A 55222-nucleotide genomic window follows, 5' to 3' on the forward strand; every position below is an offset into this window, starting at 1 on the left:
GTGGGGGTGGGTGTGGGTGGGGTAGATTAACGATCGTTCAGGCTGGGCGTGGTGGGGAGCCGTGGTGACTGTTGACGGTGGGGCGCTGGAGCAGCTCGGTAAGCGGGTTCGGGCCGGTGGTGCGGAGAAGTACCACGCGGCGAACGCGGCAAAGGGGAAGCTGTTCGCCCGGGAGCGGGTGGCCCTGCTCGTCGACGAGGGATCGTTCGTCGAGGACGGGCTCTACGCCAACGCGCTCGCCGACGGGCTGCCCGCCGACGGGGTGGTGACCGGCACCGCCACCATCGACGGCCGCCAGGTCTGCCTGATGGCGAACGACTCCACGGTCAAGGCCGGCAGTTGGGGTGCGCGTACCGTCGAAAAGATCATCCGGATCATCGAGCGGGCGTACGACACCGGCGTGCCGATGGTCTACCTGGTCGACTCGGCCGGGGCGCGGATCACCGACCAGGTGGAGCTGTTCCCGGGTCGACGCGGTGCCGGCAAGATCTTCTGGAACCAGGTACGCGCCTCCGGCTCGATCCCCCAGGTCTGTGCGCTGTTCGGGCCGAGCGCGGCCGGCGGCGCGTACATCCCGGCGTTCTGCGACGTGGTGGCCATGGTGGACGGCAACGCCAGCATGTACCTCGGCTCCGACCGCATGGTCGAGATGGTCACCGGCGAGAAGACCACCCTGGAGGCGATGGGCGGCGCCAAGGTCCACTGTGCCGAGTCCGGCGTCGGGCACTTCCTCTGCAAGACCGAGGCCGAGGCCCTCGACGTGGTCAAGCGCTACCTGTCGTACCTGCCGGCGAACTGGACCCAGCAGCCGCCGACCGCCGAGGCGGTCGAGGCGCCCGCCAAGGCGGACCTGGCCGCGCTGGTGCCGGCCAGCGAGCGGCAGGCGTTCGACATGCGACGGTACGTCAAGGGCCTGCTTGACGAGGGTTCCTTCTTCGAGATCCAGGCGCTCTGGGCCAAGGAACTGACAATCGGGTTCGGCCGGCTGAACGGCGAGGTCGTCGGCGTGGTCGGCAACAACTCGATGTTCAAGGGCGGGGTGCTCTTCGTCGACTCGGCCGACAAGGCGACCCGGTTCGTGCAGCTCTGCGACGCGTTCAACGTGCCGCTGCTGTTCCTCTCCGACGTGCCCGGCTTCATGGTCGGCAGCGCGGTGGAGAAGCAGGGCATCATCCGGCACGGCGCCAAGATGATCACCGCGATCTCCGAGGCGACCGTACCGAAGATCTGCGTGGTGGTGCGCAAGGCGTACGGCGCGGGCCTCTACGCCATGGCCGGTCCCGGCTTCGAGCCGGACGCGACAATCGCCCTGCCCACCGCGAAGATCGCGGTGATGGGCGCGGAGGCCGCGGTCAACGCGGTGTACGCGAACAAGATCGCCGCGATCGAGGACGAGGCCGAGCGGGCCGCCTTCGTCGCCGCCAAGCGGGCCGAGTACGAGCAGGACATCGACGTCGTCCGGCTGGCCAGCGAACTCGTCATCGACACGATCGTCGAGCCGCACGAACTGCGCGCCGAACTGATTCGCCGGTACACCGCCGCCCGGAGCAAGGACCGGCACTTCTCCCGTCGTCGGCACGGCGTCACCCCCGTCTGAACCGGCGTCACCACGGCACGCAGCAGCCAGCACCGGCACCGTCGAGGCGTCACGAGCGCTCGTCGGCCCGTCCACACAGGAGGAACCCCGATGGACTTCCGGCTCTCCGAGGAGCACCAGGCGCTGCGCGACAGCGTGCGGGACTTCGCCCGCGAGGTGGTCGCGCCGGTCATCGCCGAGCACTACGAGCAGCACACCTTCCCGTACGAGGTCATCCGGCAGATGGGCAAGATGGGCCTGTTCGGCCTGCCCTTCGCCGAGGAGTACGGCGGGATGGGTGGCGACTACTTCGCCCTCTGCCTGGCGCTGGAGGAGTTGGCCCGGGTCGACTCCAGCGTGGCCATCACCCTGGAGGCGGCGGTCTCGCTCGGCGCGATGCCGATCTACCGCTTCGGCACCGACGAGCAGAAGGCCCGCTGGCTGCCGAAGCTGCTCAGCGGCGAGGCGCTGGCCGGTTTCGGGCTCACCGAGCCGGGCACCGGCTCGGACGCCGGGGGCACCGAGACCCGGGCCGTGCTGGACGGCGACGAGTGGGTGATCAACGGTTCGAAGGCCTTCATCACCAACTCGGGCACCGACATCACCGCCCTGGTCACCGTCACCGCCGTCACCGGCACCCGGCCGGACGGTGCGAAGGAACTGTCCACCATCATCGTGCCGAGCGGTACGCCGGGCTTCACCGTGGCGCCCGGATATTCCAAGGTCGGCTGGACCGCCTCGGACACCCACGAGTTGACCTTCGACGACTGCCGGGTCCCGGCGGAGAACCTGCTCGGCGAGCGCGGTCGGGGCTTCGCCCAGTTCCTGCGCATCCTCGACGAGGGTCGGATCGCCATCGCCGCACTGGCCGTGGGCCTCGCTCAGGGCTGCGTCGACGAGTCGATCAAGTACGCCCGCGAGCGGCACGCCTTCGGCCAGCCGATCGGCAACTACCAGGCGATCCAGTTCAAGGTCGCGGACATGGAGATGAAGGCGCACACCGCTCGGCTGGCGTACTACGACGCGGCGGCCCGGATGCTGGCCGGGGAGCCGTTCAAGCGGCAGGCGGCGATCGCCAAGCTGCACGCCAGCACGATCGCGGTGGACAACGCCCGGGAGGCGACGCAGATCCACGGCGGGTACGGCTTCATGAACGAGTACCCGGTGGCCCGGTTCTGGCGGGACTCCAAGATCCTGGAGATCGGCGAGGGCACGTCCGAGGTGCAGCGCATGATCATTGCGCGTGACCTGGGGATGTGATCGGGACCCGGTGACGGGGCGCGCCGGTCTCCTGTCGGGTTTAGGCATCGACCGGTCGGGTGGTTGACGCTCGCCTGCCGGCTGTCGGTCCTGGCCCGTAATGTCCCGGAGCATGACTTCGAGTCATGATCGTTCATCCGGGTGGATCGGGTCGTCCGGCCTTGCGGATCTGCTGCGGGGGCATCGCCGGGCCGCCGGCCTCACCCAGGCCGAACTCGCGACTCGTGCCGGCGTCGGCGTACGGACGGTTCGTGACCTGGAACGGGGACGCTCCTCGCGCCCGCAGCGCACCACCGTCAATCTGCTCGCCGATGCGCTCGACCTGTCCGGTGCCGCCCGTACGGCCTTCGTGGCCGCCGCTCGCAAGGCCGATGGCGGCACCTCCCGGGCCATTGTCGGTTCGCCGGCACCCGTTCCGCCACCGCCCGAGCTGATCGGGCGGGAACGGGACCTGGCCGAGTTGGTCACCCTGCTGACCGAGCCGCGCGGACCTCGGGTGATCAGCCTGGTGGGGGTGGCGGGCGTCGGCAAGACCGCCCTCGCGCTGGCCGCCTGCCACGCCGTCGCCGCCGCTCGACGAGCGAGCCCGGTCGGGCCGTCACCGGAGTCCGGTCGTCCGGGTGGTGTCAGCGGGCTGCACGTCGGCGCCGGGTCGGACGTCGCCGATGTGCTCGCCGCCGCGCTGGGCGCATTCGGGGTGTCCCGGACGACCGAGTTGACCGCCCGGATCGGTGATCCGACGCTGCTGGTGGACGCGGCCGAACGGGCCCCCGATTCGGTGGCCGGTGCGGTGCAGCGGCTCGTCGATGCCGTGCCCACGCTGCGGGTACTGGTCACCGGTCGGCATCCGGTGGGGCTGCCGGACGAGTGGGTTCGACCGGTGTCGCCACTGGACGTGCCGCCACCGGGAGACATCGAGCCGTCGGCGCTCGCCGCCTCCCCGGCGGTGGCGCTGTTCACCGCGCGGCTGGCGCAGGTCCGCCGGGAGCCACCGACCGAGGCCGAACGTCCGGCGCTGGCCGCGCTGGTGCGGCGACTGGGCGGGCTTCCGCTGGCCATCGAACTGATGGCGGCGCGTGGTCGACTGCTCAGCCTGAGCGAACTGCTCGACCGCTACGGCGACCGGGTGCTGGACCTGGACATCGCGGCCCGCAGCGGTTGGCCGACCGGTCAACTGCGGCCGGACGACACCCGGGCGGCGGTGGCGGGGACGCTGCGCGACGCGGTGGCGACGAGCTACCGGCTGCTCGACGACGAGGAGCGTGCGGCGCTGCGGCGGTTCTCCGCCTTCGACAACCGGTGGTCGATCGAACTGGCCGAGGAGATGCTCGCCGGCACAGCCATCACCGCGGACCCCGTACGGCTGCTCAACCGGTTCATCGAACTGGGACTGCTGCACGTACGCGAGGATGGGCCGTTTCGCTTCCGACTGCTCGACGCGGTCCGCGACTACGCCGTCGAACGGGTCTCCAGCGCCGGTGAGTCGGCGGTGATCCAGCGTCGGCACGCGCGGGTGATCACATGGTTCGTGGAGCGCACCGCACCGAGCCTGGCCGGGGCCGACGCCACCGGTGCGGCGCGTCGACTCGACGAGGTGTCCGGGGACATCAGTGCCGCGCTGGCGTACGCCGCGGTGGACGACCCAATGACCGCGTTGCGCCTGGCGGCCGGCCTGCCGCTCTGGTGGCGGCTTCGCGGACGCGCCGGTGCCGGGCGGCAGTGGTTGCTGCGGCTGCTGGCCGACCCACGTACCGCCGAGGCCGACGGGGAACTGCGCCTGCGCGCATCGCACGGCGCGGCGTCGCTCGCCGGGGAGCAGGCCGTCGTCGTGGAGGAGTTGCCGAGGGCCCGCGATCGGACGCGGCAACGGGGGGTGGTGGCGCGGGCGAGGAAGCCCCCTGTTGCCACCCCTCGCTCATCGCCCGCGCCGGCACCCCCCGTTGCGCCCCCGGTGATCCGAGACTAGCGAGACGGCGAAAGGCAACCTGTCGCATTTGATGCTCTATCGCCGTTTGTGCGATCGGTTCTGCCGCTCTTTCTGCCGCTGACGTCACCCTCGGCTGTTCGGCCGACCACCGGTAGTTCGGATGCGGGGGTTGATAACGCGGCAACCGCCAACGATGATCAACAGTCGGTGGAGTTGGGGTTCTCCGGTGCGGTGGCCGAGTCGCCGCTGCCGGCCGTGGCGCAGGGATGCACCGCGTCCCGCACCTGGCGCAGGCCGTCCAGCAGGGCGTTCAGGGTGGGCGGATCCAGCTGACCGGTGAACCAGTCCTCGATGAGTTGGAGGTGGCCCGGCAGGCATTCATCGAACCGGCGCAGGCCAGCCGGCGTCACCACGGCGAACGAGCTACGCCGGTCAGATGCGCAGGCGCGCCTGACGATCAGGCCGTCACGTTCCATCCGGTCGACCACGCGGGTCACGCCGCTGGTGGACAGCGAGGTCTGGGCCGCGAGGTCGGTCATTCTCAGTTGGTTGTCGGGCGAGCGGGTGAGTCGGGTCAGCACCTCGAACTCGACCGGGGACAGCCCGTGTTCTTCCATCTGCGCGGCGAACCGGGCGGACAGCCCGGCATATACCTCGAAGAGGAGGCCGACAGCCGTGATGCGAGAGTCATCGAACACGTTCGGATTCACCAGGCCATCCTAGCAGTCCTTGACACGCGGAATATTGTCGAGGGTATAGTTGCTTAGTCAGTCGTTGACCAACCCAACAATCTCTACCGGAGGGCAGTCTCTCATGACCAGCAGCACCGAGTCGGTTACCCGCGAGTGGAACGGCCTGACCATCCCGGCGGCGGGCACCTACCTGCTGGACGGCGCCCACAAGCGGGTCGGCTTCGTCGCCCGACACATGATGGTGGCGAAGGTTCGTGGTGAGTTCACCGAGGCCAGCGCGACGATCACGATCGCCGAGGAGCCCTTGGAGTCCACGGTCAGCGCGACCATCCAGGCCGCCAGCATCACCACCGCCCAGGCCGACCGCGACGCCCACCTGCGTGGCGGCGACTTCCTCGACGTGGAGAAGTTCGCCACGCTGGAGTACCGCAGCACCGGCGTGAAGTCCCACAGCGGTAACGAGTTCGTCCTCGCCGGCGAACTCACCATCAAGGACGTGACCCGCCCGGTCGACCTCACTGTCGAGTTCGAGGGCGTCGGCCGCAGCCCCTTCGGCACCGACATCTTCGGCTTCTCGGCGAGCGCCGAGATCGACCGTGAGGAGTTCGGCCTGACCTGGAACGTCGCCCTGGAGTCGGGTGGCGTCCTGGTCGGCAAGAAGATCAAGATCGAGATCGAGGGCGAGGCCGTTCGCCAGGCCTGACCTCTCGTACGCCCGAAAGGCCCGCGCTTCACCGCGCGGGCCTTTCGGCTGTGCCCGGTGTGTCGATGCGCGATCACGTGGACCCGTGGTTCACCACCCGGTGGCCCGGCGCCACCACCCATGGCGCTGTCGTCGGTGCCAAATTTCACAGATCGTTCGTCACGCTGTTCGTAGGTCACGGCACCGGCGCTGGGTAGGACTTCTTCTGGCGTGTCCGAACTGGCCCGTCGCTGGTCAGAGCGGCGCTGCTCTGCGGAGTACTGCGGCAATGGACCGATCTTCGGGACGGCCAGGTTCGGCGCGTCGGCGAGTAAGGTTCACACTGCGCTGCGGAACGGCACCGTTCCGTCGCGTCGCGCGCCGGGAGGAACACATGGGCAGGGACGTCGATCGGGCCGCATTCTCCCGCGAGGACCGAGTCCTCTACCGGCAGAAGGTCCGCCGTTGCCTGGACGTCTTCGCCCTGATGCTTGACGACTTCGGCTTCGACGCCGACCGGCCGATGACCGGGCTGGAGATCGAGCTCAACCTGGTCGACCCCGCAGCCGAACCCGCGATGCGCAACGAGGAGATCCTCGCCGCCATCGCCGATCCGCTGTTCCAGACCGAGCTGGGACAGTTCAACCTCGAGTTGAACGCCGACCCTCGACTGATCTCCGGTGCAGGCTTCACCGACTACGAACGCGGCCTGCTCGGCAGCCTCAACCGGGCCGGTGAGCGGGCGGCCCGGTCGGACACCCGGATCGTCCTGGTCGGCATCCTGCCCACGTTGACCGAGCGCCATCTGGTCGCCGACAACCTGTCGACGAACGAGCGGTACCGGGTGCTCAACGACCAGATCGTCGGTGCGCGGGGCGAGGACATCGAACTCGACATCCGCGGTGTCGAACGGCTGCGTACGCACACCGACTCGATCGCGCCCGAGGCGGCCTGCACCAGCCTCCAGTTCCACCTCCAGGTCGCGCCGGACAGCTTCGCCGACTACTGGAACGCCTCCCAGGCGATCGCCGGAGCGCAGGTCGCGGTGGGTGCCAATTCACCCTTCCTGTACGGCCGGCAGCTCTGGGCGGAAACCAGGATCGCCCTGTTCGAACAGGCCACCGACACCCGCCCGGACGAGCTGAAGGCGCAGGGCGTACGACCTCGGGTCTGGTTCGGGGAACGGTGGATCACCTCGATCTTCGACCTCTTCGAGGAGAACGTCCGCTACTTCCCGCCCCTGCTGCCCATCTGCGAGAGCGAGGACCCGGTCGAGGTTCTGCACGCCGGCGGTGTGCCCGAGCTGGCCGAGCTGCGACTGCACAACGGCACCGTCTACCGCTGGAACCGCCCGGTCTACGACATCATGAACGGGCGTCCGCACCTGCGGGTCGAGAACCGGGTGCTGCCGGCCGGTCCGACCGTGGTCGACATGCTGGCCAACGCCGCCTTCTACTTCGGGCTGGTCCGCGGCCTGGCCGAAGCCGACCGTCCGATCTGGAGTCAGCTCACCTTCAGCTCCGCCGAGGAGAACTTCCACGCCGCCGCCCGACGGGGCATGGACGCCGTCCTGCACTGGCCCCGGCTCGGCGAGGTGCCGGTCACCGGGTTGGTGCTTGACGTGCTGTTGCCCATCGCGTCCGCCGGGCTCGACGCCTTCGGGGTGGCCCCGGCCGAACGAGACCGGCTCCTCGGCATCATCGAGCAGCGCTGTCGTACCGGCCGTAACGGGGCGGTCTGGCAGACGGCGACGGTGTGGGCCGCACAGCGGCAGCGGGGACTGGACCGACCGGCCGCGCTGCATCACATGCTCCAGCGCTACGCCGAGTTGCAGGCCACCAACGAGCCGGTGCACACCTGGCCCGTCGACTGACCCGTCAGCGGGCGCGACGCGGTGGTCGGGCTCGCCGGCTCGAAGCCTCCGACCCGGCAACGGTGTCGGCTGCCGGCTCGGTACCCGAGCCGCCCTCGGCCTCGGCGCGGCTCGTACCCGAAGGGTCCCGCGCCTCGGCGCGGCTCGCACCCGCGCCGCTCCGGGCCTTGGCGGAGATGACCTCTGACGGCTGCCCCGCCGACGGCTCGGTGGTGCCGCGTCGGGTCGGTTCACCCGTGCCGCTGCCGTGATCGCCGCTGGCCGGTGTGTCCGCGCTGTCGCGGTTGCCGCTGGCCGGTGGGTGGGCGCCGCCGTGGTCACCGCTGGCCGGGACGCCCGTGGCACCGGGGTCACCGCTGGCCGGGACGCCCGTGCTGTCGTGGGTGCCGGGACGCTGCCGAGGCACCAGCGGAGTGGGTGCCGCGTCGGTCGCCGACTGCTTCGACCTGTGTCGGGCGGACCGCTGGGCGAGCGCCGCGACGAGGACGGAACCGCCGACGCCGACTATTGCCGCGTACGGGGCGATGAGGTGGGCGGACACCTGCTCCGGGTTGATCGCGGTCAACCTCGGTACGGCCAGGAAGTAGGCGATCGCCACCAGCAGCGGACCGGCCGCACCGGAGGCGGTGGCACCCACCCGGCGATCGGCGTCGCGGACGCCTCGGCGGGCGGCCAGCGCGCCGATCACCAACGCCGACCCGAGGGAGAGAATCGCCCCGGGCCAGTAGAAGTAGTCCCGGATCCAGAACTGGTCGCTGTCGGAACTGAGCTGCCAGATGCCCAACTGGGCGGTGGTCAGGCCCCGACCGGCGAGCACCGAGTCGAGTACGGCGACCACCGCGAGCAGCCACAACCAGCCGGCGGTGGCGATCACGTTGGTGGCCGCCGCCCGGCAGCGCAGTGACCAGAGCGCCACCAGAGCGCCGACCAGCACACCGATCGCGGCGTACCCGGCGGCCATGTCCCGCGGCGAGGGAGTGTCCGGTACCACCGCGACCCGGGCGGGTACGGCGACAAGCAACACGGTGATCAGCGCGCCCAGTGCGGCGGCACCGGCCAACGCGACGGACCACAGGCCGTCACCATCGCGCCTGTCGGTTGCCGGCAGTCCACCCGGGTCAGCTGCTGCCGGCAGTCCACCCGGGTCAGCTGTTGCCGGCAGTCGACCCGGGTCAGCTGCCGATTCGACGTCGGGTGTGGGCAGGGCCGGACGCCGGTCCCGCAGCCGCTGGGCGCAGACCGCACCGAAGACGGTCGAGGTGGCGGCGATCCAGGTGGCCCAGATCAGGCTGGCCACCCAGGCGGCCGTGCCGGCGGTCGGCTCGGCCGGCGCCCAGTTCAGGATGCCCAGGCCGTAGCCGAATCCCAGTTGGGCGGCACCGGCGCCAGCTGCCACGCCGACCGCTGTGGCGATCGATCCTCCCCAGCCCTGTCTGGCCATGCCGGGCAGCGTAACCTCCTGTGCCCGGTGCGGCGAGTCGTACGCCGTGCCGGGCGATTAAGGTGACGGACGGTGTTTGTCGTCGATGGGTACGGTCGCCGGTGATGAGGCGGTGGGCGCAATGACGGGTGAGGTGACGGACGGCCGGACGACGCGGGCCGACACCGGTCCCGATCGGACGACGATGGTGGTCGGTGGTGGCGTCGCGGCGGTGCTGCTCGCGATCATCGGAGCCGCCGGCGGCTGGGTGCTCGCGGGCGACGACCAGCGGCAGCCGGAGACGCCCGTCCTCGCGGAGGGAAGCCGCAGCCCGCGCGCACCGGCCCCTTCGTCACCGCGTGAGCGGCCCGCGTCCACCTCCGCCCCGACCAGTGCCGCCGCACCGAGTCCGACCGGGCTGACCGTGCCGGATCTCGTCGGCATGGACCTCGAGGAAGCCCGGAACGAGGTGCGAAAGCGCGGGCTGGAATGGAAATTCGTCTTCGGCACCGGCGACAACCAGAGTGTACGGAGCACTGATCCGGTCGCCGGTACGCCGGTAGAGCACGGCAGCACGATCTCGATTACCGTGGCCGGCGCGGCTCCATCGAACGAGATGCCGCAACTGGTCGGGGAAGACTGCCGGAAGGCCGCGGCCGAACTCTTCGACAACGGATTCTCGCCTCGCTATCCGGCCGGGCTGACCGGGAAGGTCACCGACCAGGAACCCGCCGCCGGCACCGTCGGACGATGGGATGACGTCGCGTACATCTTCTGCGCGATTCGGTCGTCGGATGACGAGTTCCTTGGGCAGTGACAGGCACCCGACACGCTGATCCCGGCCGATGGCGGGCGGAACCGCTAGGTTGACCAGCGTGGGGATGCCGACATGAGCGAGCGGGGCGAGGAACAGCCGGACGACCGGACACGTCCGTTGCCTCCGCCCGCCGGAGATCCCGACGACACCGCCGTGCTGGGTGGTACGCCGCCCGACGGCACCGAGGCGGACGCGACAGTGGTGGTGCCACCGACCCCCAGACCTCAGCTGTGGTCGGGACGGGCGGAGGTGCGGCCACCGGGTCCGGGTGACGACCGTGAGTTGGCCGCCAGCGAGTGGTACGGCGACGAGCAGGCCGGTCGGCGTTGGTGGCTGCCGATTCTCTGGGGCATCGTCCTGCTGCTGTTGCTCGGCGCGCTCGGAGTGGGGTTGTGGCTGGCACGCCAGGCGGTGGACGAGGGCGACTCCCCGCCGCCGTCGCCCCAGCCGACCTCGACGGCGCCGACGAGCGCGTCGGCTTCACCGACCCGTTCGCCCTCGGCGGCACCGACGACAAGTGCCGCGCCGACGGGGTTGCCGATGCCGCCCCTGGTCGGGCTCACCGAGGATGCGGCCCGAGCCCGGCTGGAAGCACTCGATCTCGAACCCGAGGTCGTGTACCGCCCGTCGGACCAGCGGGCCGGCACCGTGATCGCCACCGATCCGGGCCAGGGTGAGATCGTCCAAAGCGGCGACGTGGTCAGGCTGGTGGTCGCCACCCCCAGCCCGTCGACGACGGCACCGACCACCGCGCCGACGACCACCGACCCGACGACGACCGGGCCGACCACCGACCCGACGGTCACGGCGAGCCCCACCGGGTGAACGGCTGCTCACCACATCCTTCGTCTGGTGCTGACCAGCCCGAGTCCGGCGAGGGAGATGGCGAGCCCGAACACCCCTGACCAGAACAGCGACCTGCTGAGTGCGTCGGAGTTGTGCCGGTCGCCGGCTCGGTGGGACGTACCCGCCCGGTGCGCACTGCTGGCGGACGACTCGGAGCCGTCGGGTATCGCGGCCGAGCCGTCAGGCAGAGCAGCTGAGCCGTCGGGCGTCAGCGCTGCCGTGCGGTCGTCGTCGAATTCGTCCCAGGCGGGCGGTGAGCCTCCCGATCCGGTCGGCGGCGTGGCTTCCACCACCGTGATCTCGGGTGCGGGAACCGGCTCGGCCAGCCGGGTGGAGGACAGGGCGGGATCCCGGACCAGCACCATCAGGGTGATGGCGGCACCGAAGAGTGCCAGGATTCCGAAGGCGTGGGCGATACGGGACCGATCGGGCCGCCGCGCGGACAGATTGACCATGGCCATCCCAGGTTCGGGGTCCTGGAGGCGCGGTGGAGACGTGCCGGGGTGGGCACACCGATTCTATGGCGTCGGTGTGCCCGTCGGCGGCGTTTCGAATGCTCAGCCCACCCGGACCGGGGTCCGGGCGACGGGCCGACGAGCCGAGCGGACGGTGTGCGGTCGCGGCTGCGGCTGCGGCGCGGCCTGCACCAGGTGCAGCCCGGCCCGCTGGACGAAGATCGATCGACGGTTGACCGCGTCCCCCGCCGCGTTCAACTCGTAACCTTCGAGCCAGAGCCAGCCGTCATAGGTCGGGCGGTCCAGCACCCGGATCACCCGGAAGTGAATCGGTCTGATGAACTGGACACTCGCCGCGCTTGTCACGTTCAGTACGTCACCGGAGCGGGGAAGCACATGGGCTCCTGAAGGGTCGGCCGGCGGGGAGGCCGGCAAGGCTGATCGGGGGGAAGTGCGGGCTCCGGCGACGAGGTCGTGTCTCGGGAACCGGGTTCGTGGCGTTGACGGGCTTCTCTGCGCTGGTGGCGTACTCGGCCCGCCGTGTCTGGGCTGTCAGGAAAGGTGTCTGGGACCACCGCCGCCGTCGCGCGTCGGCGACCGGCCACCGGATTCGCGGGGGCGGTCGACGGTCGACCGGGTCATCCGGTCGTCGTCTCCGTCGGCACCGCGGTGATCACAGGGGGAGACTGGATCAGAACGGTGTGTAGCCCGCGTCATACGGACAGAGTGCATCAGCGTCGTGCTTCATGCAAGTTGCACGTCGACTTTTGCCGATACGTGAGCGGCTCGCGCGAAACGGCGCTTGAACGTGCCGCCACCCGGACGGCACACTGAGGACGGTTTCGCCCGTCGCGGCCGGCCGAGGACCGGCTCCATCCCTTGCCGCGAAACGCCCGCCGCCTTATGGTCGCGTCCCAGGCGGGCGGCAGACAGCGGCGCGTCGAGGCGGAAGGTGACACCGTGAGCGAGCGGCGCAGTCCGACCATCCGCCGGCGTCGCCTGGGCGCGGAACTGCGCCGTCAGCGCGAGACGGCCGGGATCACCATCGAGGCCGTGGCCGAGCAACTGGAGTGTTCGGCGTCGAAGATCTCCCGGATCGAGACCGGTCACACCACCGCGACACCCCGGGACGTCCGGGACATGCTCCGGATCTACGGGGTGGTCGGTGCCGAGAGCGACGAGCTGGTGCAGATCGCTCGGGAGGCGCGGCAGAAGGGTTGGTGGCATCCGTACAGCACGGTGCTGGTCGGGGCGTACGTGGGTCTGGAGGCTGCGGCCAGTTCGATTCGGGCGTACGAGCAGCAGGTGGTTCCGGGCCTGCTGGAGACCGAGGATTACGCCGGCGCGATGATTCGTGCGGCCCGCCCTGATTTCACTGCGGAACAGGTGCGACAACGAGTGCGTGTCCGACTCGGTCGCCAATCGTTATTGACCCAGGACGATCCGGTCGATCTGTGGGTGGTGCTCGATGAGGCGGTGATGAGCCGTCCGGTGGGCGGGGACACGGTCATGCGTGACCAGCTCAAGCGGTTGGTGGAGGTAGCCGAACTGCCGAATGTGACGTTGCAGGTCCTGCCGTTCGAGGTCGGGGCACATGCCGGCATGGACGGTACCTTCACGATCCTGAGCTTCCCCGAACCAGGTGATCCGGATGTCGTGTACGCGGAGAACGCCACGGGTGGGCTCTTCCTGGAGAAGAGCGACGAACTGCAGAAGTACAGCTTCATCTTCGATCACATTCGAGCAGCGGCCATGCGTCCGGAGGAGTCCGTCGGGTACATCGCAAAATTGGCAGAGGAGCCGCTGTGGAAATGGCGACGCAAGGATTCCCCGTGGACCTGACGCAGGCGCACTGGTTCAAGAGCTCGAAGAGCGGGCCGAACTGTGACAACTGCGTTGAGGTGGCGTATGTGACCGGGGCGGTCGGCGTCCGGGATTCGAAGGACAAGGCCGGACCGGCTCTCGTCTTCACCCCGGGTGACTGGCACGCCTTCGTCGCCGGCACACGGGGTGGCGTCTTCGGACGGGCTTGATCCCGTAGCAACGACCTGGTCCCCGATCGGCACGTCCGGTCGGGGACCATGTCATGGTGCCGCGACGCTCGGCAGTCCCGCCGCGGCGTCCGGCCCGGTCGGCTGCCGTCGCCACTTCCCACCCGTCTCGTTGTACCTCTCGGTACGCGCTGGTCGAAATCCCCCCCGAGCAGGGCGGGTAACCGAGCGAGGCAGGCGAGACGAATGACGAGTATCGGATCGGACAACCTCACCAACAGCCCGGGCAAGCCGGAACGGTTCGGCGGCAAATATCGCGGGGCTCGGCGGGACACCGTCCTGACCGAGGTGGTGTCGACGGACACCGAACATCCCGGGCGGGACACCGCGGCACCGGGCGAGCCGGCCACGTCGCCGCTCACCCTGCCGTCACTGGACCCGAACCCGCTCACCGAACCGTCGTTCCCGGCGACCGGATGGTCGAGCGTGGACGACGGCTCCCTTGCGGATCACCCGCTGCTCCGCGGCCTGCTTATGGAGTTGCCGCCACGGGGCAGTGTGCCGCCGCCGGGTTGGCTCGACCGCTGGTTCGAGGCGACGCGGGCGATTCTGGAGTTGCTATACGTGCAGGGCACCGGCCGGGCTCGGTGAGGTCGCGGACCGCTGCGGCATGGCTCGCTCGGCGAGCCGGTTGTGGCGCAGCGCGTGGCGGACCCCGATGGCCCCGACGCCCAGCACTCCGATGGTGACCGCCGGCCCGGTGATCCCCGGCCCGAAATACCCGGCGGCACCGCTGGCCGTGATCAGCGCGGGCAGCAGGGCCAGGCCGGTCACCTGCAGCGGCAGCCCGATCAGTGGGTGGGCGGCGGCGGCCCGTAGCCCGTGTGGTGCCGGCGTCCGGGCGGTGGCGGCCAGTGCGCCCGCTCCGGCCCGGAGCCGACGCACCCGGCGTACGGTGCAGAGCGCCACCACCAGTGCCGGTAGCGCGGCGAGTGCCAGCCCAGCGGCGGCCCGGTCAGCCAGGGTCGCCCCGGCGGTGGTCAGGCCGGCGATCGGCAGTGCCACCGTCAGGCCGAGCCCGACCAGCGTGAGCCCGAGCAGCCAGCCGGCATGTCGACGAAGCTCGCGCGCGTGCGTCATCCGGGGCAACCCCTCAGCGAGGTAGCCGGCGGCCCACCAGACGACGGCGACCGGGAGCAGGAGGACGAGGTGGTTCTGCATGCCTGTCAGCCTTGCCCGTTTTCCGGCTCGCCGAATCCGGGAGCGCCCCCCGTTCGTCCCGTAGCCGCCCCCGTAGGGGAACCATCGTTTCATGTTATGAGGGATCCGACATGTTTATCTGTGTCCATGCCTCGAACTACCCTCTCCTTGATCGGCAGTCATCGATCAGTGAGCCATGAGCAATGCGACGAGGGCTGCCGACAGAGGGAGGTAGGAAGATGGTTCTTCGACAGAGGTCCGTTTTCGTCGGACTGGCCGCGTTGGCCATGGTGGCGGCAGCGACGCCCGCCATGGCCGCCGAGCCGGTCGGCACGATCCGAAGCGCCGGCGGTGCCACCGCCGTCAAAGACAGCTACATCGTGGTGTTCAAGGACAGCGAGGTCGGCCGTGCCGCGGTCGGCTCCTCTGTGGACCGCCTGCTGCGGCGGCACGGCGGAGCGGCGGCGCGCACGTACAGCGCGGCCATCCGCGGCGCCGAGCTGCGACTCAGCGCCAAGGCTGCGGCCCGGATCGCGGCTGATCCGGCAGTGGCGTACGTCGAGCAGAACCACACCGTGCAGCTCGCCGCCACCCAGACGAACCCCCCGTCCTGGGGCCTGGACCGGATCGACCAGCGCAACCTGGCGCTGAACAGCTCCTACACGTACCCCAACACGGCCTCGAACGTGACGTCGTACATCATCGACACCGGCATCCGGACGTCCCACTCGGACTTCGGCGGCCGGGCGACCTGGGGCACCAACGCGGTCGACTCCAACAACAGCGACTGCAACGGCCACGGCACCCACGTCGCCGGTACGGTCGGCGGCACCGCGTACGGCGTCGCCAAGGCGACCCGACTGGTGGCCGTCAAGGTGCTCAACTGCTCCGGCAGCGGCACCAACGCCGGGGTCATCGCCGGTGTCGACTGGGTCACCGCGAACGCGGTCAAGCCCGCCGTGGCCAACATGAGCCTCGGTGGCGGAGCGAACACCACGCTCGACAACGCGGTGATCAACTCGATCAACTCGGGTGTCACGTTCGTGGTGGCTGCCGGTAACGGCAACAGCCTCGGTGTCCGGCAGAACGCCTGCAACTACTCCCCGGCCCGGACCGCGCCGGCGATCACCGTCGGTGCCACCCAGAACAACGACGCCGCCGCGAGCTTCTCCAACTTCGGCACCTGCGTCGACATCCTGGCGCCGGGCGTGAGCATCACCGCCCCGTGGATCACCAACGACACCTCGACGAACACCATCAGCGGTACCTCGATGGCCTCGCCGCACGTCGCCGGTGCCGCCGCCCTGGTGCTCTCGGCCAACCCGACGTGGAGCAACCAGCAGGTGCGGGACTACCTGGTCAACAACTCCACGCCGAACGTGATCAGCAACGTGGGCACGGGTACCCCCAACCAGCTGCTCTACGTGGTCAACGGCAGCACCCCGCCGCCGACCAACGACTTCTCGGTCTCGGTCTCGCCGACCTCGGGTTCGGTCGCGCCGGGCGGTTCGGCGACCGCCACGGTGTCCACCGCCACCACCAACGGCTCCGCCCAGTCGGTAAGCCTCTCGGCCAGCGGCCTGCCGTCCGGGGCGTCCGCCTCGTTCAGCCCGGCCACGGTCACCTCGGGTGGCTCGTCGACGCTGACCATCAGCACCTCGACCAGCACCCCGGCCGGCACGTACCCGGTGACCATCACCGGTAGCGCGGCCTCCGGCACCAGGACCGCCACCTACACCCTGACGGTGACCGGCAGCGGTAGCGGCAGCTGCTCCGGCACCAACGGCACCGACGTGTCGATCCCGGACGCCGGCTCGGCGGTGACCAGCTCGATCACCATCTCCGGCTGCAACCGGAACGCCTCGTCGAGCTCGAAGGTCGCGGTGAACATCGTGCACACCTACCGTGGCGACCTGGTCATCGACCTGCTCGCCCCGGACGGCTCGTCCTACCGGCTGAAGAACAGCAGCGGCTTGGACAGCACGGACAACGTGAACACCACCTACACGGTGAACCTGTCCAGCGAGGCGGCGAACGGCACGTGGCGCCTGCAGGTGCGCGACGTCTACCTCGCTGACACCGGCTACATCAACACCTGGACCCTGACCCTCTGACACCGGTACGACATCGGGCCCCCGGCCACTCGGCCGGGGGCCCGCTCGTCGTCAACTCTCGGGAGGGCGGTCAGACCGCGAAACCGGCCGGGCGCTCGGTGGCCGGCGCGGGCGGGCGGGCCTTCCACAGGCCGACCTTCTGCGCGGCCAACCGGCTCAGGTACGCCGGATTGAGGATCACGTACCGCCGCCACAGCCGCTTCGGCTCCAGCCCGAGCCGCCAGAACCACTCCAGCCCGGCCCGCTGCATCCACGGTGGCGGCTGACGCAGCAGCCCGGCGTGGTAGTCGAACGCTGCGCCGACGGCCATCAACGGCATGTCCAGCAGCGGGCGCATCGCGTACGTGAAGATCTCCTGGCGGGGGCATCCCAGGCCGACCAGGACGAGCCGGGCACCGCTGGCCTTGATCCGGTCGGCGATCTCCACGTCCTCGCCCGGCTGCACGGCGCGGAACTTGGACGGCTCCACTCCGGCGATCTTGAGGGCCGGGAACATCTGCTCCAGCGCCGGGATCAGCCGGGCCAGGGTCTGTTCGGTCGAGCCGTACAGGTAGACCGGTAGGCCCTCGTCGGCACAGCGGGAGAGCACGTGCAGGGTCAGCTGAGGCCCGTAGACCCGGTCGGTCAGCCCCGCACCGTGCAGCAGGTTCAGTGCCCACCGCACCGGCTGGCCGTCCGGAGTCACCAGGTCGAAGGAGTTCAGCCGGGCGTTGTGCGCCGGGTCCAGCACCCCGGTCATCACCCCATGCACGGCCAGTGCGGTCAACGCCATCGGCCGACGCTCCTGCGCGGCGGCGATGACCTGCTCGGTAGCGGTGGCGTAGTCGGTGGCGTCGACCAGGACGCCGAGCACGTTGCGCTTGCTCACGACCGGACCTCGCCGTCGCGCGCCGGGACCCACTTGTCCACGTTGGCCTCGTAGATCTCTCGCATGATCATGGGTACGTCGTACACCTGTTTCCAGTCCGGGTAGTCGGCCTGGAACGCTTCGTTGGAGCCGATCCACCACTTGTGGTCGCCGATCCGGTTGGCCTCGACGTACTCGGTGATCATCTCCTGGCCGGTGATCTGCTCGGCCAGCGCGAACGCCTCCCGGTTGGAGGTGTTGGAGTGCCGGCCGCCACCGAGGTTGTAGACGGCGGCCGAGCGCGGGTTGCGGAAGAACGCCTCGAACGCGGAGACCACGTCCGAGCTGTGGATGGCGTCCCGGACCTGCTTGCCCTGGTAGCCGAAGATCTTGTAGGTGCGGCGCTCCATGTTGGCCCGCATCACGTAACCGAGGAAGCCGTGCAGCTCGGTGGCGGAGTGCGCCGGCCCGGTAAGCGTGCCGCCCCGGAAGCAGGCCGTCTTCATCCCGAAGTAGCGGCCGTACTCCTGCACCATCACGTCCGCAGCGACCTTGGAGGCACCGAAGATCGAGTGCAGGCAGGCGTCGATCGACATGTCCTCGCGGATGCCCTGCTCGTACGGGTGCCCCGGCTCGATCTCCCAGCGGGTCTCCAGCTCGACCAGGGGCAGGCTGTTCGGGCGGTCGCCGTAGACCTTGTTCGTCGAGCAGTGGATGACCGGCGCCTCGATGCAGTGCTCGCGGACGTTCTGCAGCACGTTCAGGGTGCCCGCGGCGTTCACGTCGAAGTCGGTGAAGGGATCGCGTACCGCCCAGTCGTGCGAGGGCTGCGCGGCGGTGTGGATCACCACGGCGACGTCCCGGCCGTACCGCTTGAACAGCGCGCCGAGCGCGCCCCGGTCGCGGATGTCGATGCTGTGGTGCGAGTACGCCTCACCCAGCTCGTCGGTGAGTCGGCGAACGTTCCACGCGGTGGACGCCTCCTCGCCGAAGAACTCCTGCCGCATGTCGTTGTCGATGCCGACCACATCGAGACCCATGCCGGCGAAGTGGCGGACTGCCTCAGAGCCGATCAACCCGCCCGAGCCGGTCACGAATGCGACACTCACGAGCCACTCCTGGTCCGTTGGAGGCAGAAACCAGCGAAGCATAGCCTGACGCCCGGTACGCCCGAATACGAGCGAGGGCCCCGCGAATTCGCGAGGCCCTCGTCACTGGTGGGGAAGGGGGGAGTTGAACCCCCACGTCCTTTCGGACACACGGACCTGAACCGTGCGCGTCTGCCATTCCGCCACTTCCCCGTGGCATGACCTCGGACAGCGTAGTCATTGCCGTCTCCGCTGTCGCCAGCGGGGTCTCGGCCATGTTACGTGGCTTCGGTCTTTGCCGCGAATGGCATTCGCTGCTCACAGCGGTTACCGTTCGTGGCGGACGAAAGAGTAGCACGACAATCCTGAGCCGTCCGAACGAGGCGTGGCCTGCCGGCCGAGCGGCGTGTGAGCTGCGTGCGCTCTGGACCGATACCATCATGTCCTCGGGACCCGAGGAGGAGCCGGTGAGCGTGCTGCAACGCTTCGAGAAGCGTCTGGAAGGCCTGGTCGAAGGGGCTTTTGCCAAGGTCTTCAAAGGGGTCGTGCACCCTGTGGAGATCCTCAACGCCATGCAGCGGGAGGCCGAGGCGCACAAGGCCATCCTGGCTGGCGGGCGCACGTTGGTGCCCAACCGCTACGTGATCGATCTCTCGCCGTACGACCACAGTCGGCTGGCGCCGTACGCCGCCGCGCTGGCCCAGGAGCTGGCCCAGTCGCAGGCGGAGTTCATCGGCGAGCAGGCGTGGACGGTCTACGGCGACGTGATCGTCGAGATCGAGCGCGGCGAAGGACTGGACACCGGCATGTTCCGGGTCACCGCCGAGGTCTACACCGGTGGTGAGGTCGCCCCGGTCTCCGCGCCCGGTTACGACGCCGGCCCGTCCGGCTACCCCGCATACGACCAGGGTGGCGGCTACGGCCCGCCGCCGGGGCACGGTGGCGGTCGTAACGTGCGACTGGTCTCCGGCGACGGCCGCACCTACCCGCTCCAGATGGGCTCGACCGTGATCGGTCGCGGCGACCAGGCCAACCTGCGTCTGCCGGACGTCGGCATCTCCCGCCGACACGCCCGGCTGGATTTCGATGGTGGGCAGGTCGTGCTGACCGATCTCGGCTCCACCAACGGCACCATGGTCAACGGCCAGCGGGTCTCCGCCGTGGCGCTGAACCCCGGTGACATGATCCAGCTCGGCACCACCACGCTCACCTTCCGCGTGGACGGCTGATCCGCCTTGCCGGAACTCGTCATCACCGTCGCCCGGTTCGGATTTCTCGTCCTCTTGTGGATCTTCGTGTTCACGGTGGTCGGCGTCATCCGGCGGGACCTCTTCGCCGGGGCCCGGTCCGGTCGCCTGGTGGCCGCGCCCCGCGCGGTGGGTGCGTCGACCGGTCAGGCGTCGGCAAAGCCGGCGAAGGTGAAGCGGGGGCGGGCGGCCCACCAGTTGGTGGTGACCGCGGGTCAACTGGCCGGCACCAGGATCACGCTGGGTGAAGCTCAGATAACCATCGGTCGGGCCGAGGATTCCACTCTCGTCATCACCGACGATTACGCCTCGGCGCGACACGCCCGGCTGGTGCCCCGTGACGGGCAGTGGTTCGTCGAAGACCTCGGTTCGACTAACGGGACGTACCTCGATCGCGCTAAGGTCACCGGACCGACCCCCGTACCCCTCGGCGTGCCGATCCGGATCGGCCGCACCTCTCTCGAATTACGGCCATGACTCTGACCCTGCGCTATGCGGCCCACAGCGACCGCGGTCTGATCCGAGACGGCAACCAGGATTCCGTCTACGCCGGACCGCGGCTACTCGCCGTCGCCGACGGCATGGGCGGTATGGCCGCCGGTGACGTCGCCAGCAACATCGTCATCGGTGCCATGGCGCCGCTCGACGAGGACGTCCCGGGTGACGCCCTGGTCGACGCGTTGCGTTCCGCCGTGGGCACCGCCAACCAACAGCTCCGTGACACCGTGGATGCCAACCCTCAGCTGGAGGGGATGGGCACCACACTCACCGCGACCCTCTTCTCCGGCAGCAAGCTGGGCATGGTCCACATCGGTGACTCGCGTGCCTATCTGCTGCGCGACGGTGACTTCAACCAGATCACCAAGGACGACACCTACGTCCAGATGCTCGTGGACGAAGGCCGGATCAGCCCGGAGGAGGCGAGCAGCCACCCGCAGCGGTCGCTGCTCACCCGAGCCCTCGACGGGCGGGACATCGACCCGGAGTACTCGGTCCGCCAGGTGCTGCCCGGAGACCGCTACCTGATCTGCTCGGACGGCCTCTCCGGGGTGGTCAGTGCGGAAACCATCGCCGAGACCATGCGGGAGTACACCGACCCGCAGCAGTGCGTGGAGCGGCTGGTCCAGCTCGCTCTGCGCGGCGGCGGCCCGGACAACATCACCGTGATCATCGCCGACGCCACCGACCGCGACATCGTCGAGGCGGCCCCGATCGTCGGCGGTGCGGCCGCGCGGGACCGGGGCATGGCGACCTCGGCCGACGTCTCCACCCCGGCCGCCCGGGCCTCGGCGCTCTCCGCTCCCCGGCCGCCCGTGCCCGAGGAGCCGGCCGGTGCCGACGACGAGCCGGAGGCCCGCCGCCGTCCGCTGCGCGCTCTGGCGATGACCACCGCCCTCTTGGTGATCATCGGCGGCGGGGTCTTCGCCGGGTACGACTACACCCAGCGGCAGTACTACGTCGGGGCGACCGACGACGGCCAGGTGGCCGTCTTCCGGGGCATCCAGGGCGAGATCGCCGGCATGGATCTCTCCACGGTGCATTCCAAGAGCACCGCCCAACTGGACGATCTCACCCTCGCCGCTCAGGAGCAGGTCAAGCAGGGCATTCCGGCCAGGAGCGAGCCTGACGCGGCACGCCGGCTGGCGGAACTGACGATGGACAGCCCGACCAACGTCAACCTCAAGCCGCTCTGCCCGCCCACCTCCAGCCCGAGCGCCGACCCCACGACGGAGTCGACCTTGCCGCCGCCGAGCGCTCCGGCCGATTCGGCGAGCCCGGCCGGCAGCGGCTCGCCGTCGCCCGACGGCGGCTCGTTGGCCCCACCGGTGAGCACACCGGACGCCCCGCCCACCGACGCCTTCACGCCCACGGTCGACCCGGCGGCCTGCCGGTCGCCCGAGTAGGCGTCGGCTCCGACCCGAGGACGATCGTGACCGCAGCGGCCACCCCGGCATCCTCGCCCGCCACCGCGGGCGAGCGGCCCGGCGTACGCCTGGCCCGGTCCCGACGCAACGCCGAACTGTCGCTGCTGCTGCTGGCCATGGCGCTGGTAGCCGCGTACGGGGCGATGGTCGAGGCGAACGTGCTCGACACGGTCACCCCGAAATTCTGGGTGCCGGCCGCGGTGCTCACCGCCGTGTTCCTCGGCGTCCACGTGGCGATCCGGTTCCTGGCTCCGTTCGCCGATCCGGCCCTGCTGCCGGCGGTGGCGCTGCTCAACGGTCTCGGGGTCGGCTTCCTGCGCCGACTCGACCTGGGCAACGCGGCCCCGGAGGAGCGCGCCGACCTGGCCATCTTCGCCGGTACCGGTGGTCGGCAACTGGCCTGGACCCTGCTGTCGGTGCTGCTCGCAGCCGGTCTGCTGGCCCTGGTGCGTGACCACCGTTCGATCTCGCGGTACGCGTACACGTTGGGGCTGGCCGGCATCGTGCTGGTCATGCTCCCGGCGGTGCTGCCGGCCAGCATCTCCGAGATCAACGGCGCGAAGCTCTGGGTACGCATCGGCGGCTTCTCGATCCAGCCGGGTGAGTTCGCCAAGCTCGCCCTGCTTGCCTTCTTCGCCTACTACCTGGTCCGCAAGCGCGAGGTGCTCTCGCTGGCCAGTCACCGGTTCCTCGGCATCGACTTCCCGCGCGGCCGTGACCTCGGCCCGGTGCTTGTGGTCTGGGCGATCAGCCTGCTGGTCCTGATCTTCGAGAAGGACCTGGGCACCTCTCTGCTCTACTTCGGCATGTTCGTGGCGACGGTCTACATCGCCACCGAACGGGTCAGTTGGCTGCTGATCGGCCTGGTCCTCTTCTTCGGCGGCGCCTACCTCGCGTACGTGCTCGGCGACGCGATCGGTGGGCCGTTCGCCAACTTCTACGTGCGGGCGCAGATCTGGCTCGACCCGTTCGCCAAGCCGTACGACGAGGGCTACCAGCTCGTGCAGGGGCTGCTCGCGTTGGGCACCGGTGGGCTGTTCGGGGCCGGGCCGGGCGGCGGCCAGCCGACGGAACTGCCCGAGGTGCAGAACGACTTCATCTTCGCCGGGCTCGGTGAGGAGATCGGCCTGTTCGGGCTCTCCGCCCTGCTGGTGATCTACCTGCTGATCGTGGAGCGGGGGCTGCGCGCCGCCCTGGCGGTGCGGGACTCCTTCGGCAAGCTGCTCGCCGGTGGCCTGGCCTTCACCCTCGCGCTGCAGGTATTCGTGATCGTCGGCGGGATCAGCAAGCTCATCCCGCTGACCGGTCAGACCACCCCGTTCCTGTCCGCCGGTGGCTCCTCGCTGATGGCGAACTGGCTGCTCATCGCGGTGCTGCTGCGGGTCTCCGACGCCGGTCGTCGGCCGGTCACCGGCGGCGGCAAGGTGAACCGTCCGTCCGGGGGCCCACCCGAGCAACTGCACGGTGCCCCCACGGAGGTGATCAAGCCGTGAACGCACCCCTGCGCCGGGTCGGTGTCGTCGTCATCGTCCTGTTCGGTCTGCTCTTCGCCAACCTGAACTGGATCCAGGCGTACAAGGCCGACGAATACCGCACCAGCGACTACAACAGCCGGGTCCAGGTCGCCGAGTACGAGCGTCGCCGGGGCAACATCGAGGCCGGCGGAACCGCCCTGGCGGTCAGCAAGGAGACCGACGGCAAGCTGACCTTCCTGCGCACCTACCCCGGCGGGGCGAAGTACGCCCATGTGCTCGGCTACAAGCCGGTCAACCTCGCCGACACCGGCATCGAGAAGTCCGAGAACGACTTCCTCGCCGGCACCAGCGACAAGCTCTTCGCCAACCGGATCAAGGACATGTTCACCGGCGACCGCACCGCCGGGGGCAACGTGCTGCTCACCCTCTCCCCGCGCGCCCAGGACGTCGCGTACGACCAGTTGCGCAACAACAACCGGGGGGCGAGCAAGGGGGCGGCCATCGCCATCGATCCGCGTACCGGTGCCGTGCAGGCGATGGTCTCCATACCCAGCTTCGATCCGAACCCGCTGGCCAGCCACAACACCAACGAGGCGACCGCGGCGTACAACAAGCTGGATCAGGATCGGTCCCGTCCGCTGCGCAACCGGGCCCTCGGGGAGGTGCTGCCACCCGGCTCCACCTTCAAGATCGTGGTGGCCGCCGCCGCGTTGGAGAACGGCATCGGCAAGGACACAAACATCTCGGCGGGCCCGAGCTACACCCCGCCCACCTCCGGTCAGGCGATCACCAACGCCGCGCCGTCGATCTGTCCGCAGGCGGAGGTGACCCTGATGAAGGCGGTCACCGACTCCTGCAACACCGGCTTCGCCAAGCTCGGTGTGCAGCTCGGCCCTGATGTGATCAAGAAGAAGGCCCAGGACTTCGGCTTCGAGCAGGAAGACTTGACCGTGGGCCGGCTCGGCGAGGGCGGTCACGGCGTCGCCGCCAGCCGTACCGGCAGCATGGAGAACCCGGACGGCGGTCCCGACCCGGCCGCGCTGGCCCAGTCCTCCATCGGGCAGCGGGACGTGCGGATGACCCCCCTGGAGGGGGCCATGATCGCCGCAGCGGTCGCCAACGGCGGCAGCCAGATGCGGCCGTACCTGGTGCGTCAGCTGCTCGCGCCGGACCGCACCACCGTCTACGACACCGCGAACCCGCGCGAGCTGCGCCGCCCGGTCAGCGGTCAGGTCGCCGCCGACCTGCGGGACATGATGGTCAGCGTGGTGCAGAACGGCACCGGCCGCAGCGCGCAGATCAACGGGTACACCGTGGGCGGCAAGACCGGTACCGCGCAGTCCGCGCCGGACCGCCCCGACCACGGTTGGTTCATCGGCTTCGCACTGGACTCCGACGGCAACCCCGTTTCGGCCGTCTGCGTCGTGCTCGAAGAGGCCGGCAGCGGCGGCAGCGCCGAGGCCGCCCGGATCGCCGGTCAGATCATGCGCGCCGCCATCGCCGACCCCGGGGGGCGCTGACATGCTCAGTCCGGGAGTGCAGCTCGGTAACCGGTACCGCCTCGACGAGCGGATCGCCAGCGGCGGCATGGGTGACGTCTGGCGCGGCACCGACCAGGTGCTGGGGCGTACGGTGGCGGTCAAGAGCCTGCTCCCGGCGTTGCTGGACGAGCCGGGTTTCGCCGAACGGTTCCGGGGCGAGGCCCGGACCATGGCGACGATCAACCACCCGGGCGTGGTCGACGTCTACGACTTCGGCAGCGACCAGCAGATCGCCTTCCTGGTGATGGAGTACATCGAGGGTGATCCGCTGTCGGCCACCCTCAGCCGGGTCGGCCGGCTCACCCCGGCCCGGACGATGGCGCTTGTCGCGCAGGCCGCCGACGCCCTGCACGCCGCCCACGTCAAGGGCATCGTGCACCGGGATGTGAAGCCCGGCAACCTGCTGGTCCGGCCCAACGGCACGCTGGTGCTCACCGACTTCGGCATCGCCCGTTCCGAGCTGGTGGGTCAGCTCACCGCGGCCGGTTCGGTGCTCGGTACCGCGTCGTACATCTCGCCGGAGCAGGCCACCGGTCAGGTCGCCACCCCCGCCTCCGACGTGTACGCCCTCGGCGTGGTCGCCTACCAGTGCCTCGCCGGGCGTCGGCCGTTCGAGGGCGACAACCCGCTCGACATCGCCATGCGCCACGTCCGGGAGACGCCCCGCCCGCTGCCGTCGGACATTCCGCCACAGGTCTGCGCGCTGGTCGAGCGGGCGATGGCCAAGGATCCGAAGGACCGCTGGGCGAGCGCCGCCGTACTGGCCGGGGTCGCCCGGCAACTGAAGGCGGCACTGTCCCGGCAGGCACGCCCCGGTGGTTCGGCGCCCATCTCGGCGGCTCCGGCCTCACCGGCTCCCGCCGGGCGCAACCCGGCGACACCGCCGCCCGGCCGGGCCCAGGTGCCGCAGCCGCCCCGCCCACCCGCGGCACCGCACTCACCGGCCGCACCCCGGCCGCCGGCTACGCCACACGCTCCGGCGGCGGGTCACCGGCCGGTAGCCGCACGGCAGCCGGTGGCGCAGCCGCGTCCGGCGACTGTCGCACCGGCGGTGGCTGCCGGTTACCCACGCGGCGCAGCCCCGGTTCCCCCGGCGTACGCCCCGCAGGCCGGTCAGTCGCGGCCCGCGCCCAGGCGGTCACGGTCCGGCATGTGGTTCCTGGCGATCCTGCTGGGCACGCTGGTCGTGGTCTGCTCGGGCGTGGTTTCCTACAGGCTGAAGGACAGCATCAACAACGGCATGCCGGTCGAGGTGTCCGTGCACACGGTGACGTCCGGCGTGCTGGGGCCCGCCGGGCGAGACGATCCGGCCCTGACGGCGTACCGTCGACTGGATCAGCTCCGACCGGGCGACGAGACGACGACGAGCGAAGGACGACGGACGCGATGACAGCGCAGGCCCGCCTGCTCGGGGGCAGGTATCAGGTCGGCGAGCTGCTCGGGTATGGCGGCATGGCCGAGGTGCACCGTGGTCGTGACCTTCGGCTCGGCCGGGACGTCGCGATCAAGATGCTCCGCACGGACCTCGCTCGGGACGCCACCTTCCAGATGCGTTTCCGCCGGGAGGCGCAGAACGCCGCCTCGCTTAACCATCCGGCGATCGTCGCGGTCTATGACACCGGCGAGGAGCAGGCGCCTACCGGCGAAACCCTTCCGTTCATCGTGATGGAGTTCGTCAACGGGCGCACCCTCAAGGAGGTGCTCGGCGCCGAGGGCCGACTGCAACCCCGGCGGGCGCTGGAGATCTGCGCCGACATCTGCGCCGCCCTGGACTTCAGCCACCGGCATGGCATCATCCACCGCGACATCAAGCCCGGCAACGTGATGCTCACCCAGACCGGCCAGGTCAAGGTGATGGACTTCGGCATCGCCCGGGCTCTGGCCAGCGGTGCCACCACGATGACGCAGACCAGCGCGGTCATCGGCACCGCCCAGTATCTTTCGCCCGAGCAGGCCCGCGGCGAGGCCGTCGACGCCCGCTCCGACGTGTACGCCGCCGGCTGTGTGCTCTTCGAGCTGCTCTGCGGGCATCCGCCGTTCGTCGGCGACAGCCCGGTCAGCGTGGCCTACCAGCACGTCCGGGAGGCCCCGCCGACGCCGAGCGACCTCAACCCGGAGGTCAACCCGGCGGTCGACGCGATCGTGCTCAAGGCGCTGTCGAAGAACCCGCTCAACCGCTACCAGAGCGCCGGCGAGATGCGCGCGGACCTGCTCCGGGCGGCGGCCGGTCGGCCGGTGATGGCCACCCCGGTGCTGCGCGAGGACGAGACCGTGCCGATGTCCGCGGCCAGCGGCTCGGGCTACCCGTCGGGCGGGGCGACACAGACCCGCCAGATCCCGGCCCGGGTGGGTGACCCGCGTCAGCGGCGCGCCTCGTCCTGGCTGATCGCCATGTTCGCCGCGCTCGGCGTGCTCGCGGTGATCGCGCTGGTGGCCGCGCTGCTGTTCAACGACAAGACGGTCGAGGACGTGCCGGTGCCCGCGCTGAGCGGGATGACCCAGCAGGAGGCGTTCGCCCGGCTGGAGGCGGACGGCTTCCAGCCGGTGCGGGGTGACGACGTCTTCACCTCGGACTGCCGTAAGGGTCGGGTGACGAACCAGACCCCGCCCGCCGGGGAGAAGATCGCCCCGAACAGCACGGTCACCGTGCAGCTCTGCGGCGGCAAGCCCGAGGTGACCATTCCGGGCGGCCTTGAAGGCAGCAAGGTCGACAGCGCCACGCTGCGCCTTGAGCAACTCAATCTCCGGGTCAAGACCGTGGACAAGGACAGCCCCGACGCCGCCGGGCTGGTGCTCGAGGTCGACCCGAAGGAAGGCGAGAAGGTCGCCGAGAACAGCGTGGTCACCCTCACCGTCTCCAAGGGCAACGTGGTCCGGGTACCGAACGTGGAGAACCTCACCGAGGCCGACGCGAAGCGGGAACTGGAGAACGCCGGCTTCAAGGTGGATGTGGAGATCGGCCCTGAGGTGCCCGCCGACCGGGCCGGTCGGGTCACCGACCAGAACCCGAACGCCGGTAGCCAGCGGACCAAGGGCACCAAGGTGACGATCGTCGTCTCGGTGCCGGAGCCGGAGGACGACGACCCGCCGACGTCGGCACCGCCGACCGGGGATCCGACCACCCCACCGCCGGACGACGATGGTGGCGGCGGTAGTGGCGGTGGCGACGGCGAGCTGTTGCCGATCTTCCCGCCGTTCCGCCTGCCTGGAGAGTGACCGCGCCGGGCGAGTCGGGTCAGGGAGCTGGCGATCCTGCGGCGCGGGTGCCGGACGATCCGCCGGTGACCGTGCCGGTGCGTCGGCGGGGTCGCTGGCGACCGGTGCGCCGGATCGCTGTCCCGGGGCTGTTGCTGCTCCTGCTCACCAGCCTGCCGTGGGTATGGACGACAGTCGCCGCGTACGGCCATGTCCATGCCGTCGATGAGGCACCGGTCGCGGACGTGGTGATCGTCCTGGGCACGGCGGTGACCGAGGAAGGACGCCAACCGGGCATCCGGTTGGCGGGCCGATTGGAGACCGCCGCCGAACTGGTGCGCCAGCAGCGGGCCCGAGTGGTCCTCGTCTCCGGCGACGGGCACGGTGCCTCCGGTGACGAGACGGCGGCGATGACGGCTCACCTCACCGAGCAGCTCGGCGTCGATCCGCAGCGCATCGTCGCCGACCCGTACGGCCTGGACACGTACGACAGTTGTCGCCGCGCGCGGGAGGTGTACGGGGTCGAGCGGGCCCTGATCGTCACCCAGTCCTACCACCTGTCCCGGGCGGTGACACTCTGTCGGCAGCTGGGCGTGGACGCCGACGGGGTGCCCGCCCGCTGTACCGGCTGCGGCACCGGCCTGCTGTTGGAGAAGGCGGTACGGGACTACTTCGCCAGCGGCAAGGCCGCCTGGGACGTGATCCGCAACCGGCCCGCCGCAGTCGACTCGCCGGCACACCCGGGAGTCACCGACGCGCTGACCGACTGAGCCCGCCCTGCGGCTCAGGTGGTGGCGAAGGCGGCCAGGCGGCGGGCGTCCACCTCGGCGGCCAGTGCCGGGGCGCGATCCAGGGCTTCCGGGTGACCGCAGGTGGCGAGCCAGTTCGCCAACATCAGGTGGCCGCCCTCGGTGAGCACCGACTCGGGGTGGAACTGGACCCCCTCGATCGGCAGGGTGCGGTGCCGCATCGCCATCACGATGCCGGACTCGGTCCAGCCGGTGACTTCCAGCTCGTCCGGCAGCGTCTCGCGCAGCACCGCCAGGGAGTGGTAGCGGGTTGCCGTGAACGGATCGGGCAGCCCGGCGAGAACTCCGCTGTTGTCGTGGTGGACCTGCGAGGTCTTGCCGTGCAGCAACTCCGGTGCCCGGGTGACTGTGGCACCGAACGCCTCGCCGATGGCCTGGTGCCCCAGGCAGACACCGAAGATCGGCAGTTTGCCGGCGTACTCGCGGATGACGTCCAGGCAGATGCCGGCGCGATCCGGGCTGCCGGGCCCCGGCGAGAGCAGCACACCGGCCTCACCGAGCCGGCCCACCTCGGCGAGGTCGATCTCGTCGTTACGCCGTACGTCGCACTCGACGCCGAGCTGGCCGAGGTACTGGACCAGGTTGAAGACGAACGAGTCGTAGTTGTCGATCACCAGGACGCGCATCGGCCTCACTCGTCCTCGTCGGGGGGTGGGGAGTTGTTCCGGTCGGTGTCGTACGGCAGATCGTGTTCGTCGCCGGCTGGTTCGTCGTCGGCCGGATCGGTGCCGGGCTCCACGTCACCGGGGGCGCCCGGCACCTCGGAGTCCTGCTGGGTGACCTGGACGTCCTCGCCGGTGAAGGGCAGCAGCGGTCCGGCCCAGGGGAAGACCACGTACCAGAGCAGCGCGACCACCGTGGTGGCGAGCAGCAGGCTGCCGATCAGCTTGCCGGGCAGCCCGAACGGCAGCTTGCGCCAGATCCACGCGTACATCAGGTCCCCAGCTCAGCCGGTCGTCCCTGGTCCTTCGACTGGGTACGCGTCAACTCCGCATGAATGATCAACCGCTCGTAGTTGTCGAACTTCGGGTTGCAGGTGGTCAGGGTGAGCATCCGCTTCGTCGGCTTGTCCCCCGGACGTCCGGGAACCGGGGCCACCACCTCGACCTGGTGCGGCTTGACGATCAGATTCTCGGTCACCTGGTAGACGTACCACTGGTCGCGGTCCTGGACGATGATCGGATCGCCCTTGCGAAGCTCGTCCAGACGCCAGAAGGTGGCCCGGTTGCGGTGCCCGGCGACGGAGAAGTTGCCCACCTGACCCGGCATGGCGCTCTCCGGGTAGTGGCCCGGGGCGTACCGGATGTCCTTCTGGGTCACGCCCTCGACCACGATCCATTCCTTGTCGAACTTCGGAATGAAGAGACCGGCGATGGGCTTGCCCTGCACCGGCGGCTTGGGTGAGGCGGAGGCGGAGGGAGTGGCCGAGGGGGCCACAGTCGGGTCGCCCTCGGGCCCCCAGGCCTGCGCCAACTGCTGGCTCAGTTCGTCCTGGTGAGCGTCGACGATCGCCGACTTGCCCCAGATCTCGTAGCCCGCGAAGAGCAGCACCACCAGGCCGAAGGTGATCAGCAGCTCACCGCCGAAGCGCAGACCGGTGCGTACGCGGGACCAGAAGGACGGGCGGGTCAGCTCCGAGTAGACGCTCTTGTAGCCCTCGCCCGTCTGCTCCGCCCGCAACTGCACCACCCGGTCGCCCCGGCGTGGCCTGGGCGGCTCGGCCGGCTGGTCGGCGCCGGCGGGCTCCTCGACCTTGGGCGCTCGGGGTACCGCACCCATCAGGGCGGTGGAATCCATCGCGGGCGGCGTGCCCGGCCGGACGCCGGCAACCGCCGGAATCAGGGCGGTGGCCGCCTCGTCGGCCCGCCCGTCGCCGCCCGGTCCGGTCTGCTGGTGCGGCCCGCTGCGGGCCGGCTGAGGGCCGGACGCTCCGAAACCAGCCGGTTGGCCGGACGCTGCGAAACCAGGCTGAGGGCCGGACGCTGCGAAGCCAGCCGGCGGGCCGGCCTGTGGCGCAGGGGCGGTCGAGTTCTGGCCAGGACGGCTCGGCTCCACCGGCCGGCCGCCGCCCGCAGCCGGGGGCGGTGCCGCGGCGGCGTCCCCGATCCTGGGCATCAGCGCGGTCGGACCATCGCCCGACCAACCACTCGAAGCTTGTCCGCTCGGCATCCCCTGCCCCGAGGTGGCACCCACCGGGGGCGCACCGGAAGCATGCGACGCCGTGAGTCCGTGCGACCGCACCGGCCCATGCGATGGCACAGGCCCTTGCGGTGCAGTGGGCCCTTGCGGTGCCGTCGGCCCCTGCGACCCGATGGGCCCCTGCGGTGCGGTGGGCGCTTGTCGCCCGTCGGGCCGGTACGGCGCGGTGGGCCACTGCTGCGCGCTCGGCGGCTGCGGTGCGGCCTGAGGGGACGGGCCGCTCTGGGGTCGCTGCGGCGTGAACGCGGCGCTCGCGGGCGGCTGGGGGGTGTCGGTCGGCCGACTCGGCTCGAACGCTCCTCGCCAGGGTGTCGGCCCGACGGGAATGTCCGGCTGACCCGACGGCAGCGGTACGCCGGTGTTCTGCAATGGGCCGTCGTTACGCGCCGGGACGGACGGGCGCGGCGGCACCGGCTCGGGCCAGGCGTTGGCCGGACGGGTGGGGGTCGGCTCGGCTCGGTCGACGCGAGGCAGGAAAGCGGTCGCCTCGTCGGCCTGGTCGCGGTGGCGACCGTCGGGACGCTCACTCATGACAGTGCTTCGACCCCGGCACCGTGCTGATGACTAGATGACGCATGACGGCCTCACTCTGGCACCGTTGCCGAGCGCAAGGTGGTGGAATCCTCGAATGCGGGCACGGTGACCGTGGAAGCATGCTCGGAGTAACCGAGTTGGTAGTTCTCCACCGCGTTCCTGAACCACCGGACTCCCTCGGAAGCGGCGAGGGCCGCTCGAAGCGCGCCGGGATCGCCAATTGCCACGATCTTGAAAGGTGGGGAGTACACCCGGCCGTGCAGCAGCAGGGTGTTACCCACGCAGCGTACCGCGCTGGTCGCCAGAACGCGGACATTCATGATTGACATGGCCTCGGCACCGCCGGCCCAGAGCGCGTTCACCACGGCCTGCACGTCGCCCTGGTGCACGACGAGATCGTCGTTGCTGGCCCCTTCGGGGAGCTTGCCGAGCTGCGGCGCGTCGTTGAGCTCGACCGTCAGCCCGGGACCGGTGAGGGCGGTGAAGCCGGCGACCGCGATGTTCTCCGCGGCCCGCTCCTGCTGCTCCTTGATCGGCGTGTCCGAGTCCGCGAGGTCGGTCGTACGGCTCTCGACCTCCCGGCGCAGCGTCGCCGCTCGCTCCTCGTTCGCGGCCACCCGCTCCCGGCGGTCCTCGATCAGTTCGGTGAGCTGAGGGCGGCGGTCTTCACGCAGGGCGGTGCCGCCGGCGGTGGTGGCCGTGGTCGTGAAGAGCAGGCCAGCGGCGGCGGCGATCAGCGGTACGCCGATCGACCAGCCAGGGCGTCGCCGCCGCCCGCGCCGCAGCAGGCCGGCGACGAGTCGCCGCAGGACCTTCTGCCACGAGGCTGCGCCGGACGTGTACTCCACGACCCGTTTTCCCCCTGTCTGCGGCCCCGACGACCGCATCCGTACGGTCCGGTGGCCCTCGTCCGTGGTCCGTTTCCCAGGTTGCCGGGCAACGGGCTGGCCCCCATTCGTGGATTGAGCGGGGCTTCCGGACTACGCTAGCTCTCGAACATTATTGGCCATGGACCGTCGCCCTCGCGCCCGGTTGCAGGCCGGACGAGGTCGTAACCCCTCTGGAGAGCGTCGTGCCCAAGTCTCAGGTCCGCAAGAAGAAGGTGTACACCCCGCCCACGGACGTCCGCCCGGCGGCGACAGCGGCGACGCGCAAGCCCAGCCCGATGTGGCTGCCGGTCACCGCGGTGTCGCTGATCGTGTTCGGCATCGGCTGGCTGGTGGTCTACTACCTCTCCGAGCAGGAGTACCCGGTCATGGAGCTGGGGTACTGGAACCTGGCGGTGGGTTTCGGCGCGATGGTCGGCTCGCTGATCCTGCTGTCGCGCTGGCGCTGATCCACAGCTCATCCGGCAGCGCCGGGTGAGTCGTCGAGGGCCCCGTCGCGCGGATGCTGTGGCTGCCTCCTAGGGTGGGCGCAGGGCGGCGCGGCCCAGGTGCGAGAAGACTCACGTTACTGCTGGGTAACCTTGCGCGTAGGCTGCACTGCATGACCGAGCGGGACGGTCATCGACCGGTCCGGTTCGAGGTGCGCGGCGGCTGAGGTCGCGTACGCACCTCAGACCCGGTCGCCGAGCCGCTCGCCAGGCAGCAGACCGGGAGGCCAACTCGATGGGCAGCGTCCAGATCGTCACCACGATCCTCGCGGCCGCCATCACCGCCGTTGCGGTGTGGCTTGCGGTGCGCGCGGTCATGCAGATGACGGCCGTGATCCGGCTGGGTCAGCCCGACCCGTCCCGGTTCGACGACAAGGCCAGCCGCACCAGAACGATGCTCGCGGAGACCGCCGGGCACACCCGGATGCTGCGCTGGAGCGTGGTCGGCGCGGCGCACTGGTTCGTGATGGTCGGCTTCATCGTGCTGTCGCTGCTGGTGCTCGAAGCGTACTTCGAGGTGGTGTCCCCGACCGGCGGGCTGCCGCTGATCGGCGGCTGGGCGCTCTACGGCCTCGTCACCGAGTGGATCGGCATCCTGGGCATCGTCGGCATCGTGGTGCTGATCGCGATCCGGCTCGCCAACCGGCCCACGAAGGCCGGTCGCCGCTCGCGGTTCACCGGGTCGACGATGTGGCAGGGCTACTTCGTCGAGGCGGTCGTCCTCGCCGTACTGATCATGGGTTTCCTGATCCGGGGCTTCAAGGTCGCCACCGACCACTTCGAGTACCCGACCTGGGCCACCCCGCTCAGCCACGCGGTCGGGTCGGCGCTGCCGGACTGGGAGTCCGGGGTCAGCGTCGCCGCCCTCATCAAGATCGCCATCTCGATGACCTGGCTCATCGTGATCTCGCTGAACGTGACGATGGGTGTGGCCTGGCACCGCTTCCTGGCCTTCCCCAACATCTTCTTCAAGCGCAAGCCGGGGGCGGCCGGCTCCGGCCTCGGCCCGCTGCGGCCGATGATGAGCGACGGCAAGCCGCTGGACTTCGAGGAGGCCGACCCCGAGAAGGACCAGTTCGGGGTGGCTCAGGTCGAGCAGTTCACCTGGAAGGGCCTGCTGGACTTCAGCACCTGCACGGAGTGCGGTCGGTGCCAGTCACAGTGCCCGGCCTGGAACACCGGCAAGCCGCTGTCGCCGAAGCTGCTCGTGCTCAGCCTGCGGGATCACGCGTACGCCAAGGCGCCCTACCTGCTGGCCGGCGGCGGCAAGGACCTCACCGGCGAGGAGAAGGCCACCGCCGCGCAGCTCGCCCACGTCGACGTGCTGGCGCTCGCCGAGGCGGAGAAGCCGCTGATCGGCGACGCCGAGGCCGGCGGCGTGATCGACCCGGACGTGCTCTGGTCGTGCACCACCTGCGGTGCCTGTGTCGAGCAGTGCCCGGTGGACATCGAGCATGTCGACCACATCGTCGACATGCGGCGTTACCAGGTGCTCATCGAGTCGAGCTTCCCCTCCGAGGCCGGCGTGATGCTGCGCAACCTGGAGAACAAGGGCAACCCCTGGGGTGCGCCGCAGAACACCCGGGAGGACTGGACCAAGGGCCTCGACTTCGAGGTGCCGCGGGTCGGCGAGGTCGACGACTTCGAGTACCTGTTCTGGGTGGGCTGCGCCGGTGCGTTCGAGGACCGGGCCAAGAAGACCACCCGCGCGGTGGCCACGCTGCTGAACGAGGCGGGCGTCTCCTTCGCCATCCTCGGTGAGGGCGAGACCTGCTCGGGTGACCCGGCCCGCCGCATCGGCAACGAGTTCGTCTTCCAGATGCTCGCCCAGCAGAACGTGGAGACCCTCAACGAGGCGTTCTCCGGCCGCGAGAAGGCCAAGCGGAAGATCGTCGCCACCTGCCCGCACTGCTTCAACACCCTGGGCAACGAGTACGGCCAGCTCGGCGGCGAGTTCGAGGTGGTGCACCACACCCAGTTGCTGGCGCATCTGGTCGCCACCGGCAAGCTCACCCCGGTACAGCCGGTCGACGGCGGTGTCACGTACCACGACCCGTGCTACCTCGGGCGGCACAACCGGGTCTTCACGCCGCCGCGTGAGGTGCTGGGCAGTGCGTTGGGGGCCGGCGAGATCACCGAGATGCCGCGCAACAGCGAGCGCTCCTTCTGCTGCGGCGCCGGTGGCGCGCGGATGTGGATGGAGGAGCGGATCGGCAAGCGGATCAATGTGGACCGGGTCGAGGAGGCCATGTCCACCGGGGCCAAGACCATCGCCGTCGGCTGTCCGTTCTGCTCGACGATGCTCACCGACGGAGTGAACGGCAAGGGCGCCGGCGAGCAGGTCGAGGTCGTCGATGTGGCGAGCGTCCTACTGCGGTCGGTCCGGCCCGAGCAGGCCCGGGGCGCCGAGGAGGGCGAGCCGGTCGGCAGCTGAGCAAGGCTTGAACACCTACGGGGTACGGCGGGCTCGCGTGGTCCGTCGTACCCCGTATTCACATTTACTGGTGTGACTATAACGAAATGATCGACACCCTTTGTGCGCAGCCGGTTGCGCAAACGTGAATCGGTCGTTGGTCGCCTTGATTCCGACCGTCGCCTTCCCTAATGTTGGGCACCGACCGCTGTAGGTCGTCTGTTCCGCCCCTCTACCGCCCGCGGGACACCCGGCGGTCGGTTGCAAAGGAGTCGCTGCCGGTGGCAACCATGCCCCTCCATCGTCACGTGCCCGGACGGTCGAGCCGTCCAGGTGGCCTGCGGAGAGCCGCTCACCGTCTGCTCGTCCTGGTGGCCGCCGCCGCAGTCGGCGCTGGCCTGCTCTCCGCCCCCGCGCACGCCGAGCCCTCGGTGGAGGAGATCGAGCGCCAGATCGACAAGCAGTGGCAGCAGCTTGAGCCCACCATCGAGCAGTACAACAAGGTGCGGTCGCAGCTGAAGGTCAACCGGAAGAAGTCGGCCGACCTGCAGAAGAAGATCCAGCCGCTGGCCCTGGAGGCCGAGCTGGCCATGAACCGGGTGGCGGACCTGGCCTCGCGGTACTACGTGAACGGGCCGTCCCAGGAAATCGGCGCGATGCTGCTGAACGCGAAGCCGGACCTGCTGGGCGAGCAGATGACCATGCTGGAGCGGCTGGCGGCGTACGAGCGCCAGCAGCTCGAGAGCGTGATGAAGGTCCGCAAGAAGTACGACACCCAGAAGGCCAAGCTCGACGCGCTGATCGCCGACCAGGAGGCGAAGGAAAAGCAGCTGGCGGCGAAGAAGAAGCAGATCGACGCCAAGATCAAGCAACTTGAGCGGTCGCTGCCGGTGACCACGGTGAAGACCACCAACTGCCCGACCATCAACGGGGTGGTCAGCGCGGCGGCCCGGACCGCCATCAAGGTCGCGTGTGCCCAGGTCGGCAAGCCGTACGTCTGGGGTGCCACCGGCCCGAACTCGTTCGACTGCTCCGGCCTGACCCAGTACGCGTACAAGGCCGCCGGCATCTACCTGACGCACTTCACCGGCGCGCAGTGGAACGAGGGCAAGGCGATTTCCAGGTCTGAGGCCCGCCCCGGCGATCTGGTCTTCTTCCGCAGTGACCTGAGTCACGTCGGCCTCTATCTGGGCAACAATTTGATGGTGCACGCACCCAGAGCAGGTAAACCGGTGAACGTCTCACCGATCACCACGATGCCGGTCGCCGGCTTCCGTCGACCCGGCTGAGCGAGCACACAGGAACATCACCAGGGCCCTCGGTCAAGCGACCGAGGGCCCTGTCCGTTGTCGGATTTGTGCACCGTGAGTGATGGCGTGGATGTGTTGCGTATCGACGGGGATCGTCCCTACGCTGGGCAATCGTCGGCCCGATGGCAGTTCCGTCCACCAGGGGCGGTGACGGTCCGACACCGCCGAGTCGCTTGCGCGAGCCGGGGACCCAGGTTCCCGGGGTGAATCCGCGATCATCGCGGTAGGGCGCTCCCTTCCCGCCCGAACCCGTCAGCTAACCCGGTAGGCGGTACGGGAAGAAGGAGTACGGAGCCCGGTGGCACACCATGCCCCGCGGCCACTGTCAGCACGGCCGGCACCGTCCGGCCCGACGACGGCTGCGCCGCGATCCCGCTGGTACCGCTGCACCACCGCACTCGCCGCTCTGTCCGCGACCGCCGTCATGCTGACCGGCGGCGCGACGGCGGCCCACGCCGAGCCGACGGTCGACGCCATCGAGCGCCAGATCGACGCGGACTGGAACCGGCTCGAACCACTCGTCGAACGCCACAACGCCACCCGGCAGGATCTCGCCGGCAAACGCCGGGAGGCCGACGCCCTGGCCGCTCGGATCGCACCGCTTGAGCAGCAGGTCGACGCGGCGATGACCCGGGTCGGCGCGCTGGCGGCGCGGGCGTACAAGGGCGGCACGGTCGGTGCCGTCAACGTCCTGCTGGGCAGCAGGTCGCCGGGCGAGGTCGTGGAGCAGATCGGCCTGCTCGACCGCTACGCCCACTTCCAGCAACAGGACGTACGCGAGGCCAGCGAACTGCGCGACGAACTCACCACCGCCAAGGCCGGGCTGGAACGCACCATCGACCAGTTGACCCGTACGGAGGCCGAGCTCGGGCAGAAGCGACGCCAGATCGACGCCGAGATCGACCGGTTGCAGCGGCTCCGGCTGCGGGCGTACGGCAACGGAGGCGGTGGCCCGCTGCGCCCGGCGCCCTGCCCGGCCGGCTATCCGGGCGGGCCGGCGGGGGTGGCGGTGAAGTTCGCCTGCGCCCAGATCGGCAAGCCGTACGTGTGGGGGGCCGAGGGACCGAACGCGTACGACTGCTCGGGTCTGATGCTTGCCGCCTGGGCGCGGGCCGGGGTGGCGCTACCGCACAACGCGGCCCGGCAGCGTCAGGTCACCGCGTCGGTCAGCCGCAGCGCGCTACGCCCGGGTGACCTGGTCTTCTACTACCGGGATCTGCACCACGTCGGCATGTACGTGGGCGACGGCTGGGTGGTGCACGCCTCCCGCGCCGGTCAGCCGGTGAAGATGAAACGGATGGACACCAGCCCCATCCACAGCTTCGGCCGACCCGGCTGAGGGGTGGTCCCGGCGTTGGCGTGGTCCTGCCGGAGGCGTGGGTCTGGTGTTGGTGTGGTCAGCGGGTTGGCCAGGTGCGCCAGTTCTGCCAGGCCCGGCTCGGCGTCGGCCCGCGCTGACCCTGGTAGCGGGAGCCGTAGACAGCCGAGCCGTACGGGTGCTCGGCGGGCGAGGAGAGCCGGAAGATGCAGAGCTGACCGATCTTCATGCCGGGCCAGAGGGTGATCGGCAGGTTCGCCACGTTGGACAACTCCAGCGTGACGTGCCCGGAGAAGCCGGGGTCGATGAAGCCGGCGGTGGAGTGGGTGAGCAGGCCGAGGCGCCCCAGGCTGGACTTGCCTTCGAGTCGGCCGGCCAACTGGTCGCCGAGGGAGATGACCTCCAGGGTGGAGGCGAGCACGAACTCGCCCGGGTGCAGCACGAAGGGCTCGCCGTCGGGCACCTCGACCGGCGAGGTCAGGTCGTCCTGCCGGGTCGCCGGGTCGATGTGGGTGTAGAGGTGGTTGTTGAAGACCCGGAACAGCTTGTCCAGGCGTACGTCGATGCTGGACGGCTGCACCAGCGTGGGCTCGAAGGGCTCCAGCGCGAGCGTGCCCGCCTTGATCTCGGAGACCAGGTCGCGGTCGGAGAGCAGCATCGCCACACCATACCGATATGGCTGAACTGCGTGTCGCGCTACCTGTCTAGAACGTATGTTCGATAAGATGTCGACATGGCTTCCTGGTCCGAATTCGCCGCTGACGAGCCTCGACTCGCCGACGAGATCCGCCTTCTCATGCAGCAGTACGGCCCGGGCTTCGGCTACCTGGCCACGGTCCGCGCCGACGGCGGGCCCCGGGTGCACCCGGTCTCCCCGGTGATCACCGACGACGGTCTCTACTGCTTCGTGGTCGACTCGCCGAAGCGGCGCGACCTGGAACGCGACGGCCGCTACGCTCTGCACTCCTTCCCGCCGGAGGAGAGCGACGACGAGGCCTACGTCGCCGGTCGGGCCTGGCCGGTCACCGACGACGCCACCGTGGCGCGCCTGGCGCTTGCCGCCCGAGCAGCGCCCCAGGTCGACTGGCGACTGTTCGAGTTCACGATCGAGGTCGCGATGCTCAGCCGCCGCGGCCACGCCAACTCCGACGTGCCGGGCGAGCACGGCGGGACGCCGGCCGTCCAGGTCTGGCTCGATCCGACAGCCACCGCCCCGCAGGCGCAGCGGCCCGCGTCGTTGGCGGCCCACTCCGCCCGCCGCGCCCGCTGCGCCGCCTGACACCAGCCGGTGCCGGCCCCGTCGAACGGGACCGGCACCGGAGACGGTACGCGCCGAAGGGCTCGCGTCAGGCGGCCCGGTAGGTGTTCCAGGCGCTGATCATGCGGCTGGCCTGGCCCGGAGTGAACTGGTACATGCAGGAGTCGTACGAGTAGTCCATGAAGTTGGTGATCGGGTCGAGGCCCGGGGCGGAGCAGGTGTCCCGACCGGTCGGGCAGCCGCTCGCCGGGGAAGCCTCAGCCGGGGTGTCCGACACCTGGTCACCCGAGCCGGAGCAGCCGCCCTGGAAGGTGTGGTACAGGTTCAGCCAGTGACCGACCTCGTGGGTGCCGGTGTCGCCCTGGTTGTAGTTGGTGGCGGTGCCGCCGGGCAGCGACTCGCTCAGCACCACGACGCCGTCCATGCTGTTCAGCGTGCGCTGCGGGAAGGTCGCCCAGCCGAGCAGGTTGTTGCTCAGCGCCCCCAGGTAGATGTTCAGCGTGTTCTTGCCGCCGACCCGCAGCTGGGTCTTCATCTGCCGCTCGGCGGTGGTGCCCTGCCGGATCGGGTACCAGGAGGTGTTGGTGACCCGGTTGATGCTCTGCAACTGGAAGGCGAAGGCGGTCGCCGCCCCACCGGTCGCGCCGCTGAACGCCTGGTTGAGCACGTTGATCTGCGATTGGATCATCGAGTCGGGGATGTTTCCGCCGGCGCGGGTGGTGTCCTTCCGGATCACGTGCACCACGACCGGGATGGTGACCGACGCGGCGGCGGCCTGGGTGCCGAGGGAACGCTGACCGACCCGCTTGGCCCGCTCCTGGAGCAGGTCGGCGAACTCGGCCTCCCGCTGGAGGACCTGGCTCTTGGTCAGCTCGTTCGGGTCGTGCACGAGGACGCCGCCACCGCGGACCCGGGCCGCGCTGCCGGTGGGTTCCGCGCACTCCTCGTCGGCGTGCGCATGCCCGTGCCCGGCGGCCAGCGCCGGGCTGGCGGAGATGGTGGCGGCCGGCAGCGCGCCCACCGTTACCAGGCCGAGCGCCATGACCAGTGACGTCGATGCGATGCCGGCGAGGCGCCGGTTCAGCAGGACGGGACGGAGTCCCATAAGCCCACCTCTTTCTGTCGACGCGACCGGGGGGTTGTGTCGCGCCGTGCGGAAAACGTGGGGCAGACGTTACAACCCATCGATAGATTTGAGAATGGGCATATGTTGCTGGGGTGAAACTTCTTGCCGGCCCATGGGGTGGCCCGCCGGTCGGATGGTGAGCGGGGTGCCTGGGTGCACGGGGGCAGTGACTCAGGTACAGTGGTCCCGCTTGCGGGTGTAGTTCAATGGCAGAACATCAGCTTCCCAAGCTGACAGTGCGGGTTCGATTCCCGTCACCCGCTCCACGCGAAAGGCCCTGATCAGGATGCGAGTCCCGGTCAGGGCCTTCAATGTTTCAAGGTCAACGATCATGCGGCGTGTCATTGGCGTGCCATTAGCTCACGTTGGGCGCTCAGGCCCGCTCGAAGCCCTGGAACACGCCGGAAGCGTCGACGGAGTCTGCGAAGTCGGCGAAGTCCATGTTCGCGATGGAGAGGTTGGCCGAGACCTCGGCGTACCAGCGGGGTGGTACCCGGAAGGTGCGGCCCGGCTCGTCGCACAGAGAGGCTGGACGGTCTACGCCTGCTTCAGATCGGGGTCGTGACGAGGAGGGCTCTGTGATGGCGCCAAAGCCACTGTAGGTACTGCTGCACTTCCTCCGGCGTGGCGACCCATCCGTTGTCCATGTAGTTGAGGATGCGTTTGATCTCGCCGGGTACGAGGTCGTAGGCCGTCGCTCCGGTTTCCGGGACGGGCGCATCAGGGGGAACGGCCACGGGTAGCGGGACCATCGGGAGGCGAAGTCCGCTCCTGGTGAATGCTCTGAGGACCGTGAGGTAGGCGCGGGCCAAGTGGTAGGGCGAGACGGCGAGCGCGAGGCTGGTGATACCGCGGGCGTGGACCTGGTCGACGATCCACGCAGCCTGCAAGCCGGTGTTGGGGGCTGGCTCGGCTTGGATGTATACCCCGTTGATGCGACGAAGGCCGAGGCTCCGTAGGTAGTCGAGCGTGATCTCGACGTAGGTCTCTTCATCCGGGTTCCCGTTCGCTACTAGAAGGTGGCGGAGCGTTGGGTTCGTCTCCCAGTTGCGGATCGCATGAGTGAGACGCCATTCTTCGCCCTGGCCGGTGGCTACCACGAGCGCGTCCACGTGGTCGGCCGCTGATTGGGGCAAGGTCAGGATCACTGTGAGGACTTTCATGACCTCCAGGAACTGATCGGCTGTGAACCCGGCTAGATCCTCTTCCGCCACAACCCGAGGCGTTGCCTTGTTGGGATTCACCGAGCCGCCCCGGCCGGGCCGTCGTGAAGGCCGATGCGCAAGACCAGGGACACCAGGTCGTCGGGTTGAGGTAGGGAGACCATGCATGCGATCTTTTCAGCCCTCATTGACTCCGTGGGCCCGCTGCTGCTGCGCGCCCTCGCCACCCCCACCCCCGAACTACCCGCACCACTTCGCAGACTGGCGGTGCCGTCACCACCCATCGCCGGCCGTCGAGGGAGCAACCCGGCGTGCCATTGGGCGAGGAGAGTAGGGGCCAATCGAGGCCACGGCAGACTGCCGAGACCTCGCTGTCAAGCTGGTGGCCTGCCGGAGATCGGCAATTCCCAAGCTGGCAGTGCGGGTTCGATTCCCGTCACCCGATCCACGGTCAAAGGCCCTGGTCAGGACGACAGTCCCAGCCAGGGCTTTCGATATTGCTGCGGCAAGCAGTGGCCAGTGGGCGAGCCTGCCCGACCGAGGAGACCCCACAACCGCAAGGGCGCGTGAGCCGCCAACAGTCAGGCACAATTCGGCCGTGACCATCACGATCACCAACTACCGGGACCTGTTCGCCAACATCCGCAAACGCCCCAGGATGTGGCTCATCCGAGAAGACTTCGCCAGCGTCGTGGCATTCGTCGAAGGGTGCAACCAGGCGACCGCACGGACCTTGCTGACTGGTTTCAGCCATGGCTGGTGGCTCAAGCCGGCTGCCTCAACAACCACGCCTGGTGGAGCATCATCGCTCACCTGACCGAACCCATCGGTCCCAAGAACGTCCGCGACATGGATCCGGACCTGGACGCCCGCACCGTCGAGAGCCTGTTCGACCTCCTCGACGAGTTCCTGGAGCTACGCGACGAGCATGACGGCATGAACCGCATCTTCGCTGCGCACGAGCAGTGGTACCGCCTCCGCGAACAGAACGGGTGCAGCGCCACCGACGCACCCACCTGCCCCACCGTCCGATGGCCCCGAGTCGCCAGCCGGATCAAGCCCAACACCCCCACCCTTGACAACAACCATTGAGGCTCGACCGGTAGGGCGCTCCGCCTCGTCGACCAGCGATGGAACACGAGCCAGTCGAGGTACAATTTCCTGTACTTATCGGAGGTGGTCATGCGGACCGTGAACTTCACCCAACTGCGCCAGAACCTGGCCGCCGAGCTCGACAGCGTCATCAACGACGCCGAGGAAGTGGTGGTGACCCGGTCGGGTCACGAACCGGTGGTCATCGTCCCGCTTGCGGAGTACGAGGCGATGAAGGAGACCGAGTACCTCCTTCGCAACCCGGCCAACGCCGCAGCCCTGCGCCGCTCGATCGCCGAGCTTGAGCAGGGTGACGCGGCCGAGCGGGACCTGATCGACCCGGCCACCGTGCGGGACGTCGCGTGAGGCTGGTCTTCACCGCGACAGCCTGGAGCCAGTACCTCAGTCACACCGACCGTAAACTGGTCAAACGCATCAACGACCTCATCACGGACATCATGCGCAACGGATACGAGGGCATCGGCAAGCCGGAACCCCTGCGGGGAGAGCTGTCCGGCTTCTGGTCCCGCCGAATCGACCGCGAACACCGGCTGGTCTACCGGATCACCAAGGACGACGTTGAGATCATCGCCTGCCGGTACCACTACGGCGACCGATAGCGGATCACTCCAGAGCCGCGATCGGACCACAGCACCGTCCACGGTCGGCTGTGAGGGGTTATGGGGTGGCCTGCCTGTCGGTAGCGTGGTGATTGCGGCCGATGGGTCGGTGGTCTTCGCCGCGCTACGCGAGGAGGTTCCGGGTGGATTCCTTGCCGGAGTTGACGTTCGGGCAGCGGTTGAAGGTCTACCGGGAGCGGTCCGGGAAGACTCGTGCGGTGCTCGGTGGGTTGGTGGGGCGTAGCGCCGAGTGGGTCAAGGCGGTGGAGACGGATCGGATTCTGCCGCCGCGCATTCACATGCTGGATCGGATCGCGCGTGCCCTGAAGATCGACGTGTCGGTGTTGGCCGTGGAGCTGGGTGATCGGTCGGCGGCTGTCAACGGGCCGGAGCATCCGGCGCTGGCGTCGGTTCGGGATGCCGTGAACCGCATCCCGCTTTCCGGTGACACCCCGGCGGAGTCGTTGGCCGGTCTGAGGGAGCGGCTTGCGGTGGCGTGGCGGGCGAGGCATCAGGCGTCGGATCACCGTACGGTGCTGGGCGGGTTGCTGCCGGGGTTGCTGCGCGACGGGCAGCGGGCCGTGTTGGCGTACGAGGGTGACCAGCGGCGGCAGGCACAGGCCCTGTTGGCGGAGATGCTCGGCCTGGCACAGATGTTCATCGCGTACCAGCCCGCTGCCGAGCTGCTCTGGCGGGTGGCGGATCGGGCGATGGTGGCGGCGCAGGAGTCCGGTGATCCGGAGGCGCTCGCGTGTGCGGGGTGGTTCCTGTGTCAGGTGCATCGGGACGCCGGGGATTGGGACACCGCAATGGCGGTGACGCTGGATGTGCTGTCGGCGCTGGAGCCGCGGGCAGCCGACGGGAGCACGAATCTGCTGGCCTTGTGGGGTGCGCTGAACTTCGAAGCCGCGTACACCGTTGCTCGTGCCGGTGAGGAAGGGCGAGCCTGGCGGTACTGGGACCGTGCGGACCAGGTGGCACAGCGCCTGCCGAAGGGCTTCTACCAGCCGCAGACGTCGTTCTCCCAGGTCATCATGGGTGCTCATGCGGTGACCGTGGCGGTGGAGCTGCAGAAATCCGGCGAGGCGGTGCGGCAGGCCCGTCGTCATGATGCGGCGGCGATCCCGTCGCGGCCGCGACGGGCACGCCATCTCATCGAGGTCGCGCGGGCGCACTACGGCAAGGACGACAAGGAAGCGACCGTGGCGACGCTGCGGAAGGCGTACGAGTCGGCTCCGGAGACGATCCGCTTCAACGGGTACGCCCGCCAGATCACCTTGGACCTGCTCGACGGGCCGCGTTCCATCCGAGACGATGCCCGTGACCTCGCGCTCAAGGTCGGGCTCGTGCCGTGATCCAGGGGTAGGAACCTTACCCATTCCGCCTCGCCACCAGCCGTAGCTTTCCGCTCACGGGATGCGGCGGGCGGTGCGATCAACGCCTGGCCGCCGCGTCCCCCGCAATCAGAGGGTGGCGGCAACAGTGCCCTCGTGATCGGCGAGGGAGGTTACGTGCGGCGCGTCTCGTACGACGAGTATCTCTCCGCTACCGCGTTGACGTTCGCGCGGCGGCATCGGCCGGTGTGGTGTTGGCAGCGCTGGCGGCGTGTCTGCCGATGCGGTGCCGACCTGCCCTGTCGTGCCCGGCATCGGATCCCGATCAACCGTGGCCACTGGCCGCAGGAGAGCGAGCAGTGACCGGCGGGCCGGAGCGCATGATTCTCGCCGTACACGTCCGAGGGCTCGACGGTATGTGTGCGGGTTGCCGGGTGTGGTGGGCGCGGCTGGTGCCGTACCCGTGCTGGCAGGTGGAATGGGCGACGAGCCGGCAGGCCCGCGCGAGCGTGGCCCGGTTCCTGGGGGGCGTGCGGTGAGCACGCACGGTCCGGTGTTGCCGATCTGGAGCTGTGGTGGCTGTGACCTGCCTTGGGCGCCGGCTGGGGCGCTGCATCGACGCTTCATCGGCTGGGCCAGGCAACCATCAGAAGGACGGTAACCGGACCAGAACACATCGGGGCGAGACGAGCGCCGTCGACCACGGAACTTCGTAGGTGGCCGACTGTCGATACGCTGCTGGCCGTGGGAGCGATCAAGCCGTGGCAACTGTTCATTCTCAGCCTGTGCTGTCTGGTGCCGCTCGCCGCGGCGGCCGTCGCTGGCCTCTGGATGGCGCGACGGAACCGCAAGTAGGGACCGAGGTCTCCGACGCGATGGTGCCGCGCCCGATGACCGGGATCGCCGTACCCTGGTGATCATGCGGATTGGCATCGTGATTCTGCCCGACCAGCGCTGGTCGGTGGCCCGGCACCGCTGGCAGCAGGTCGACGAGTGGGGGTTCGACCACGCCTGGACGTACGACCACCTGGGCTGGCGGGATCTGGTGGACGGGCCCTGGTTCGACTCGATGGCCACGCTGACCGCCGCCGCGACGGTGACCTCCCGGATCCGGCTCGGGACGCTTGTCGCCTCGCCCAACTTCCGGCATCCGGCGGCGTTCGCCCGGCAGGTGACGGCGCTCGACGACGTCTCCGACGGTCGGGTGCTGCTCGGGCTCGGCGCGGGTGGCATCGGCTTCGACTCGGCGGTGCTCGGTGGCGAGACGCTGCCGCCGCGGCAGCGGGTGGACCGGTTCGCCGAGTTCACCGAGCTGCTCGACGCGATCCTGCGCGAGGACGGTACGACGTGGCGCGGCGACTGGTTCGCGGCTGTCGACGCGCGCAACAACCCCGGGTGTGTGCAGCAGCCACGGGTGCCGTTCGTGGTCGCTGCGAACGGGCCGCGTTCGATGCGGCTCGCCGCCCGGTACGGCCAGGGCTGGGTGACCATCGGCGTCGGTGGCGACGACCTCGACACCTGGTGGGCGGGGGTGGCCGAGACGGTGGCCAGGTTCGACTCGGTGTTGGCGGCACAGGGACGTGACCCGGACGCGCTGGACCGCTATCTCTCGTTGGACGCGGCTCCGGTCTTCTCGTTGAGCAGTGCCCAGTTCTTCGCCGACCAGGTCGGGCGGGCGGCCGAGTTGGGCTTCACCGACGTGATCACGCACTGGCCCCGGGAGAGCAGTTGGTACGCCGGTGACGAGGCGGTCCTGGCCGACGTCGCCACCCGCCTCCTGCCGCAGCTGAGAGGCTGAGGACGCCGGGGTCAGGTGCTCAGGTCGCCGGTGGCGATGCCGCCTTCGCCGGCGCTGACCAGGCGGAAACGGAGGCAGACGATCTGGGTGTCGTCGGTGACCGGGGTGCCGATACGGGCCCAGTAGGCGGCGTGGCCGGCCCGCCACTCCTCGATCGAACGGTCGCCCTCACCCTCGGCGCGGGCGAAGTCCCACGGCACCTCGGCGAAGCGGTACATCTGCACATCGGTCACCTCGACGACGCCCACCAGCGCGTCGTGGTCGTCGACGAGGGCCAGCCGCTCACCTACGTGTTCCAGTTCCTCGCCGTCCTCGGCGTACTCGTCGAGCAGGCCGGCGGTTGCGGTCTTCACCCCGTTGAGCACCAGCGTGTTGAGGTGGGTTCGCAGCTCGCCGGGGGTACCGAGAGCGAGGGCGCGCAGGTCGCCGATCCGTGGCCACATCCTGCCGAGGGTACCGGCCGACCAGCCGGTGGGCGCCCGGTGACGCTTCGGCCATGCCGCTGCGGCTTTTCTGGCGGTACGGTCGATGCCCGACAAGAAGGAGATGTCCATGGCGGACCGACGTGCGGTGCTCATTCCGGGGCGTGGCTACGACACCCGGTACCCACTGTTCCTCTATCTGGGTGAGGCGCTGCGGCGGGCCGGTTTCGGGCTGCACGGAATCTCCTGGCAGGTGCCGGAGGACTTCGACGTGGACACCATCGGCAGGTGGGTGTGCGACCAGGTCGCTCCGTCCCTGAATGAACGCACGGACCTGCTGGTCGGCAAGTCGCTCGGCACGCTGGCCGCGCCGCTGGCCGCCGCGCGCGGGTTGCCCGCCGTCTGGCTCACCCCGCTGCTGCACCGGGCGGAGCTGGTCGACGCGCTGCGCCGGGCCACCGCCCCGTTCATCCTGGTCGGGGGTACGGCCGACTCGTCCTGGGACAGCGCGACCGCCCGGCGGCTGACCCCGCACGTGCTGGAGATCCCGGCCGCCGATCACGCGTTGATGGTGCCGGGGCCGCTGGCCCACTCGGCCGAGGCGCTCGGCCGGGTCTGCACCGTGGTCGAGGGCTTCGTCCGCGTCCGCTGAGCTGAGCTGCGTGCGCGGCGCGGCTGCGTGCGCGGTGCGGGTGTGGGCGCGGTGCGGGCGTGGGCGCGGTGCGGCTGCGTGCGCGGCGCTGGTGTGGGCGCGGCGCGGCTGTTAACAAGGGGCCCTTGCTCTACCTGAGGCGTTAATAAGGTGCCCTTCCTTTCACGTGGGCAGGGTGGTGAGGGCGTGGATGCGGAGGGTGGTCGCTACGGACGGGGGGCAGTCGACGACCACGGCGGAGGTGCCCACCGGTTCCGCGCCGAGGCTGGCGCAGATGTCGTAGAGTGCCTGGACCTGGGCGGCGGTGGCGACCCAGTCGTCCACCACCAGCACCCGGTCGCCGGCGCTCAGGTGTCGGCTCTGCACCGCCAGGTCGACGCGCCGACCACGGAAGTCGGACGGGCTCTGCGCCCAGGTCAGTGGCCCGGCGGGCAGCCGTCCGTCGCCCGGCTTGTGGGCCGGCACGAAGCCGACGCCGAGCGCGGTGGCGGCCAGCGGGCCGAGTAGGAACCCGGTGACCGCCGGTGCCACGACCACTGTGGGTCGGGCCGCCCGGAACGGTGCGACAAGTGCCGGGCCCAACTCGGCGAGGACGGTCGGGTCCCGCCACCAGCCGGAGATGTCGCTGACCAGGTGGCTCGCGTCCGGGCCCGGGTCGACCCAACGGAACAACTCGACGAGACGCTTGCTGAGCTCGGCGGACATCCTCCTATGGTGCGCCGGGACGTCGGCGGGCACCGGGCCGCCCGGCCGATCGCGGGTCGGATGATCGGCTTCAGGTATCGCCGCAATTCCGGCCATACCACCATGATCACGTTGACTTCGGAAGTGCTTCTCTCGTTATGGTCCGACCCGATTTGATCTGTTGAGGAAAGGACCGGGCCGGTGACTGGTAGGCACACCCGTACCCGCAGGATCAGTTCGCCGGCCGGCATCGCGGCCAGCGCGGCGGTGGCCGTCGCGCTCGCCGTCGGTGGCACCGTCGGCGCCGTACAGTTGACCGCCGGGTCGGAGCCGGTCCGGCCGGTGGCGATCGACTTCTCGCCCAGCTCCGCCACGCCTGACCTGGCCAGCGGCTCGCCGAGCGCCAGCGCCTCGCCGAGCGCGACCGCGAGCCCGACGCCGACCCGTACCGCGCAGGCGCCGTCGCGCAGCAAGCCGCGTACGCCCAGCGCCAAGCCGACGCCGAGCACGAAGCCGACGCCCACCGCGAAGAAGACGACGGCGCGACCGGTGGTGGAGACCGGCTCGTGCGGCGCGTCGTTCTACTGGCAGGGTCAGATGACCGCCAACGGCGAGACGTTCAACCCGGAGGACATGACGGCCGCGCACAAGACGCTGCCGTTCAACTCCAAGGTCCGGGTGACCAATCCGGCCAACGGCAAGTCGATCACCGTCCGGATCAACGACCGGGGGCCGTTCATCGACGGCCGTTGCCTGGACCTGTCCCGGGCGGCGTTCGCCGAGATCGCCTCGCTCGACCTGGGCCACATCGAGGTCCGGTACGAGGTGCTCGGCTGAGCCGGTGCCGGCCGGCGATCGGCTCTGGCCCACGATCCTGGTGGTCAGAGTCCGCTCGTACGACGGGTCAGGTTCGTGCTTTCGTTCACATCCATCAGGCATGCTGTCGGACGTACGCACGCGACTCCTCCAGCCGGGCCGTAGCCCGCTGAGCCCCGGATCCCGCGCCGGCCTCGGCGCGGCCCTCGTTCTGCTCGCAACCGTCTCGGCGGTGGAGCTGGCCGACGGCCACGCCGCGAACTACATCGCGTTGATGGTGGCCGCTCCCTTCCTGGCCGCCGCGTTGGCGTCCTGGCGGGTGGTGCTCGGTGTGGGGGCGGCGGCCTCCCTGCTCGGGGCCGGCTTCGCGCTGGCCGAGCGGATGCTGTCGTTGTCCACCGCGGTCGCCGTGGCGGGCATCGTGCTGGGCACCGGCATCGCTGCGGCGGTGGCGTCGGTACGGGAGCGGCAGGCCAAGCAGATCGCCGAGTTGTCCAAGCTCGCGGCGGTCGCCCAGCAGGCGGTGCTGCGCCCGCTCGGGCCTCGGGTGGGCGCCCTGTCGGTGGCCGGGCGGTACATCTCCTCCACCGCGCGGGCGGAGATCGGTGGCGACCTGTACGAGGCGATCGAGACCCCGTACGGCGTACGCATGATCATCGGAGACGTACGCGGCAAGGGGCTGGAGGCGGTCCGGCTGGCCAGCATCGTGCTCGGCTCGTACCGGCACGTGGCCTACGAGCGGGCCGACCTGCGGGCCGTGGTGGCGGACCTGGACCGCGCGGTGGCCCGCAACGTCGGCGACGAGGACTTCGTCACCGCGGCGCTTGTCGAGGAGCGTGGCGGCACGCTGACCATCGTGAACTGCGGGCATCCGGCTCCGCTGCTGCTGCGTGGTGGTGCGGTGATCCCGCTGGAGCCGCCCGCTCCCGCGCCGCCGCTGGGTTTCATGCCGGTGGTCCGTCCCCGGGTGGAGCGGTTGGAGCCGGGCGATCGCCTGCTGCTGTTCACCGACGGTCTCGGCGAGGCACGTCGGGACGGCGAGTTCTTCCCGACTGCGGACCGGGCCTGGCGGTTGCTCGGGCACGGCACGGTCGCCGACGGTCTGGCGTCGCTGGAGACCGCGCTGAAGGAGTGGGTGCACGGGCGGCTCGACGACGACATCGCGCTGGTGTTGATGGAGTACACGGGCACCGCGAGCGGTGTGACAGCGGTGGTGCCGAGCTGGGAGGTCGGCGCGACCGAGGGCTGAGGCGCCGGCCATGTTCGATCGTGTGTAATTGCCGTCACTTCGGCGAGCGACTTGTCGCTGTCTACCCGTGAGTAATACAGTCGGGGTTACTGATCGGTAACACCTGTCCGGAAGCGGGGCCAGCGGCATGACCCACTACAAGAGCAACCTTCGGGACCTCGAGTTCAACCTGTTCGAGGTGTTCGGGGCGGACCGGGCGTTCGGCCAGGAGCCGTACACCGACCTCGACGTCGACACGGCGCGGACCTTCCTCGCCGAGATGGACCGCCTGGCACGCGAGGACCTGGCCGCCAGCTACACCGACAGCGACCGCAACCCACCGGTCTTCGACCCGGCCACGCACACCGCGCCGCTGCCGGAGTCGTTCAAGAAGTCGTACCAGGCGTTCATGGACTCCGAGTTCTGGCGGCTGGACCTCCCCGCGGAGCTGGACGGCAGCAACGCACCCCGGATGCTGTGGTGGGCCCTCGCCGAGCTGGTGCTCGGCTCGAACGCCCCGATCTGGATGTACGCCTCCGGCCCGTCCTTCGCGCACGTGCTGCGCGTCGAGGGCACCGAGCGGCAGAAGAAGTGGGCCAAGCTCTTCGTCGACAAGCAGTGGGGCTCGACGATGGTGCTCACCGAGCCGGACGCCGGCTCGGACGTGGGCGCCGGCCGGGCCCGCGCCATCCCGCAGCCGGACGGCTCGTGGCACATCGAGGGCGTGAAGCGCTTCATCACCTCCGGTGAGCACGACCTCAGCGACAACATCGTCCACTACGTGCTGGCCCGCCCGGTCGGCGTGGAGGGCGTGGGCGGCCCGGGCACCAAGGGTCTGTCGCTGTTCGTCGTGCCGAAGTACCACTTCGACGAGGAGACCGGCGAGCTGGGCGAGCGCAACGGCGTCTACGCCACCAACGTCGAGCACAAGATGGGCTTGAAGGTCTCCAACACCTGCGAGCTGACCTTCGGCGAGCACGGCGTGCCCGCCAAGGGTTGGCTGATGGGCGACAAGCACGACGGCATCCGGCAGATGTTCATGATCATCGAGTACGCCCGAATGCTCGTCGGCACCAAGGCGATCGCCACCCTCTCCACCGGCTACCTGAACGCCCTGGAGTACGCCAAGAACCGGGTGCAGGGCGCCGACCTGCTCCAGTCGACCGACAAGACCGCCCCCCGGGTGACCATCACCCACCACCCCGACGTACGGCGCTCGCTGCTGCTGCAGAAGTCGTACGCCGAGGGTCTGCGGGCCCTGGTCTGCTACACCGCCTCCTGGCAGGACAAGGTCGCCATCGCCGAGGCGGCCGGTGACGAGAAGGCCACCAAGCTGGCCAAGCGGGTCAACGACCTGCTGCTGCCGCTGGTCAAGGGCGTCGGCTCGGAGCGGGCGTACGAGCTGCTCGGGCACGAGTCCCTGCAGACCTTCGGTGGCTCCGGCTTCCTCCAGGACTACCCCCTGGAGCAGTACGTCCGGGACGCCAAGATCGACACCCTGTACGAGGGCACCACGGCGATCCAGAGCCTCGACCTGATCTTCCGGAAGATCGTGCGGGACAACGGCAAGGCCCTGATGGCGGTGGCCGCCGAGATCCAGGAGTTCATCACCAGCGAGGGCGGCAACGGCCAGCTCAAGCAGGAGCGCCAGGCGCTCGGCAAGGCGCTGGCCGAGATCCAGACCATCCTCGGCGTGCTGACCGGCTGGCTGGGCGAGGCACAGGGCGGCGACACCCGCGCGCTCTACAAGGTCGGGCTCGCCAGCCGGCGGTTCCTGCTGGCGATCGGTGACCTGGTGGTCGGCTGGCTGCTGCAGAAGCAGGCGGACGTGGCGCTGAAGGCGCTGGCCGGTGAGGTCTCGGCGGCGGACAAGGCGTTCTACACCGGCAAGGTGGCTGCTGCCCGGTTCTTCTCCCGCGAGGTGCTGCCGCGCATCGGCGCCGACCGGCGCATCATCGAGGGCACCGACCTGGAGATCATGGACCTCCCGGAGGAGATCTTCTGATTTGCCGATAGCGGCTCCGGACGGCCGGTGGGCGTACTGCCCGCCGGCCGTCGGCGTGTTCGCCCAGCGCGGCGCGGGTAACCCCGGCTCGGACGGGTAACCGTCGCGGGCCAGTCAACGTACGCCCAGAAGCAACCGCACGGGGGAGTGCCGCGCACATGGGCATTGGTAGTGGGATCTTCCTGATCGCCATCGGTGCGATCCTGACCTTCGCCATCCGGGCAAACGTCTGGTGGGTCGACCTACGCGCGGTCGGTTGGGTTTTCATCCTGGCCGGCCTGGGCGTCCTGCTCACCACGCTCTGGTTCTGGCAGGATCGCCGAAAGCGGGCGAGGACGCTGATCGTGGAGGAGAACCGGCTGTCTCATCCGACCGCGATGATGCCGCCACCTCCCGATCCGCCGCCGCCCACCGCACCACCGAGCTGAGGCACCACACGCGCTGAGTCAGCAGGGCCACCGGCCCGCTGGCTCGGCGCGTCCGTTTTCAGCCTCTTTCAGCCTCGGGCGGTGTGCCGGGCGCTGATCGCGGCCGTACCGCGAGCCAGGTCCGCCCACGGCAGCGTGCTCCGATGCACCACCAGGTCGCTTGTGCGCAGCCCGTCCGGGTCGGCCTGCGGTGGGTCGAGGAACTCCGACAGCAGCGAGATGCCCGGGTTGTGGGCGATCAGCAGGACCGTGCCGACCGTCGGCTCGACCCGTCGTACCAGGGTCAGCAGATCGTCCGGATGTGCCTCGTACGCATCCGGCTCGTAACGGACTTCCGGCACCGGACCGGCCGGGCCACCCTCCGGGGGTGACCCGGTCATGCCCATCTCCACGCCGTGCCAGGTCTGTCGGGTCCGCAGCGCCGCCGAGCAGAGCACCACCTCGGGCAGCAGCCCGCACCGGGCCAGCCAGGCACCGGCTGCGGCGGCGTCGGCTCGCCCCCGCGCCGACAGCGGGCGCTCGACGTCGAGACCGTCCGCCGTGGGTGGTTCCGCCCTGGCATGCCGCAGCAGCACGAGCGTCCGTTCCTGCACCGCGCCGTCCCTCATGTCACCAGCTTGCCCGATTGGCGATCTCCGTGCCGGGGTAAGTCCAGGCATGCCGCAACCTCATCGATGGCCGCGGCGAAGTGGAATGCAGCTTCGATAGCCGAGGAGACGAGAGATGGGCATCGGTGGCAGTATCTTCCTGATCGCGCTCGGCGCGATCTTCGCGTTCGCCGTGGAGGCGGATCTCGGCTGGCTCAACCTGAGCGTCGTCGGCTGGGTGCTGATGCTCACCGGGGTTGCCGGCCTGCTCGTGACGCTCTACTTCTGGAACTCGCGCCGACGGACCGTGGTCACCCCGGTCCGTCAGGAGCGGGTCGTCGCCGACCGGGCCGTACCGGTCCAGGACGACCGGGTGGTGCAGGAGTACCGCGAGGTGCGCCGGCCCGGCCCCACTGTCTGATCCGCGTACGCAACCCGAGGGTCGGTGGGTTCGCCCACCGACCCCCCGTGGCGTGCGGTCAGGCGAAGAGGGCGAAGTAGATGGCGATGTGGTGACAAATCGCCGCGACGAGGGTGCAGGCGTGGAAGAACTCGTGATGCCCGAACACGGTGGGCCACGGGTTCGGCCGGCGTAGCGCGTAGAAGACCGCGCCGACGGTGTAGATCGCGCCACCGACGCTGAGCAGTACCAACGCGGTGACGCCGCCCTGGTGCAGGATGTCCGGCAGAATCGCCACCGCCACCCAGCCGAGCGCCAGGTAGAGCGGTGCGGAGACCCACCGCGAGACGTGCGGCCAGATCATCTTGAGGGCCACGCCGGCCAGCGCGCCGCCCCAGACCACCGCCAGCATGGTCACGGTGGCGCGGTTGTCGAGCAGCAGCAGACAGAACGGCGTGTACGTGCCGGCGATGAACAGGAAGATCATCGAGTGGTCCATCCGCCGCATCACCTGGAAGCCGCGGGCGGACCAGACGCGACGGTGGTAGAGCGCGCTGGTGCCGAAGAGGCCGCAGACGGTGAAGCTGTAGACCGCGCAACTGATCAGGGGTGTCCAGCCGGGCCGGGCGGCGGCGATCGAACAGAGCACAATGCCACAGACCACGGCGACGAAGAACGCGTACGTGTGCAGCCAGCCGCGCATCCGGGGTTTCCCGATGTCGACCGGCTTGAGCCGGGACGGTGCTGAGGTCGTCACATCACCAGGTTACGGCAGCGTAGGTTACTTTCGGGTAGTGCAACGGGTCACGCTTGCGGACGGCCGGATGACGCGTCCGGGTGCCCCGGTCCGGAAGGATAGTGGCATGCGGATCAGACGCGTCGGCGGGCACGCCCTGCTCCTCGACTTCGCCGCACCCACCGACTCTGAGCCCGACAGCCCCGACGCGCTCACCCCGGCCGAGCCGGTGGACCCCGCCCTGGTGGAGGGGTGGCGGGCCGAGCTGTGGCGTCGTCGGGAGCGCGCCGAACTGGTGGCCACCGAGATCGTTCCGGCAGCGGCCACCGTGCTGCTCGACGGCGTACCGGACCCGACGGCCACCGCCGCGGCGATCAGGACGTGGACCCCGACGCGGCCGCTCACCACGTCGGCCGCCGTCGAACCGGTCGAGGTGCCGGTGACGTACGACGGGGAGGATCTGCCCCGGGTGGCGGCACACTGGCACACGGACGTGCCGTCCGTGGTGCGCCGCATCGCGCAGACCGAATTCCGGGTGGCCTTCTGCGGCTTCGCACCCGGCTTCGGCTACCTGACCGGGCTCCCCGCCGAACTGGCGGTGCCCCGGCTGCCCTCGCCGCGACCCTGGGTGCCGGCCGGTTCGGTGGCGCTTGCCGGCCCGTACGCCGGGATCTACCCCACCGCCTCGCCCGGCGGCTGGCTGCTGGTGGGGCGTACCACGCTGGCCCTGTTCGACGTGCGCGC

Annotated in this window: 56 protein-coding genes, 2 tRNA genes, 1 pseudogene and 1 riboswitch (1 of these 60 cut by a window edge); of the genes and pseudogenes, 39 read left to right on the plus strand and 20 right to left on the minus strand. The window is 69.8% G+C overall.

Features of this window, described 5'->3' with window-relative positions; all coding sequences use genetic code 11:
- The first annotated feature begins 64 nt into the window (after positions 1 to 64).
- The 3 genes and pseudogenes from C1A38_RS10605 to C1A38_RS10615 form a co-directional block, all read left to right on the plus strand.
- Positions 65 to 1597, plus strand: a complete 1533-nt coding sequence (locus C1A38_RS10605) for an acyl-CoA carboxylase subunit beta (protein WP_102657749.1) — start codon at positions 65 to 67, stop codon at positions 1595 to 1597.
- A gap of 90 nt (positions 1598 to 1687) precedes the next feature.
- Positions 1688 to 2836, plus strand: a complete 1149-nt coding sequence (locus C1A38_RS10610) for an acyl-CoA dehydrogenase family protein (RefSeq protein WP_102657674.1) — start codon at positions 1688 to 1690, stop codon at positions 2834 to 2836.
- Between the two features lie 112 nt (positions 2837 to 2948).
- Positions 2949 to 4688: pseudogene (locus tag C1A38_RS10615) on the plus strand (ATP-binding protein); the annotation flags it as partial.
- A gap of 272 nt (positions 4689 to 4960) precedes the next feature.
- On the opposite strand, the gene C1A38_RS10620 reads toward C1A38_RS10615, so the two are convergent.
- Positions 4961 to 5473, minus strand: a complete 513-nt coding sequence (locus C1A38_RS10620) for a MarR family winged helix-turn-helix transcriptional regulator (protein WP_102657675.1) — start codon at positions 5471 to 5473, stop codon at positions 4961 to 4963.
- A 103-nt stretch (positions 5474 to 5576) separates the two neighbouring features.
- Between C1A38_RS10620 and C1A38_RS10625 the strand changes: the two genes are divergently transcribed.
- On the plus strand, positions 5577 to 6158 hold the full coding sequence (locus C1A38_RS10625) for a YceI family protein (protein WP_102657676.1): 582 nt from the start codon (positions 5577 to 5579) through the stop codon (positions 6156 to 6158).
- Between the two features lie 373 nt (positions 6159 to 6531).
- The gene (locus tag C1A38_RS10630; RefSeq protein WP_102657677.1) at positions 6532 to 8010 is read left to right on the plus strand and encodes a glutamate-cysteine ligase family protein; all 1479 of its coding nucleotides are present in this window, start codon (positions 6532 to 6534) and stop codon (positions 8008 to 8010) included.
- A 4-nt stretch (positions 8011 to 8014) separates the two neighbouring features.
- On the opposite strand, the gene C1A38_RS10635 is transcribed toward C1A38_RS10630, so the two are convergent.
- Positions 8015 to 9451, minus strand: coding sequence for a hypothetical protein (locus C1A38_RS10635; RefSeq protein WP_102657678.1), 1437 nt, complete (start codon positions 9449 to 9451; stop codon positions 8015 to 8017).
- 85 nt (positions 9452 to 9536) lie between these two features.
- On the opposite strand from C1A38_RS10635, the gene C1A38_RS10640 reads away from it, so the two are divergent.
- Both C1A38_RS10640 and C1A38_RS10645 read left to right on the plus strand, forming a co-directional pair.
- Positions 9537 to 10247 carry a PASTA domain-containing protein gene (locus C1A38_RS10640; RefSeq protein WP_102657679.1) on the plus strand — a complete coding sequence of 237 codons (711 nt, stop codon included), beginning with the start codon at positions 9537 to 9539 and terminating at the stop codon, positions 10245 to 10247.
- A gap of 72 nt (positions 10248 to 10319) precedes the next feature.
- Positions 10320 to 11072, plus strand: coding sequence for a PASTA domain-containing protein (locus tag C1A38_RS10645; protein ID WP_102657680.1), 753 nt, complete (start codon positions 10320 to 10322; stop codon positions 11070 to 11072).
- 8 nt (positions 11073 to 11080) lie between these two features.
- Here C1A38_RS10645 and C1A38_RS10650 read toward each other — a convergent pair whose 3' ends face one another.
- The gene (locus C1A38_RS10650) at positions 11081 to 11548 is read right to left on the minus strand and encodes a hypothetical protein (RefSeq protein ID WP_102657751.1); all 468 of its coding nucleotides are present in this window, start codon (positions 11546 to 11548) and stop codon (positions 11081 to 11083) included.
- A 102-nt stretch (positions 11549 to 11650) separates the two neighbouring features.
- Positions 11651 to 11944: a hypothetical protein gene (locus tag C1A38_RS10655; protein WP_102657681.1), complete on the minus strand. Its 294-nt coding sequence runs from the start codon at positions 11942 to 11944 to the stop codon at positions 11651 to 11653.
- A gap of 564 nt (positions 11945 to 12508) precedes the next feature.
- Between C1A38_RS10655 and C1A38_RS10660 the strand changes: the two genes are divergently transcribed.
- From C1A38_RS10660 to C1A38_RS10670, 3 genes are all read left to right on the plus strand, one after another.
- On the plus strand, positions 12509 to 13390 hold the full coding sequence (locus C1A38_RS10660; protein ID WP_102657752.1) for a helix-turn-helix domain-containing protein: 882 nt from the start codon (positions 12509 to 12511) through the stop codon (positions 13388 to 13390).
- Complete coding sequence (locus C1A38_RS10665) at positions 13360 to 13581, plus strand: DUF397 domain-containing protein (protein WP_102657682.1); 222 nt, start codon at positions 13360 to 13362, stop codon at positions 13579 to 13581. The genes C1A38_RS10660 and C1A38_RS10665 overlap by 31 nt, the downstream gene beginning before the upstream one ends.
- A gap of 204 nt (positions 13582 to 13785) precedes the next feature.
- Complete coding sequence (locus C1A38_RS10670) at positions 13786 to 14190, plus strand: hypothetical protein (RefSeq protein WP_102657683.1); 405 nt, start codon at positions 13786 to 13788, stop codon at positions 14188 to 14190.
- Here C1A38_RS10670 and C1A38_RS10675 read toward each other — a convergent pair.
- Positions 14158 to 14760 carry a hypothetical protein gene (locus C1A38_RS10675; RefSeq protein ID WP_102657684.1) on the minus strand — a complete coding sequence of 201 codons (603 nt, stop codon included), beginning with the start codon at positions 14758 to 14760 and terminating at the stop codon, positions 14158 to 14160. The genes C1A38_RS10670 and C1A38_RS10675 overlap by 33 nt on opposite strands.
- Positions 14761 to 14978: 218 nt before the next feature.
- Here C1A38_RS10675 and C1A38_RS10680 point away from each other — a divergent pair, with 218 nt between their 5' ends.
- On the plus strand, positions 14979 to 16853 hold the full coding sequence (locus C1A38_RS10680) for a S8 family peptidase (protein WP_102657685.1): 1875 nt from the start codon (positions 14979 to 14981) through the stop codon (positions 16851 to 16853).
- A gap of 70 nt (positions 16854 to 16923) precedes the next feature.
- Here C1A38_RS10680 and C1A38_RS10685 read toward each other — a convergent pair whose 3' ends face one another.
- The 3 genes from C1A38_RS10685 to C1A38_RS10695 form a co-directional block, all read right to left on the minus strand.
- Positions 16924 to 17721 (minus strand): WecB/TagA/CpsF family glycosyltransferase, encoded by a 798-nt coding sequence (locus C1A38_RS10685; protein WP_102657753.1) that lies wholly within the window; start codon positions 17719 to 17721, stop codon positions 16924 to 16926.
- Positions 17718 to 18851 (minus strand): NAD-dependent epimerase/dehydratase family protein, encoded by a 1134-nt coding sequence (locus C1A38_RS10690; RefSeq protein ID WP_199180172.1) that lies wholly within the window; start codon positions 18849 to 18851, stop codon positions 17718 to 17720. Before C1A38_RS10690 ends, C1A38_RS10685 begins: the two co-directional genes overlap by 4 nt.
- Before the next feature lie 64 nt (positions 18852 to 18915).
- A tRNA-Leu gene (locus C1A38_RS10695) sits at positions 18916 to 19001 on the minus strand.
- 227 nt (positions 19002 to 19228) lie between these two features.
- On the opposite strand from C1A38_RS10695, the gene C1A38_RS10700 reads away from it, so the two are divergent.
- From C1A38_RS10700 to C1A38_RS10735, 8 genes are all read left to right on the plus strand, one after another.
- Positions 19229 to 20017, plus strand: a complete 789-nt coding sequence (locus C1A38_RS10700; RefSeq protein ID WP_102657687.1) for an FHA domain-containing protein — start codon at positions 19229 to 19231, stop codon at positions 20015 to 20017.
- Positions 20018 to 20023: 6 nt separating this feature from the next.
- Complete coding sequence (locus C1A38_RS10705) at positions 20024 to 20512, plus strand: FHA domain-containing protein FhaB/FipA (protein WP_102657688.1); 489 nt, start codon at positions 20024 to 20026, stop codon at positions 20510 to 20512.
- On the plus strand, positions 20509 to 21939 hold the full coding sequence (locus tag C1A38_RS10710; protein ID WP_102657689.1) for a PP2C family protein-serine/threonine phosphatase: 1431 nt from the start codon (positions 20509 to 20511) through the stop codon (positions 21937 to 21939). The genes C1A38_RS10705 and C1A38_RS10710 overlap by 4 nt, the downstream gene beginning before the upstream one ends.
- 26 nt (positions 21940 to 21965) lie before the next feature.
- Positions 21966 to 23453 carry an FtsW/RodA/SpoVE family cell cycle protein gene (locus C1A38_RS10715; protein ID WP_102657690.1) on the plus strand — a complete coding sequence of 496 codons (1488 nt, stop codon included), beginning with the start codon at positions 21966 to 21968 and terminating at the stop codon, positions 23451 to 23453.
- Complete coding sequence (locus C1A38_RS10720) at positions 23450 to 24955, plus strand: peptidoglycan D,D-transpeptidase FtsI family protein (RefSeq protein WP_102657691.1); 1506 nt, start codon at positions 23450 to 23452, stop codon at positions 24953 to 24955. The genes C1A38_RS10715 and C1A38_RS10720 overlap by 4 nt, the downstream gene beginning before the upstream one ends.
- A gap of 1 nt (position 24956) precedes the next feature.
- Positions 24957 to 26366: a serine/threonine-protein kinase gene (locus C1A38_RS10725; protein WP_102657692.1), complete on the plus strand. Its 1410-nt coding sequence runs from the start codon at positions 24957 to 24959 to the stop codon at positions 26364 to 26366.
- Entirely contained in the window at positions 26363 to 28192 is a 1830-nt protein-coding gene (gene pknB / locus C1A38_RS10730) for a Stk1 family PASTA domain-containing Ser/Thr kinase (RefSeq protein WP_102657693.1), read from the plus strand. Before C1A38_RS10725 ends, pknB begins: the two co-directional genes overlap by 4 nt.
- A 65-nt stretch (positions 28193 to 28257) precedes the next feature.
- The gene (locus C1A38_RS10735; RefSeq protein ID WP_233196764.1) at positions 28258 to 28941 is read left to right on the plus strand and encodes a SanA/YdcF family protein; all 684 of its coding nucleotides are present in this window, start codon (positions 28258 to 28260) and stop codon (positions 28939 to 28941) included.
- Between the two features lie 14 nt (positions 28942 to 28955).
- Here the strand turns inward: C1A38_RS10735 and C1A38_RS10740 are convergent, their stop codons facing one another.
- The 4 genes from C1A38_RS10740 to C1A38_RS10755 are packed head-to-tail and all read right to left on the minus strand — an operon-like array spanning position 28956 to position 32561.
- On the minus strand, positions 28956 to 29606 hold the full coding sequence (locus tag C1A38_RS10740; protein WP_013730769.1) for an aminodeoxychorismate/anthranilate synthase component II: 651 nt from the start codon (positions 29604 to 29606) through the stop codon (positions 28956 to 28958).
- Positions 29607 to 29611: 5 nt separating this feature from the next.
- Entirely contained in the window at positions 29612 to 29914 is a 303-nt protein-coding gene (locus C1A38_RS10745; protein ID WP_102657695.1) for a hypothetical protein, read from the minus strand.
- Entirely contained in the window at positions 29914 to 31710 is a 1797-nt protein-coding gene (locus C1A38_RS10750; protein WP_102657696.1) for a class E sortase, read from the minus strand. The genes C1A38_RS10745 and C1A38_RS10750 overlap by 1 nt, the downstream gene beginning before the upstream one ends.
- Before the next feature lie 53 nt (positions 31711 to 31763).
- On the minus strand, positions 31764 to 32561 hold the full coding sequence (locus C1A38_RS10755) for a DUF881 domain-containing protein (protein WP_102657697.1): 798 nt from the start codon (positions 32559 to 32561) through the stop codon (positions 31764 to 31766).
- 224 nt (positions 32562 to 32785) lie between these two features.
- Here C1A38_RS10755 and C1A38_RS10760 point away from each other — a divergent pair, with 224 nt between their 5' ends.
- From C1A38_RS10760 to C1A38_RS10780, 4 genes are all read left to right on the plus strand, one after another.
- On the plus strand, positions 32786 to 33049 hold the full coding sequence (locus C1A38_RS10760) for a cell division protein CrgA (RefSeq protein WP_102657698.1): 264 nt from the start codon (positions 32786 to 32788) through the stop codon (positions 33047 to 33049).
- Positions 33050 to 33323: 274 nt separating this feature from the next.
- Positions 33324 to 35522 carry a (Fe-S)-binding protein gene (locus C1A38_RS10770; protein ID WP_102657700.1) on the plus strand — a complete coding sequence of 733 codons (2199 nt, stop codon included), beginning with the start codon at positions 33324 to 33326 and terminating at the stop codon, positions 35520 to 35522.
- A gap of 254 nt (positions 35523 to 35776) precedes the next feature.
- A complete protein-coding gene (locus C1A38_RS10775; protein ID WP_102657754.1) occupies positions 35777 to 36790 on the plus strand; it encodes a C40 family peptidase in 1014 nt (337 codons plus the stop codon).
- A 173-nt stretch (positions 36791 to 36963) separates the two neighbouring features.
- Positions 36964 to 37097, plus strand: a riboswitch (cyclic di-AMP (ydaO/yuaA leader).
- Positions 37098 to 37109: 12 nt separating this feature from the next.
- Entirely contained in the window at positions 37110 to 38150 is a 1041-nt protein-coding gene (locus C1A38_RS10780) for a C40 family peptidase (RefSeq protein WP_102657701.1), read from the plus strand.
- Between the two features lie 58 nt (positions 38151 to 38208).
- Here C1A38_RS10780 and dcd read toward each other — a convergent pair whose 3' ends face one another.
- Positions 38209 to 38787 (minus strand): dCTP deaminase, encoded by a 579-nt coding sequence (gene dcd, locus C1A38_RS10785; RefSeq protein WP_013730777.1) that lies wholly within the window; start codon positions 38785 to 38787, stop codon positions 38209 to 38211.
- Positions 38788 to 38862: 75 nt separating this feature from the next.
- Here dcd and C1A38_RS10790 point away from each other — a divergent pair, with 75 nt between their 5' ends.
- Positions 38863 to 39408, plus strand: a complete 546-nt coding sequence (locus tag C1A38_RS10790; RefSeq protein WP_102657702.1) for a pyridoxamine 5'-phosphate oxidase family protein — start codon at positions 38863 to 38865, stop codon at positions 39406 to 39408.
- A 67-nt stretch (positions 39409 to 39475) separates the two neighbouring features.
- Here C1A38_RS10790 and C1A38_RS10795 read toward each other — a convergent pair whose 3' ends face one another.
- A complete protein-coding gene (locus C1A38_RS10795; RefSeq protein ID WP_102657703.1) occupies positions 39476 to 40492 on the minus strand; it encodes a zinc metalloprotease in 1017 nt (338 codons plus the stop codon).
- A gap of 213 nt (positions 40493 to 40705) precedes the next feature.
- On the opposite strand from C1A38_RS10795, the gene C1A38_RS10800 reads away from it, so the two are divergent.
- Positions 40706 to 40779: transfer RNA gene (locus tag C1A38_RS10800), tRNA-Gly, on the plus strand.
- A 107-nt stretch (positions 40780 to 40886) separates the two neighbouring features.
- On the opposite strand, the gene C1A38_RS32580 is transcribed toward C1A38_RS10800, so the two are convergent.
- Together C1A38_RS32580 and C1A38_RS10805 are read right to left on the minus strand one after the other, a co-directional pair.
- Positions 40887 to 41096 carry a DUF6924 domain-containing protein gene (locus C1A38_RS32580; RefSeq protein WP_373306998.1) on the minus strand — a complete coding sequence of 70 codons (210 nt, stop codon included), beginning with the start codon at positions 41094 to 41096 and terminating at the stop codon, positions 40887 to 40889.
- The gene (locus tag C1A38_RS10805; RefSeq protein WP_502696928.1) at positions 41062 to 41757 is read right to left on the minus strand and encodes an ElyC/SanA/YdcF family protein; all 696 of its coding nucleotides are present in this window, start codon (positions 41755 to 41757) and stop codon (positions 41062 to 41064) included. Before C1A38_RS10805 ends, C1A38_RS32580 begins: the two co-directional genes overlap by 35 nt.
- A 517-nt stretch (positions 41758 to 42274) precedes the next feature.
- Between C1A38_RS10805 and C1A38_RS30775 the strand changes: the two genes are divergently transcribed.
- The 7 genes from C1A38_RS30775 (at position 42275) to C1A38_RS10835 (ending at position 46520) form a co-directional block, all read left to right on the plus strand.
- Positions 42275 to 42493 carry a hypothetical protein gene (locus tag C1A38_RS30775; RefSeq protein ID WP_146017511.1) on the plus strand — a complete coding sequence of 73 codons (219 nt, stop codon included), beginning with the start codon at positions 42275 to 42277 and terminating at the stop codon, positions 42491 to 42493.
- Between the two features lie 32 nt (positions 42494 to 42525).
- Complete coding sequence (locus tag C1A38_RS10810; protein ID WP_146017512.1) at positions 42526 to 42768, plus strand: hypothetical protein; 243 nt, start codon at positions 42526 to 42528, stop codon at positions 42766 to 42768.
- Between the two features lie 90 nt (positions 42769 to 42858).
- Positions 42859 to 43134, plus strand: a complete 276-nt coding sequence (locus C1A38_RS10815; protein WP_102657755.1) for a type II toxin-antitoxin system Phd/YefM family antitoxin — start codon at positions 42859 to 42861, stop codon at positions 43132 to 43134.
- On the plus strand, positions 43131 to 43388 hold the full coding sequence (locus C1A38_RS10820) for a Txe/YoeB family addiction module toxin (RefSeq protein ID WP_102657706.1): 258 nt from the start codon (positions 43131 to 43133) through the stop codon (positions 43386 to 43388). The genes C1A38_RS10815 and C1A38_RS10820 overlap by 4 nt, the downstream gene beginning before the upstream one ends.
- A 143-nt stretch (positions 43389 to 43531) precedes the next feature.
- Positions 43532 to 44743, plus strand: a complete 1212-nt coding sequence (locus C1A38_RS10825) for a helix-turn-helix domain-containing protein (RefSeq protein WP_102657707.1) — start codon at positions 43532 to 43534, stop codon at positions 44741 to 44743.
- 107 nt (positions 44744 to 44850) lie between these two features.
- Complete coding sequence (locus C1A38_RS31750; protein WP_102657708.1) at positions 44851 to 45261, plus strand: hypothetical protein; 411 nt, start codon at positions 44851 to 44853, stop codon at positions 45259 to 45261.
- A gap of 380 nt (positions 45262 to 45641) precedes the next feature.
- Positions 45642 to 46520 carry an LLM class flavin-dependent oxidoreductase gene (locus C1A38_RS10835; RefSeq protein ID WP_102657756.1) on the plus strand — a complete coding sequence of 293 codons (879 nt, stop codon included), beginning with the start codon at positions 45642 to 45644 and terminating at the stop codon, positions 46518 to 46520.
- 11 nt (positions 46521 to 46531) lie between these two features.
- On the opposite strand, the gene C1A38_RS10840 is transcribed toward C1A38_RS10835, so the two are convergent.
- Positions 46532 to 46963 carry an ASCH domain-containing protein gene (locus C1A38_RS10840; protein ID WP_102657709.1) on the minus strand — a complete coding sequence of 144 codons (432 nt, stop codon included), beginning with the start codon at positions 46961 to 46963 and terminating at the stop codon, positions 46532 to 46534.
- A 109-nt stretch (positions 46964 to 47072) separates the two neighbouring features.
- On the opposite strand from C1A38_RS10840, the gene C1A38_RS10845 reads away from it, so the two are divergent.
- On the plus strand, positions 47073 to 47594 hold the full coding sequence (locus C1A38_RS10845) for an alpha/beta fold hydrolase (protein ID WP_102657757.1): 522 nt from the start codon (positions 47073 to 47075) through the stop codon (positions 47592 to 47594).
- 162 nt (positions 47595 to 47756) lie between these two features.
- On the opposite strand, the gene C1A38_RS10850 is transcribed toward C1A38_RS10845, so the two are convergent.
- Positions 47757 to 48299: a phosphoribosyltransferase gene (locus tag C1A38_RS10850; protein WP_102657710.1), complete on the minus strand. Its 543-nt coding sequence runs from the start codon at positions 48297 to 48299 to the stop codon at positions 47757 to 47759.
- Between the two features lie 180 nt (positions 48300 to 48479).
- On the opposite strand from C1A38_RS10850, the gene C1A38_RS10855 reads away from it, so the two are divergent.
- The 4 genes from C1A38_RS10855 (at position 48480) to C1A38_RS10870 (ending at position 52755) form a co-directional block, all read left to right on the plus strand.
- Positions 48480 to 49115 (plus strand): septal ring lytic transglycosylase RlpA family protein, encoded by a 636-nt coding sequence (locus C1A38_RS10855; RefSeq protein ID WP_102657711.1) that lies wholly within the window; start codon positions 48480 to 48482, stop codon positions 49113 to 49115.
- A 100-nt stretch (positions 49116 to 49215) separates the two neighbouring features.
- Positions 49216 to 50343 (plus strand): PP2C family protein-serine/threonine phosphatase, encoded by a 1128-nt coding sequence (locus C1A38_RS10860; RefSeq protein ID WP_102657712.1) that lies wholly within the window; start codon positions 49216 to 49218, stop codon positions 50341 to 50343.
- A 127-nt stretch (positions 50344 to 50470) separates the two neighbouring features.
- Positions 50471 to 52327, plus strand: a complete 1857-nt coding sequence (locus tag C1A38_RS10865; protein WP_102657713.1) for an acyl-CoA dehydrogenase — start codon at positions 50471 to 50473, stop codon at positions 52325 to 52327.
- Positions 52328 to 52485: 158 nt separating this feature from the next.
- Entirely contained in the window at positions 52486 to 52755 is a 270-nt protein-coding gene (locus tag C1A38_RS10870) for a DUF6458 family protein (protein WP_013730795.1), read from the plus strand.
- A 68-nt stretch (positions 52756 to 52823) separates the two neighbouring features.
- On the opposite strand, the gene C1A38_RS10875 is transcribed toward C1A38_RS10870, so the two are convergent.
- Positions 52824 to 53363 (minus strand): SixA phosphatase family protein, encoded by a 540-nt coding sequence (locus tag C1A38_RS10875; RefSeq protein WP_102657714.1) that lies wholly within the window; start codon positions 53361 to 53363, stop codon positions 52824 to 52826.
- A gap of 115 nt (positions 53364 to 53478) precedes the next feature.
- Between C1A38_RS10875 and C1A38_RS10880 the strand changes: the two genes are divergently transcribed.
- Positions 53479 to 53763: a DUF6458 family protein gene (locus tag C1A38_RS10880; RefSeq protein WP_013730797.1), complete on the plus strand. Its 285-nt coding sequence runs from the start codon at positions 53479 to 53481 to the stop codon at positions 53761 to 53763.
- A gap of 58 nt (positions 53764 to 53821) precedes the next feature.
- Here the strand turns inward: C1A38_RS10880 and trhA are convergent, their stop codons facing one another.
- Positions 53822 to 54499, minus strand: coding sequence for a PAQR family membrane homeostasis protein TrhA (gene trhA / locus C1A38_RS10885; RefSeq protein WP_102657715.1), 678 nt, complete (start codon positions 54497 to 54499; stop codon positions 53822 to 53824).
- Positions 54500 to 54605: 106 nt separating this feature from the next.
- Here trhA and C1A38_RS10890 point away from each other — a divergent pair, with 106 nt between their 5' ends.
- Positions 54606 to 55222 carry the 5' portion of a 5-oxoprolinase subunit B family protein gene (locus C1A38_RS10890; protein WP_102657716.1) on the plus strand. Its footprint extends 55 nt past the window's final position, so only the first 617 of its 672 coding nucleotides appear in the window; the start codon lies at positions 54606 to 54608; the stop codon falls past the right edge of the window.

The sequence above is a fragment of the Verrucosispora sp. ts21 genome, assembly GCF_002879555.1.
GTDB classification, from domain to species: Bacteria; Actinomycetota; Actinomycetes; order Mycobacteriales; family Micromonosporaceae; genus Micromonospora; species Micromonospora gifhornensis.

Excerpts from the sequence above, each read along its gene's own strand:
- C1A38_RS10610 (WP_102657674.1), top strand. The coding sequence starts at position 1,688 with ATGGACTTCCGGCTCTCCGAGGAGCACCAGGCGCTGCGCGACAGCGTG.
- C1A38_RS10625 (WP_102657676.1), top strand. The coding sequence starts at position 5,577 with ATGACCAGCAGCACCGAGTCGGTTACCCGCGAGTGGAACGGCCTGACC.
- C1A38_RS10630 (WP_102657677.1), top strand. The coding sequence starts at position 6,532 with ATGGGCAGGGACGTCGATCGGGCCGCATTCTCCCGCGAGGACCGAGTC.
- C1A38_RS10635 (WP_102657678.1), bottom strand. The coding sequence starts at position 9,451 with ATGGCCAGACAGGGCTGGGGAGGATCGATCGCCACAGCGGTCGGCGTG.
- C1A38_RS10640 (WP_102657679.1), top strand. The coding sequence starts at position 9,537 with ATGGGTACGGTCGCCGGTGATGAGGCGGTGGGCGCAATGACGGGTGAG.
- C1A38_RS10645 (WP_102657680.1), top strand. The coding sequence starts at position 10,320 with ATGAGCGAGCGGGGCGAGGAACAGCCGGACGACCGGACACGTCCGTTG.
- C1A38_RS10650 (WP_102657751.1), bottom strand. The coding sequence starts at position 11,548 with ATGGTCAATCTGTCCGCGCGGCGGCCCGATCGGTCCCGTATCGCCCAC.
- C1A38_RS10665 (WP_102657682.1), top strand. The coding sequence starts at position 13,360 with ATGGCGACGCAAGGATTCCCCGTGGACCTGACGCAGGCGCACTGGTTC.
- C1A38_RS10670 (WP_102657683.1), top strand. The coding sequence starts at position 13,786 with ATGACGAGTATCGGATCGGACAACCTCACCAACAGCCCGGGCAAGCCG.
- C1A38_RS10675 (WP_102657684.1), bottom strand. The coding sequence starts at position 14,760 with ATGCAGAACCACCTCGTCCTCCTGCTCCCGGTCGCCGTCGTCTGGTGG.
- C1A38_RS10680 (WP_102657685.1), top strand. The coding sequence starts at position 14,979 with ATGGTTCTTCGACAGAGGTCCGTTTTCGTCGGACTGGCCGCGTTGGCC.
- C1A38_RS10690 (WP_199180172.1), bottom strand. The coding sequence starts at position 18,851 with ATGCTTCGCTGGTTTCTGCCTCCAACGGACCAGGAGTGGCTCGTGAGT.
- C1A38_RS10700 (WP_102657687.1), top strand. The coding sequence starts at position 19,229 with ATGTCCTCGGGACCCGAGGAGGAGCCGGTGAGCGTGCTGCAACGCTTC.
- C1A38_RS10710 (WP_102657689.1), top strand. The coding sequence starts at position 20,509 with ATGACTCTGACCCTGCGCTATGCGGCCCACAGCGACCGCGGTCTGATC.
- C1A38_RS10725 (WP_102657692.1), top strand. The coding sequence starts at position 24,957 with ATGCTCAGTCCGGGAGTGCAGCTCGGTAACCGGTACCGCCTCGACGAG.
- pknB (WP_102657693.1), top strand. The coding sequence starts at position 26,363 with ATGACAGCGCAGGCCCGCCTGCTCGGGGGCAGGTATCAGGTCGGCGAG.
- C1A38_RS10740 (WP_013730769.1), bottom strand. The coding sequence starts at position 29,606 with ATGCGCGTCCTGGTGATCGACAACTACGACTCGTTCGTCTTCAACCTG.
- C1A38_RS10745 (WP_102657695.1), bottom strand. The coding sequence starts at position 29,914 with ATGTACGCGTGGATCTGGCGCAAGCTGCCGTTCGGGCTGCCCGGCAAG.
- C1A38_RS10750 (WP_102657696.1), bottom strand. The coding sequence starts at position 31,710 with ATGAGTGAGCGTCCCGACGGTCGCCACCGCGACCAGGCCGACGAGGCG.
- C1A38_RS10770 (WP_102657700.1), top strand. The coding sequence starts at position 33,324 with ATGGGCAGCGTCCAGATCGTCACCACGATCCTCGCGGCCGCCATCACC.
- dcd (WP_013730777.1), bottom strand. The coding sequence starts at position 38,787 with ATGCTGCTCTCCGACCGCGACCTGGTCTCCGAGATCAAGGCGGGCACG.
- C1A38_RS10790 (WP_102657702.1), top strand. The coding sequence starts at position 38,863 with ATGGCTTCCTGGTCCGAATTCGCCGCTGACGAGCCTCGACTCGCCGAC.
- C1A38_RS10795 (WP_102657703.1), bottom strand. The coding sequence starts at position 40,492 with ATGGGACTCCGTCCCGTCCTGCTGAACCGGCGCCTCGCCGGCATCGCA.
- C1A38_RS10810 (WP_146017512.1), top strand. The coding sequence starts at position 42,526 with ATGGATCCGGACCTGGACGCCCGCACCGTCGAGAGCCTGTTCGACCTC.
- C1A38_RS10815 (WP_102657755.1), top strand. The coding sequence starts at position 42,859 with ATGCGGACCGTGAACTTCACCCAACTGCGCCAGAACCTGGCCGCCGAG.
- C1A38_RS10835 (WP_102657756.1), top strand. The coding sequence starts at position 45,642 with ATGCGGATTGGCATCGTGATTCTGCCCGACCAGCGCTGGTCGGTGGCC.
- C1A38_RS10840 (WP_102657709.1), bottom strand. The coding sequence starts at position 46,963 with ATGTGGCCACGGATCGGCGACCTGCGCGCCCTCGCTCTCGGTACCCCC.
- C1A38_RS10845 (WP_102657757.1), top strand. The coding sequence starts at position 47,073 with ATGGCGGACCGACGTGCGGTGCTCATTCCGGGGCGTGGCTACGACACC.
- C1A38_RS10850 (WP_102657710.1), bottom strand. The coding sequence starts at position 48,299 with ATGTCCGCCGAGCTCAGCAAGCGTCTCGTCGAGTTGTTCCGTTGGGTC.
- C1A38_RS10860 (WP_102657712.1), top strand. The coding sequence starts at position 49,216 with ATGCTGTCGGACGTACGCACGCGACTCCTCCAGCCGGGCCGTAGCCCG.
- C1A38_RS10865 (WP_102657713.1), top strand. The coding sequence starts at position 50,471 with ATGACCCACTACAAGAGCAACCTTCGGGACCTCGAGTTCAACCTGTTC.
- C1A38_RS10870 (WP_013730795.1), top strand. The coding sequence starts at position 52,486 with ATGGGCATTGGTAGTGGGATCTTCCTGATCGCCATCGGTGCGATCCTG.
- C1A38_RS10875 (WP_102657714.1), bottom strand. The coding sequence starts at position 53,363 with ATGAGGGACGGCGCGGTGCAGGAACGGACGCTCGTGCTGCTGCGGCAT.
- C1A38_RS10880 (WP_013730797.1), top strand. The coding sequence starts at position 53,479 with ATGGGCATCGGTGGCAGTATCTTCCTGATCGCGCTCGGCGCGATCTTC.